Raw genomic sequence first — 57,671 nt, forward strand, 5'->3', positions numbered from 1 at the left:
GGGCCGTGCCTGGCGCGTGGGGGACATGACGGCGAGTATGATTATCCCCGCCCGTTGATGCCGCCGGAGATACTGGTGGTGACCTTCACCGAGGCGGCCACCGAGGAGCTGCGTGCGCGTATTCGCGCGCGCCTCAAGGAAGCCCGCGATGCGCTGCTCGGGCGCCGCGAGCCCGACGGCGTGCTGCGTGCGCTGCTCGAGCGAATAGCGCCCGACGAGCATCTGGCCTGTGCCCGGCGCCTCGACGGAGCCGCGCGGCTGATGGACGAGGCAGCGATCTACACCATTCACGGCTTCTGCCAGCGCATGCTCAAGCGCCATGCCTTCGATTCGGGCAGTCTGTTCGCCGCCGAGCTGGTCGCCGATGCCCGGCGACTGTTCAATGCCGTGGTCGAGGATTACTGGCGCTGCACTTTCTATCCCTTGCCGTCCAGCGTGCAGGCCGCGATCAGCGAAGCCTGGAAGACCCCGGCCGATCTCGGCGAGTCAGTGCGCGTGCTGCTGCACGGCGGGCGACCGCAACCGCTGGTCTGGTCCGAGGTGCCCGTGGAGGCACCACGGGATCTGGCGCGGGCGCTGGGTGAGCTGGAGACATCGCGCCAGGCACTGGAAGCCGCTGCCGAGCACGCCCGGCGCCATTGGCGCGACTGCCGCGACGAGGTGCAGGCGCTGCTGCACGAGGCGATGACGGCCAGGACGCTCAATGCCAACCAGTTCAAGGCCGCGGATCTCGATGCCCGGCTCGACGCCCTGGCCCAATGGGCCGCCGGCAGCGAGCCGGTATTGCCGGCGGCGCTGCTCGACAGCAAAGGGCAGGTCTGGTGTGGCCAGCGGCGCTTGGAGGGCGCGGCCAAGAAGGGCGCCACGCCGCCTCGGCATGCGCTCTTTGCTGCGCTGGATGCGCTGGTCGAGTGCCAGGACGCCCAGCCCGACTGGCGTCCCTGGGTACTGGCGCATGCCCGCGACCATCTGGCCCAGGCGCTGGCTGACGAGAAGCGCCGGCGTGGGCAATGGGACTTCGACGACCTGCTCAACGGCCTCGACGACGCCCTGCGCGGTCCCACGGGAGCGCGTCTTGCCGCGCGCATTCGCCATGAACTGCCGGTCGCGATGATCGACGAATTCCAGGATACCGACCCGGTGCAGTACCGGATCTTCTCGACGATCTACGCCTCGCGCCATGAGCGCGTGACCGAGCCGGCCGACGATGATGCCCCGGCGCCCTGCACGCTGCTGATGATCGGCGATCCCAAGCAGGCGATCTACGCCTTTCGCGGTGCCGACATCCACACCTATCTCGCCGCCCGGCGCGAGACACCGGCACGCTACACGCTGGACCGCAACTTCCGCTCCACCCGGGCCATGGTGGAGGCGGTCAACCGTCTGTTCCAGTGTGCCCGCATCCCGTTTCGTACCGAGGAGATTCCCTTCGTCGAGGTGCGCGCCAACGATCGCGACGAGCGCTTGCTGGATCACGGCGACGCCGTGCCGGCATTGACCTTCTGGCTGCCGGAGGCGACGACGTCGGTGGCGGTGAGCGACTACCGCACGCGCATGGCCGAGGCCACGCGTGCCGATATCCAGCATCTGCTCGAGGGCGGCGACGCGGGGACCATCGGTTTCGGCGGGGCGCAGGACGACCTGCGTGGCGTCCGGCCGGCGGACATTGCCATCCTGGTGCGCACCGGGCGCGAGGCCGACCTGATCCGCGAGGCACTGGACGCCGGTGGCATCAAGAGCGTCTACCTGAGCCAGAAGACCTCGGTATTCGCCTCCCGCGAGGCTTTCTGGCTGTTGCAGCTGTTCGAGGCGGTAGCTCACCCGCGCGACGACCGCCGCCTGCGCGCGGCGCTGGCCACGCGGCTGCTCTCCGACTCCCTGGAGGATGTGGCGCGCATCGGCAACGACGAGGTGGCCTGGGAAAGCATGGTCGAGCGCTTCAGCGACTATCATCAGCTATGGTGGCGACGCGGCGTACTGCCCATGCTGCGTGCGGTGATGCGCGACTTCCGCATCGGCGAGCGCCTGCTGACGCGTCGCGACGGCGAACGACGTCTCACCGATCTGCTGCACCTGGGCGAGCTGGCCCAGGCCGCGAGCCAGAAGCTCGATGGCGAGCAGGCCCTGCTGCGCTGGTGGCACCGGGCCCTGGACGGGCGCTTCGAGGAGGGGCTCGACCCGGAAGGGCTGATTCAGCGCCTGGAAAGCGACGAGACGCTGGTGCGTGTGGTGACCATCCACAAGTCCAAGGGGCTGCAATATCCCATCGTCTACCTGCCGTTCATCTGCGACTACCGTGAGATCGACAGCCGCGTCGCGCACTGCCACGTGCCGCTCGACACGGATGCGGACTCGGCGCCGGGACGTGGCGTGGCCGTCAAGCCTTCCGCCAAACAGCGTCAGCTCGCCGATGACGAGCGGCTCGCCGAGGATCTGCGTCTGCTCTACGTGGCGCTGACCCGGGCCGAGTTCGCCTGTCGGATGGGACTGGCGCCGCTCTACAAGGGGCGCGTGCGCAAGGGCGAGGCGGTGGATGCGACGACATTGATCCGCTCGGCCGTCGGCGCTCTGCTGGCGGAAGGTGAAACGAGTCTCGGCGGCGCCCGCCTGCGCGAATGCCTCGAGGCGCTGATCGATGATCGCTGCGTGGCGCTATGTCCGCCGCCGGTCGCCGAGGCGCGCCGGATGCAACTGCGCGAGCCGCAGACGGCGATGCGTCCGGCGCGGCGCTTCGACGGGCGCATCGACCGCGGCTGGTGGATCGCCTCCTATTCATCGCTGCTCGAGGGCGCACGACGCCCCGACGAGGCGACGGACGGCACCGTCGAGCCCGTGCCCGACAGTCCCGAAACCGCAGGTGGGCTGGATGTCGAGGTGCTCGAGGAGCGCACCCCGACGCCCCAGCCGCCGGTGCGTACCCTGTGCGACTTCCCGCGCGGACCGCGAGCGGGTACCTTCCTGCATGGCCTGCTCGAAGGTATCGATTTCGACTGCCTGGGGCAGCCCGACTACGAGGCCGGCCTGGTGCGCCTGATCCGTTCGCGGCTGGCATTCAACGGCTACGACGTGCAGTGGGAGACGGTGCTGCACGACTGGCTGACGCGCATTCTGCCCGCCGCCCTGGGGCAGGGGATTCACCTGGGCCGGCTGAGCGCCTGGAAGGTGGAGCTGGAGTTCTGGCTGCCGGCTACCCGGGCCTGGAGTCAGCAGCTCGATGCGCTGGTGCAACGGCACGAAGCGCTGCCGGGAGTGCGTCCGCGCCTGGCGCCGCGCTGCCTGGAGGGGATGCTCAAGGGGTATATCGATCTGGTGTTCGAGGCCGGCGGGCGCTGGTACGTGCTCGACTGGAAATCCAACCACCTCGGCGATGTCCCGGAAGATTATGACGAGCCGGCCATGCTGGCAGCCATGGTCGAGCATCGCTACGACCTGCAGTACGTGATCTATCTGCTGGCCCTGCACCGTCTGCTCAAGAGCCGTCTGCCCGATTACGACTATGACACCCATGTGGGCGGCGTGTTCTATGCCTTCCTGCGCGGCATGCAGGAGACGGGCGGCAGCGGGGTGCTGCATCGCCGTCCGCGGCGCGAGCTGATCGAGACGCTGGATGCCTGGCTCGAAGGCCGGGCCTGCCGCGAGACCACGGAGGCGCCGACCTATGCCTGAGCGGCAGGATGACGCACCGGTGCAGGGCGTGCTGTTCGACGCCCAGGGCGATCTGGCGTGGCCGTCTCGTGAGGCGCAGGCGCCGCTGCCGAGTCTGGCGGAGGTGCTCGACGTGTGGGTGGAGCTGGGGTGGCTGAGGGCACTGGACGCTCACTTCGTGCGCTTTCTCGAGACCCATGATACCCGGGCCGAGGAGTGCGTGCTGCTGGGCGCAGCGCTGGCCAGCCACCAGCTCGGGCGCGGGCACGTGTGTCTCGATCTGGCCCAGGCGCTGCGCGATCCCGGCGCGGTGCTGTCGCTGCCGCCCCAGGACGGCCGCCATGACCCGGACGATCCGGCGGCACGCATCGTCTCTCCCGAACGGCTGCTGGCGGCGCTCGATCTCGCGACCTGGACCGGCTGTCTGAGCGCGTCGCGACTGGTCAGCGTGGCGGATGCTGCTGACGCATCGGCATTGACGCCTCTGGTACTGCACGGATCGCGCCTGTATCTGCGGCGCTACTGGCAATGCGAGCGTGCCGTGGCCGATCGTCTGGCCGATCGCATGGGGGCGCCGCTCGAAGTGCCGGCATCGCTGCGCTCGCGCCTGGATGCACTGTTCGCCGCCAACCAGATGGATCCCGGTGAGCATGACTGGCAGAAGGCCGCAGTGGCGCTGGCGTTGCGCAACCGGCTGACGGTGATCTCCGGCGGGCCCGGGACCGGCAAGACCACCACCGTTACGCGGCTGCTGGCGCTGTTGCAGGAAGCCGCCGTGCACGATACCGGACGGGCGATGACCATCCGCCTGGTGGCGCCCACTGGCAAGGCCGCCGCGCGCCTGACCGAGTCGATGGGCGGTGCGGTGGCGCGACTCGACATCGACGAAGCCGTGGCAGCCAGTCTGCCCCGCGAGGCCACGACGTTGCATCGCCTGCTCGGGGCACGCCCCGATACCCGCCACTTTCGCCACCATGCCCGCCATCCACTGGCGCTGGATCTGCTGGTGGTCGACGAGGCCTCGATGGTCGATCTCGAGCTGATGGCTGCGCTGCTCGAGGCGCTACCCGACGAGGCCCGTCTGATTCTGCTCGGCGACAAGGATCAGTTGGCCTCGGTGGAGGCTGGCTCGGTGCTCGGCGACTTGTGTCAGGGGGCAGAGCGGGCGCGCTATTCGCCGGATACGACAGCCTATCTGACCGCCATGACCGGCGAGGATTTCAGCGATTGCCAGGACGCGGAGCACGGCGGACCCGGCAGCGGACGCTTGGCCGACCATGTCGTGGTACTGCGCAGGAGTTACCGCTTCGATTCTGCCAGTGGCATCGGTGCGCTGGCGCGGGCGGCCAATGCCGGCGACGGCGTGGCGCTGGGGCGGGTGTGGCACGATGGTTTCAAGGATATCGACTGGCATAACCTCGAGAACGAGCAGGATCGTCTGCTCGAGCGCACGGCGCTGCAGGGGTATCGGGCCTACCTCCGCCTGCTGCGTGACGGCGCGAGCCCCGAGACGGTTCTCGCTGCCTTTGCCAGGTTCCAGGTGCTGTGCGCCCTTCGCCGCGGTCCCTGGGGCGTGGAAGGACTCAACCAGCGAATCGGCGAGGCGCTGTATCGCGAGGGTCTGATTCCCGCCACGCGCGGCTGGTATGCCGGCCGGCCGGTGATGGTGACCCGCAACGACCCTGCGCTGGGGTTGTACAACGGCGATATCGGCCTGACCCTGGCGGATCCGGCCATGGACGGACGCCTGCGGGTGTTCTTCCCTCAGAGCGAGCGGCTGCGTGCCGTGCTGCCGGGGCGGCTCGCCGATGTCGAGACGGTCTTCGCCATGACGGTGCACAAGTCCCAGGGCTCGGAGTTCGATCACGTGCTGTTCGTACTGCCCGACCGGCCCAACCCGATCCTGACTCGCGAACTGGCCTATACCGGCGTGACCCGGGCCAAGTCGCGGGTCACGCTGATGAGCGCTTACCCCCGCGCACTGGAGAGCGCCGTGGCCAAGCGCGTCCTGCGCGCCAGCGGGCTGATGTGGTAAGCGGGGTCGATAGCGCGGGGATCGACAGAAGGGAGTGATGGGGGCAGGAGACGCGACACGCTGGCTGAAAACGCGACGCCACCGCACATGGCGGTGGCGTCGTTGACGGACGGTGGTGAGATCAGGTGCTGGCGTCGACCGCGACCGGCGCTTCACCGCGCTTGATGAAGGCATAGCCCAGCCCGGTGATCAAGGCGCCCGCGACGATCGCCAGCAGGTAGAGCAGGGCCGGGGTGATGGCGTTGGGAATCAGGAGCACGAAGATGCCGCCATGGGGCGCCATCAGCTTGGCGCCGAACAGCATCGATAGCGCCCCGGTCACCGCACCTCCCACCATGCTGGTCGGAATCACCCGCAACGGGTCCTTGGCGGCGAAGGGAATGGCGCCTTCGCTGATGAAGCATAGTCCCAGCACGAACGACGCCTTGCCGGCCTCGCGCTCCGTCTCGGAGAACTTGTGGCGGGCGACGAAGCTGGCGATGCCCATGCCCAGTGCCGGCACCATGCCGGCGGCCATGATCGCCGCCATCGGCGCGTAGGTCTCGGAGGCGAGCAGGCCGACTCCGAAGGTGTAAGCGGCCTTGTTGACCGGCCCGCCGAGATCGAAGCACATCATCGCGCCGAGCAGGATGCCGAGCAGCACGGCATTGGTCGAGCCCATGTTCTCGAGGAAGCTGGTCAACGCCGCCAGGAGACCGGCCACTGGCTCGCCAACGACATAGATCATCACCAGGCCGGTCACCAGGCTGGCAATCAGCGGAATGATCAGGATCGGCTTGAGCGACTCGACGCTCGCCGGCAGCTTGAAATAGCGGGTCACGGCCTTGGCGGTATAGCCAGCCAGGAAACCGGCCAGGATGCCGCCGATGAACCCCGAGCCGATGTCCGCGGCCAGCCAGCCGCCGATCATGCCCGGCGCGATGCCCGGCCGGTCGGCGATGGAATAGGCGATGTAACCGGCCAGTACCGGGATCATCAGCTTGAAGGCACTGCCGCCACCGATCTGCATCAGAGCGGCCGCCAGCGTGCCCTCTTCCTTGAACGCCTCGATGCCGAACACGAACGACAGCGCGATCAGCAGACCCCCTGCGACCACCATCGGCAACATGAACGATACGCCGGTCAGCAGGTGCTTGTAGACGCCTTTCTCCTTGGCGCTCTTCTTGCGCTCGCCCCCGGGGGCTGCGGCGCCCTGGCTCTCGACTTCGGCCTTGGCCAGTGCCGTCTCGATGGTCGGCCTGGGCTTTTTCAAGGCATTGCCGGTGGAAGTCCGCCAGATGCGCTTGCCGGCGAAGCGCGTCGGGTCGACTTCGATGTCGCAGGCCAGGATCACCACGTCGGCATCGCGGATTTCCTCGTCGCTCAGTTCGTTCTGGGCACCGACGGAGCCCTGCGTCTCGACGCGAATGTGATGCCCCAGCGAGCGGCCCGCCTCGGCAAGCGCCTCGGCCGCCATGAAGGTATGCGCCACGCCGGTGGGGCACGCCGTCACTGCGACGATCCTCTTCGCTTGCGAATCGCCCGGCGAAGTATCGAGTGCAGCTCCGGATGCTGGAGAAGCTGGCGCGGCTTCGGGCGCCTTGAAGGGTGCCGCGTCACGGCTGGCACGCTCGAGGAAGCCTGCCGGGTCCGGCAGCGCCTGGGCGATGGGTGCCTGGAACAGCCGCTTGCCGGCAAAGCGCCGGGGATCGGGAATCGTGGCGGCGGCCACCACGATCAGCTCGGCAGCCTCGATGTCGGCGGCGCTGACCGGCCTGGGCGGCTCGAGCTCGCCATGCATCTCCACGCTAGGCTGCCAGCCGCGGCGCCTGGCGGCCTGCTCGAGGCGGCGGGCGGCGAGAAAGGTCGTGGCCATGCCGCTCGGGCAGGCGGTGATCAGGATCACGTTCATGGGTACTCCCCCGGGACGTCGTCTAGACAGCGCACGTGAGTCTGCTGTTGAAGTGTGTCGAAATCGGCGGCATGAGGATCGCCCACGCCGACATGCCGGACGGACTCGGCGGACAAGGCCGTCGCCAGACGTAGCGCCTGTTCAACGGGAAGGTCTGCCAGGACGCCATGGAGCATACCGGCAAGCAGCGTGTCACCGGCCCCGACGGTGCTGGCTACGTCCACGGCCGGCGGCGTGGCGAGCCAGGCGCCGCGGCGACTGACCCACAGCACACCTGCGCTGCCGGCGGAGAGCAGCGCTTCGTCGATGCCGGCCTCGTGCAGCCGACGTGCCGCGCGCAGCCGGGACGCGTCGCTTTCCAGCGCTTCGCCGGCCCAGTCGGCGAGTTCCTGCTCGTTGGGCTTGACCGCCGTGGGCATGGCGGCGATGGCCGCCGTCAGCGCCGGGCCGCTGGTATCGGCCCACACCGCCAGTCCGAGTTCCCGCAGGCGCCGGATCAACGCGGCCTGATCGTCCGCGGTGATGCCGGGCGGCAGGCTGCCGGCGATCACCACCGCATCGGGGCGGCTTGCCGGGTCGCCGGCCAGGGCCTCGAGTCGTGTGAGCAACTCCGCGAGAGCGCCGCGAGCAATGGCCAGGCCGGGCCCGTTGATATCGGTGACGCGTCCGTCGTGCTCGGATAGCTTGGCGTTGATGCGTGTTTCGCCGGGCACGCGCAGAAAGGCATCTTCTACGCCCATGTCGACGAAGGCGTGTACGAAGGGCGTGTCATTGTCGGCGCCGAGAAAGCCCGACACCGTCACTTCGTGGCCCAGCGCCACCAGCACGCGGGCCACGTTGACACCCTTGCCGGCGGCATCGAGGCGGGTCGACTCGGTGCGGTTGACTTCGCCCGGCGCGAGGCGTGGCAGGCGAATCGCCAGATCCAGCGCAGGATTGAGGCTGATCGTGAGAACCCTGGCCATCACAGCGCCTCCAGGGCTTCACGAACGGCTTCGCCGGTGGCCTGGCGCAGGGCGATCCCGGCATGTCGACGTGCCTCGTCGAGGGTCAGCTCGCGAAGGCGAGCCTTGACCATCGGCACCTGGCGGATGGAGACGGAGAGCTCGTCGACGCCCAGCCCCACCAGTACCGGCACCGCCTGAGCGTCACTGGCCAGCTCGCCGCATACACCCACCCATTTCCCCTTGGCGTGGGCGGCGGTGACGGTCATCTCGATCAGTCGCAGCACTGCCGGATGCAGGCCGTCGGCTTGCGCGGAGAGTTCGGCGTGACCGCGGTCGATGGCCAGGGTGTACTGGGTCAGATCGTTGGTGCCGATGGAAAAGAAGTCGACCTCCTCGGCGAGACTCGGCGCCAGCAGAGCGCAGGAGGGAATCTCGATCATCACGCCGAGCTGCACGTCGGGTGCCTGGATCTCCTGCTGCAGGCGCGCGACGATGGCCCGGGCGGCACGGAATTCGGCCACGTCCTTGACCATGGGGAACATGATGCGCAGCGGACTGTTGCCCGCCGCCATCAGTAGCGCACGCAGTTGAGTCTCGAGAATTTCCGGGCGGGTCAGCGCCAGGCGGATGCCGCGCAGGCCCAGGAAGGGATTGTCTTCCTGAGGCAGCGGCCAGTAGGGCAGCGGCTTGTCACCCCCCACATCCAGCGTGCGCGCCACCAGAGGGCGCCCGTCGAGGGCGTCGATGGCCTGGCGGTATTCGCGGATCTGCGTGGCGAGGTCGGGTGCCTCGGCATGGGCCATGAACACGAATTCGGTGCGCAGCAGCCCCACGCCTTCGGCGCCATGTTCGACGGCATCCGCAGCGTGGGCGGTATTGCCCAGATTGGCGGCGACCTCGACGCGGTGCCCGTCGCGGGTCTGGCCGGTCTCGAAACGGGCGGCGTAGGCTTCCTTCGCGCGCGCCTCGTGCTCCTTGAGGCGCAGCTCGGCACGTTCGCGACGTTCCTTGGATGGCGCGGGAATCACCCGACCGCGCTCGCCGTCGAGAATCAACTCGGTGCCGTTGTCCAGCGTCATGATGCGCTCACCGGCCCCTACCACGGCGGCGATGCCCAGTGCACGGGCCAGAATCGCGCTATGCGAGGTTGCGCCACCACGGGCGGTGAGCAGGCCGCGCACCTTGGCGGTATCCAGCTGGGCGACGTCGGAGGGGCCGACGTCGGTCATGACCAGAATGTAGGGTTCGTCGGGAGGCGTGGGCAGTTCGACGCCACAGAGGACACCCAGCACGCGGCGGCCGACGTCGCGCAGGTCGGCGGCACGCTCGGCCAGCAGGCGGTCGGCGAGCACTTCCTGGGCGCGCGCCGCGGTATCCACGCCGCGCCACCAGGCGGCTTCGGCGGAAAGGCCCTCGTCGATGCCCTCGAAGGCTGCCTCGCGCAACTCGGGGTCCTCGAGCATCTCCTCGTGCATCGAGAGGATTTCAGCCACCTCGCCACCCTGGGCACGCCGAATCAGGGCGTCGAGCTGGGTGGCCGCCTCGCGCAACGCCTGATCGAGGCGGGTCTTCTGCATGCGGGTGTCGCCGGCACGCGTGCCACTGAGATCGCGGGCGCGCTCGGGATAGTCGAAACGCGGCGTGCACATGACGAAGGCCGGCGCGATCGCCAGGCCCGGCGCCGCCGGCACGGCAGGATGCGGCGTGTCGGCGGCGAGCGGCTCGAGTACCGGCTCGCGTTCGCCGGGCGCTTCGAAGTCGCGGTGCTCCTCGAAGGGCGTGACCTGCTCGCCCAGACCGCCGCGCACGGCATCGGTCAATGCCTGCAGAGCCTCGGCGGCCCCTTCACCCTCGGCGGAGAACACCAGTGTCTGGCCGCGTCGGGCGCCGAGACCGATGACCTTGGTCAGGCTGGCGGCGGAAATCGCTTCGCCGTTGCCTTCGAGCAGTCGCACCTTGATCGGCATACCCTGCTGACGGGCGATCTGTACCAGTTGCTTGGCGGGGCGGGCGTGCAATCCATGGGCGTTGAGGACTCGGGCCCTCGCGGTTTCTGCACTGGCGCTCTCACCGGCCAGACGCGCCAGCACGGTGGTCACGTCGGCGTCCGCCAGCGCTTCGCCGTCGCCGGCATCTAGCAGGGCCGCCAGGCGCTCGAGCAGGCCCAGATGGCCATCTTCGCGCGCGGCGAGGCAGAACACGCCATTGACCGCGCCCTGGGAACCGACGAAGGCCGACTCAGGCGTGGCCAGCGACAGTGCCGGCGTGGTCACGCCGCGCGAGCTGCTGGTCAGCCACAATCCCTGGCCCAGCGCCACCGGTTCCTGTTCGACGATCGCCGCGATGAAATCACTGTCGACGCAGCCGGCCTGGCGCAGGCGCGCGGCTCCGGCCAGGGCCAGCTCGAAGCGATCCCTGGCCGGAAACTTCAGACACAGCGTATCGGCATCGATGCGCGCCACCACCGGCGCCTTCGACAGTTGGGCGATGATTTCGGCGCGGCTCTCTGCCCGGGCCAACTGCTCGGCCACGCCCTCGCGGTCGAGCACATGGGTCAGTGCACGCAGGATATCGAGATGCTCGTCGCTCTGAGCGGCGATGGTCACCAGCACGTGGACGCGATGGCCGTCGTGCCATTCGACGCCCTCGGGAAACTGCAATACCCGCACGCCGGTTGCCAGCACCTGATCGCGGCTGGCCGGCGTGCCGTGAGGGATGGCGATGGCGTTGCCCAGATAGGTGGATGACTGTGCCTCGCGCTCGTGCAGGCCATGACGATATTCCGGCGTGGCGCGTCCCGCCTCGACCAGCGAGGCGGCAGCCTGATCCAGGGCATCGCGCCAGTTCTCGGCGCGGCAATCGAGCAGGACATCGTCCTGGTTCAGCGTGAGCATGGGGCCTCCTCGCGGCTTCTCGAGCCGTATTGTCTCGGAAAGCTGAATCGTGTCACCTTGTATGGGAAGCTATGCTGAAACGTTCCAGCCACTTTATCAAGCACGATGGGCTAAGACCTTTGCAGGGTCGCCGACGCAGGGCTGATAGAATGCGTCGCTGTGCTGGGTATCTGTTGAGGATAAGTGGTATCCGTTGAGAATAGGAGCTCCCATGACGCTCGCCGAAATCGCCCGTCTCGCCGGTGTTTCGCGTACTACTGCCAGTTATGTGATCAACGGCAAGGCTCAGGCCTACCGTATCAGCCGCGACACGGTGGAGCGGGTCATGGCCGTGGTCGAACATCACCGTTATCGTATCGATGCCCAGGCGGCTGCATTGCGCCGGGGCGAGAGTCGTACGCTGGGACTGATCGTACCGGACCTGGAAAATGCCAGTTACGCACGTCTGGCCAAGCGGCTCGAGCATGGGGCACGTGGGCAGGGATATCAGTTGCTGATTGCCGGTTCCGACGACGAGCCCGCTACCGAGCGCGAACTGGCCCTTGCCCTGCGGGCACAGCGCTGCCAGGCGCTGATCGTGGCCAGTAGTCTGGCCCCGGAAGATGTTTTCTACGAGGAGCTGATGGCTGGCGGCCTGCCGGTGATTGCGATCGACCGGGCGCTGGATCCGTCACGCTTCGTTTGCATTCTCAGTCGCAACACGAGCGCTGCGGAGGCTCTGACGCGCTCGGTGCTGGAGCCGACCGTGCGGCGTATCGTCTGGTTCGATGCCGTGGAAGAACTTTCCATTACCCGCGAGCGGCGTCTGGGGTTCCATCAGGCTCTGGCCGGTTCCACGGCAGAACCCCTGGTGCTGACCGCCCGGCGCTACGATCGTGACGAGGGGGCCGGACTGATGCGACGGCTGATGGAGGAACACGGATTGCCCGACGCGTTGGTGACCGCGTCCTATACGTTGCTCGATGGAGCCTTCGATGTCCTGCTGGAAAAGGGCGGGCTTCCGGAGTCACTCTCCCTGGCCACTTTTGGCGATGACCGACTGCTCGACTTCCTGCCCCAACCGGTCAACTCGTTGCCGCAGAATCATGCGCGTATCGCCGAGCTGACTCTGGTACGTGCCTTGGCCGCGGCGAAAGGGGAGTATCGCCCAGGGTGCGACGTCGTGGAGCGTTCGCTGCGCTACCGACGTCCGGACATGACACAACGGTCGGCTGAAGATGCATGAAAGGCGAGACAGGGATCGGACAGACGAAAAGACATCGCCATAACGCGGCTCTACCCAAGCTTGATTAACATAAATCTGCATAAGTGATTTATTTATAGAACGGCAGTTAACTATTGGTTCGCAGAACTCTACGCTCTGTCTGAAAAATGTCTGCGCTCACTCATGCAGTGTTAAAAACCAGCTCAAAATGCTCATTTACAGCACGTAAACCCGAATGCGGGCCCAGTCCGTTTATCGCTGATTTTTGCCTTGCCTGAGTATCGCTCGCCGACTTTTCAGACAGAACTTAAGGTACGGATCGTAGCGCTTTGAACCTGTCGTTTGATCAAGTGAGCCAGTGAATGGATAATCCAAATGGCCGGAAAAAATAAAAGGCAAAAGAGCTGAGCTCTTTTGCCTTTATCGGTTCACTCGGGAAATCCGTTTCCCATATGGCCACTCCCTGGACCATCAATGAACCGTCATTTATCAGTGCTTATTTCAGCACTTAGCGGCTACCGCCTTTCTTACCGGCTTCGGACGCCTTCTGCGGATCGTTGGCAAAGTTGCCACCGCTGTTCTGGCCGCCCTTGTGGCCGGCTTCTGCGGCGCGCTCGGGATCGTTCTTGAAGTTGCCGCTGCTGTTCTGGCCGCCCTTGTGGCCGGCTTCAGAAGCGCGCTCGGGATCGTTCTTGAAGTTGCCGCCGCTGTTCTGGCCGCCCTTGTGGCCGGCTTCAGAAGCGCGCTCGGGGTCGTTCTTGAAGTTGCCACCGCTGTTCTGGCCACCCTTGTGGCCGGCTTCGGAAGCGCGTTCAGGATCGTTCTTGAAATTGCCGCCGCTATGCTCGCCGCCTTTCTGGCCAGCTTGAGAGGCGCGCTTGGGATCTTCTGCAAAATTGCCAGAACCACCACGATGTTCAGCCATGATAAACCTCCGTGTTTAATTGCTTAACTACAAGCAAACAAGCGCCATGAAACATGGGAGAGTAACCGTTCTCTCGTTGACGCTGTAATCAAAAAGGTAGAAGTGATGAGGAAACCGAGCAAGGAGAAAGAGCGCTGCGATACAAAATGATACTCAATATAATATATGAGAAATATATGACGAGTCTGCTTCGTCAGCGCCGAATTGACTCAGTGCAGTGCATGAATCGTCTGATATCAGCCAGATACGTGTGCGACCGGGTATGAGGCGTTCAGCGATCGTGATCAGCGGGCACGGGCAATGATCTGCCGGGCGACGTCGAGCAGATCGTCTCCTCGCATGTCCGGCTGGATGCCAACCGGGTTGAGCACCTTGCCGGGGCGGGTGACGAAGGCGGTGCGGCATCCGGCGCTGGCGGCCCCGGCAATATCCCAGGCATGCGCGGCGACCATGTAATAGTCGGCTGGCGTGATGCCGAGGCGTTCCGCCGCCATGAGGTAGGGGGTGGGCGCCGGTTTGTATCGCTGCACTTCGTCTACCGACATGATCTCAGCGAAATGGTCCGTCAGGTCGGCCGACTCCAGCTGCTGTCTCGCTGCTTCCAGCGTGCTGTTGGTAAGTGCCGCGAGTTCGAAGCCGGCATCTCTCAACTGGTGTAAGGCTTCGGCGACGTCCGCATGGGGAGGCAGCCGCTTGAGCCGATCGACCAGTTCCTGCTGTTCCGTTGCCGCAATCTCGATGCCGCGACGACGGCCGACCATGACGAGCGCGCCTTGTGCCAACTCGCCGAAGGGCTGGAAACGGTCAAGGATCGTGGCGGTCAGCCAGTTTTCCTGCAGCGTCAAAAACCACTCGCTACGTGGACGTGACTCGCCGAAAAGGCGCTCGAAGAAAGGGTCGAGGGCCGATACGTCGAGCAGGGTTTCATTGACGTCAAATACGATATGTCGAGGCATGGGTTGTCTCCGGTGTGGGGTATGTCACATGACGTGTCGCCGACTAGAGCTTAGTGGCTTGACGCGCAACGTGCGTGCCGAATGCGTTTGCGCCACTGCCGTGGGCCATTATCTTGAGGATGATCAAGTGCTGATTCTTCTAGGCGGCAGTGACCGCAGCGTGAATCTCTGGAGGCCGACATGAATAGACACTCCTTGCATGGCCAGCGAGCCCTCGTCACGGGAGCCAGTTCGGGAATCGGACGCGCCATTGCACTGGCATACGCCGAAGCGGGAGCGGCGGTCGCGGTCAACTACCGCTCCAACCAGGAAGCGGCCGAACAGGTGGTCGACACTATCCGGGAGCAAGGTGGCAACGCCGTCGCCGTGCAGGGCGACGTCTCCCAGCCGGAAGATTGCCGGCATCTGTTCGATACTTTGAATGACTGTCTGGGAGGAGTCGATATCCTGGCGGCGAATGCCGGTATCCAGCGTGATGGGGCATTCACCGAGCTGAGCCTGGACGACTGGCGCAAGGTGATCGACGTCAACCTGACCGGACAGTTTCTCTGCGCTCAGGAGGCGGTGCGCAGGTTTCGTCAGCAGGGGCTGGATGCGCAACGTTCCGCGGCTCTTGGAAAGATCGTGTTTACCAGTTCGGTCCATCAGGCGATTCCCTGGGGCGGCCACGCCAACTATGCCACCGCCAAGGGCGGGCTGAAGTTGCTGATGGAAACCATGGCTCAGGAGTTGGCCGCGGAAGGAATTCGCGTCAACGCGGTGGCGCCGGGCGCCATCCGGACGGAGATCAATCGTGACGCCTGGGAAAGCGAAGAGGCGGCCGAGAGCCTGCTTCGATTGATTCCCTATGGGCGTATCGGCGAGCCGGAGGACGTGGCCAGGGCGGCAACCTGGCTGGCCTCCGACGACTCGGATTATGTGGTCGGGACGACGCTGTTCGTGGATGGCGGCATGATGCTCTATCCCGCCTTCCGCGAAGGTGGCTAGTTTACCCGCAGCAGTTGGCCTGCCCTTGACGGCGGCCTTGCCACTGCTGGAAATACCAGGCACCACTGAGGATGGCGAGAGCCAGCGCCGCCCCCATGCTCAGCCAGTGGGGCAATATCTCGGCGCTGGCGGCGAGTTCGCTGTGGATATCCAGCTCCCAGCTGCCGATCAGTGCATTGGTCAGGTAACCGAAGGCGATCCCGACTCCCACGACACTGGCCAGATAAACGATCAAGGCGGCATTGCCCAGTTCGCGGCGCACGATGCCCAGTGTGGCGATGTTGGTGGCGGGACCGGCCAGCATGAATACCAGCACGGCTCCCGGCGAGACGCCGGCCAGCAGCAGGCCGGCCGCCACTGGCGTCGAGGCCGAGGCGCAGATGTACATCGGGACACCGATTGCCGCCATGACCAGCATGGCCGGCAACCCATCACTGAAACGGGCCAGGAAGTCCTGGGGAACGAAGGCCACGACCAGGGCAGCGAACAGCAGACCCACCAGCAGCCAGTTGACGAGATCGCCGAACAGATCGGTGAAGGCCATCTTCTGTCCGGCGATCAGGCGCTGGGTCAAGGGGGAGGAACCGCCAGGCGCCAGGGCCGCCGTAGAGGTCGGGCTGGCGTCGATCGGCGACGACGCGCAGCAGTTTGTCACGGGAGCGGCGGAACAGGACGGCGCTGACGTGCCACAACAACTCGATGCGGTTGACGGTGCGACAGGGGGCGTGGCGGAGAGGGCTGCACTGCCACAGTCCCTGTCAGGGGCAGACGCACCCTCCACGGCCCGGGAGGAGGAGCAGCCCGAAGAGGTGTCCGTCGCCGTCCGGACGCTGGCATCGGCTTTGCTCGCGAGCGCCGGACAGCATGCGTAGGCTTGCGGCGTCCTTGACGTGGCGGTACGGGGGGAGCGGGGCTCGCGAGTGAAGCCTGTCAGGACGCCGGCGATGATGGCGGTGACCAGCGCGGCAAGTGGGCGCATCACGGCCAGAAACGGGCCGAGCAGGGCATAGGAGATGGCGATGGAATCCACGCCGGTCTCCGGTGTGGAGATCAGAAATGAGGAAGTGGCACCTCGCGAAGCGCCGGCACGTCTTAGCCCCACCGCTGCCGGAATGACCCCGCAGGAGCACAAGGGTAGCGGTGCCCCGAGCAGTGCCGCCTTGATGACCGGCCATATGCCTTCACCGCCCAGGTGGGCCGCCAGCCGCTCGGTCGAGATCAATGCCTGCATCAGTCCCGCCACGACCAGCCCGAGGATCAGCCACGGGGCGGCATCCAGCCATAGCTGCCAGAAGGCGCTGAGCAGTGTCGCCAATGTGTTCACGTCTCGGCCTCCTTGGAGTGGGGCGGATGGCCGCTTTCGCCGGAAGGGGAGGTGTGATGCTCTGCTCGCACTTCACCCTCGGCCAGCGCGGTCAGGATGGTGCAGTCGGTGATCGCATGCGGGCCGCCGCAGCAGGCCACGGTGACGGTAGCGAGCGCTTGGCGCATGCGCTGAAGCTCGGCCAGCTTGGCATCGATCTCGGCCAGCTTGGTTTCGGCCAGTGCCTTCACTTCCCGGCACGTATGCGCATCGGCTTCGACCTGCAGGGACAGCAGGTCGCGTATATCGGCCAGGGTGAAGCCCAGCGCCTTGGCGCGCAGGATGAAGCTCACCCGATCGACATTGTCGGGTCCGTAATAGCGATAGCCGTTATCGCCGCGCATGGGCTGGGGCAGCAATCCGGCCTTCTCGTAGTAGCGCAGGGTTTCCACGCTGACGTCGCAGCGTTCGGCAAGCTCACCGATCCTCAGCATCTGTCGTTCCCGCCGTTTCATGATGGCTTAGAGCTTAAACCCTGAAGCGCACTTCAGGGTCAAGCGGATGCGGTTGCGCGATGAGGATGAACTTAAAGGGGCGGTATCAGGATGCGGTCTCTTCGTCTCCGGCAGGTGCCTCCACCGCGCCGCGTCGCTGCAGCCAGCGGGCGCCGAGCCAGCATAACGCGGCCCAGGTCGCACCAGCCGTCCATCCCGCCAGGACGTCGGTGGGCCAGTGCACGCCGAGATAGACACGGCTGATGCCGACCAGCACGGTGATGAAAACTGCGGTCATCAGCAGATAGGCCTTCAGGCGCCGTTCAGGCTGTATCCGGATCAACAATGCCGCCAGGGTCAGGTAGGTGACGGCGGACATCATGGAATGACCGCTGGGAAAGCTGGCGGTATAGACGATTGAACCATGCGGGACGAGATCGGGTCGGGGGCGCTCGAAGCCCATCTTGAGCAGGGTGCTGATGATCCAGCCTCCCGATACGGAGACCAGCGTGAACAGGGCAGCGCGAAACCGCTCGGAGAGCAGCAGATAACCGAGTACGCCCAGGGTGATGAGCGTCAGCACACCCACACCGCCGAGCGCGGTGAAGTCACGTCCCATCTCCTCGACCCAGCCGGGCCCGAGCGGATCGGTGAGATCGCTCGCGTTGCGAAAGGCCAGCAGGATGGCTTCGTCCAGGCCCCGCGTGTCGCCTTCCATCACCTCGCCGGCCAGGGCGACAAACGCCCATACGCCGCCGGAGGCCATCACGATACCCACGAGCAGCGCCAGTTCATGGCGGCCCAGCCATGACAGCCAGGAAAGAACGTCGCGTCTGAGTTCTCGGGGTTTGGACAGATGGCGCATCAAGCTCTCCTTGCTGTTATGGCCTACTTGGTGTCATACCGGCACGTGAGAAACACGCCAGTACAGTTTTCATTAACCTTTCACATCTCGCGGCTGGTTGCCAGTCGTCCGCCGCGGTTCATTCCATGCGCGACGCTATCTCATGTCTCATGGCAATTGCAGGGCCTTGGCGAAGGCTTCACCCGCAGCCTGCCAATCCCGCAGCTGATCGCGAGCCTGACGGGCCCCCGCGGCGAAACGCGCGCGGGCGTCGCGGTCGGTGAGCATCTGCTTCAGTGCCTCGACCAGCGCCGTGACGTCGCCCGGCGGTACCTTGAGTCCGGCGACGTCGGGCAGCGTATAGGTCAGGGCGCCACCGGTGGTGGTCACCACCGGCAGGCCATGGGCCAGGGCCTCGGTGATCACCATGCCGTAACCTTCATAATGGGAAGGCAACACGAAGAGGTCGGCACCCTGATAGGCTGCGGAGAGGGCCTCGGGAGGGCGGGAGCCCAGCAGGTGGATGCGCGTATCGAGGCCAAGCTGGCGGATCCGCGTCTGGACGTGCCGGGCGTGCGACGGGTCGTGATCGAGCCCGCCGATACAATCGCATTGCCAGGGCAGGTCGGTGAGCCGGGCCAGGGCGTCGATCAGCACCTCATGTCCCTTGCGTGGTGTCAGGGTGGCGACACACAACAGGCGGGGCGGGTCGCCATGCCCGATTGCCAGCGGGGCGCTATCGACACCAGGCTCGATGACCTGGATGCGTTCTGGCGGAACGGCGAAGTCGGCGAGCCGCCGGGCGGTAAAGACACTGGTGGCGATGACGTTTTTCACGGCGGCCAGGGCGCGGGTCTCGCTGATCATGAAGCGCTGTCGCTGAGGCTCGCCAAGGCCGGTCTCATCGGCCAGCGGGTGGTGGATCAACGCCGTCAGGGTCAACCGCTCGCGATGGGCTTCGATGACTTCCGGCAGGCCGCCCAGGGCGAGACCGTCAATGACGACATGGCTTCCAGCGGGCAGTTTGTCCAGCGCACTGTCCAATGCGCGAGTGGCCTGGGCATCCGGTTCGGGAAAACGGCCTTCGAGACCGATGACCGTTACCTGCCGGCCGGTCTCCCGCAGCGCTTCGACCATCCGGGCATCGTAAATGTAGCTTCCGTTCAGTTTGGTGGGGTCGCCGGCGACGATAAAGGTCAGTTCACTCACTCGCTTTCCTTCGTTCACGGGGTCTTTTTCACTCATAAATTACCTTCATAACTGGCCCAGGCGATGTGCGACTCGTGCAGCGTGACATTCATCGCGGTCAGGCCGCGACCGGCCTGGCCCAGTTCGCCGTTGCGAATGGCTTGCCCGAGACGGTCGAAGATCATTCTGGCCATGAATTCGGTCGTGGTGTTGCGGCCCCGAAATTCGGGAACCTCATCGAGATTCTGGAAGTTCAGGCGGGCCAGCGCCTTGGACAGGGCCTGAGTTGCCAGGCCGATGTCGACGACCAGTTCTTCCTCGTCGAGTTCCGGACGCTTGAAGGTGACGTCGACGACATAAGTGGCCCCATGCAGACGCTGCGCAGGGCCGAAGAGTCGGCCATCGAAGCTATGGGCAACCATGAAATGGTCGCGGACGGTCAGGCTGTACATGCGGGCCTCCTGGTCGGAAAGGGCATTCGGAAAAACGCTGCGTACTGCACGAGCTGACCCCGGGGGTCGTCATTGCGGTGCGACCCGGGTATAAAGGAAACACTGTTCTATTCTAGGTAATGTTGATGGCTCGTGCTCCTTTCGAAATCGCCGGCACCCGAATCGCGCCCGGCTCCCGCTCGTTGATCGATGTTCCCGTCGCCAAGCTTTACACCCATGCGCCACTGCATATTCCGGTCGAGGTGGTGCATGGCCGCCAGCCCGGTCCGGTATTGCTGGTATGCGGGGCCATTCACGGCGACGAAATCAACGGCGTCGAGATCGTGCGGCGCGTACTGCGTCTGTCGTCGCTCAGCCGCCTGCGCGGCACGTTGATCGCGGTGCCCATCGTCAATGTGTTCGGCTTCGTTCAGCATAGCCGTTATCTGCCCGACCGACGTGATCTCAACCGCTGTTTTCCCGGTAGCGAAGCAGGCTCGCTGGGCTCGCGTGTCGCCGCACTGTTCCGTGAGCAGATCGCCGATCAGGCGACGCATATCATCGACCTGCATACCGGCGCTATTCATCGCACCAATCTGCCGCAGATACGTGCCCAGCTCAAAGGCCGTTCTGCAACTCTCGACATGGCCGAAGCTTTCGGAGTGCCGGTCATTCTCAATGCGGAGCTGCGCGAGGGTAGCCTGCGTGAGTATGCCCAGAGTCGTGGGGTGCCGGTGCTGACCTACGAGGCGGGCGAGGCGTTGCGCTTCGATGAGTGGGCCATTGCACCGGGGGTCCGCGGGGTGCAGCGCGTCATGCGCATGCTGGGCATGCTGCCCTCCGACAGGCGCCGGGGTCTGCCACCGCCCGCCGAAATCTCCAATGGTTCGAGCTGGGCCCGCTCGCCGATCGACGGCATCCTGCGCCCCAAGGCGCGTCTCGGAGCGCGTGTGGCACGGGGTGAGGTGCTGGGGCTGGTGGCCGATCCCTTCGGTAACGCGGAAAGGGAAGTGACGGCCGTGGCCGATGGCATCGTGATCGGCATGAGCAACCTGCCGCTGGCCAACGAGGGCGAGGCGCTGTTCCATGTCGCGCGGTTTCATGAAATCGACGAAGCCGAGAGCGCGGTAGAATCCTTCCAGTCGGATTTCGATCCGCGTCCCGAGTTGTCGTGACCGGCTGCCCGCTATCAGGCGGGTTGTTGGATCTCTTCCGGGACCAAGGCCAGTGCGGCGTCGAAGACATCCAGACCGGCACCTTCTCGATGGGCATTCTCCGAAAGATGGCGGCGGAAGCGGCGGCCCCCGGGGCAGCCCTGAAATAGCCCGAGCAGATGGCGCGTGACGTGATTGAGTCGCGCTCCTTCGGCCAAGCGCTCGATGATATAGGGGCGAAAAGCGCGGGCAGCGGCGTGGCGGTTCTCGGCCGGCCCCGGCTCACCGTAGAGTGTTTCATCCACCGATGCCAGCAGCCACGGGTTCTGATAGGCCTCGCGCCCGAGCATCACGCTGTCGACCTGTGCCAGATGCTCACGGCACTCACCCAGCGTCTTTAGCCCACCGTTGATCCCGATATGCAATTCGGGATGGCGCGTCTTGAGACGGTAGACGCGAGGATAATTGAGCGGCGGTACGTCACGGTTCTCCTTGGGCGAAAGACCTTCGAGCCAGGCTTTGCGGGCATGCACGATGAAGGTCTCGCAGCCGGCAGCGGCGATGATGTCGATGAAGCGCTCGAGATCGGCGTCCTCATCCTGATCGTCGATACCGATGCGACATTTCACGGTAACCGGAATCGACACGGCATCACGCATGGCGCCGATACAGCGACCCACGCGCTCGGGATGGCCCATCAGGCAGGCACCGATCAGGTTGTTCTGCACCCGGTCGCTGGGGCAGCCGACATTGAGATTGACCTCGTCATAGCCCCACGCCTCGGCAATCGCCGCACACTCCGCGAGCTCCCCCGGGTCGCTGCCGCCCAACTGCAGTGCGATGGGATGCTCGACATCGCTGTAGCCCAGAAACCGTTCGCGCGGCTGGCCATGCAGAATGGCGCCGGTAGTGACCATCTCCGTATAGAGCAGGGCGCGGCGGGTCAGGCAGCGCGCAAAGGCCCGGTAATCCCGGGTCGTCCAATCCATCATGGGGGCGATGGAGAACGTTCTGTCCAGGGTGGGGCGGGGAGAGCCAGGGTGGCTAGGGGATGTCTGGGTATCGGCCATATCGAATCAGTTCGTACAGTCGTTATCCCCTGGCTGCGCCATGACGGATGCAACAGGCTCGGATAGGAGAGCCGGTGCCAAGGGAGGTGATGAGATAAAGGATAAGAGTGAGGCGGTGACAATCGGGTCAGGCCAGGTGCGGTAGTGTCTCACATCAGGCCGGAAAACTCACTGTCGCGCCTGTCGGTGACGGCGCAGCTTCCCAAGATTTGCCTCAGCGGCGGCGCGTACCGCCGATTTCGCTCTGTGTAGGCTTAGCTGTCAGCCTCTTAGGGAAATAGCTTCTGGAGAGGCGGTTATTTAAGCCTTGACGGTTGTCATACTGAATTAGCATCACCCAGATGCGTTACGTCTCGTGCAGTTTTTTACTATCAGGTGAATAGGCGTTTATAGCTTGAGACGTAGGGTAAGGGAGCGTAATCTGCGCTGCTTGAATTAAGTTGAATTAGGAAAACTTAATGGGTGAACTGATTTATGAAGTCGGCATACGGCCCGTACCGGGGGCATTGAACGAGTGGGAAGCGTTCGCTCCGGATCTCCCGGGGTTCCGCGTTTTGGGAACCGGCTATCATGCGATGCTGGACAAGACGCGTGAGGCCATCACGCGACATCTGGCCTCCTTGCTGGCTCGTAGAAAGGGCTTGCCGGTACCGGCGCCAATGATGACGTACATGCATGACACGTCACCGCGCTCTCCAGTGAGATGGCACTATTTAAAAGTGCAGATGGGACCGTTGCCGTCTGGTCGACGGCGTGTAGTGGACGTAGTACCCGATGCCGAGGGTTATGTCGTCGTGGAGTAGAAGCGACGCGAAGTGAAGGTCGTTGCAGAGCGAAGTCAGCGTAATGGCAGGAAGGGGCCGCGAGTAGGGAGTCGTAGGGGAATGTCCGGCGATGATGTTCTGCTCCACATGGCGGCGAGGTGATATTGGGGCCTGCCGGTAGCCCCCAATCTTGTACTCTGCCATGGCTTTCGAGGGGTGAAGAAGCCCCTACGGGGAAATCTCGCCAAGCAGGTTCCAGCGTGCCTTGATGCGTCCCAGCAACTGAATGGAAAGTTCGCGTTCGATCTCGATGACGAAGGCCTGCACATCTTCTCCTTGAATCTTCATGCGCCCCGAGGCAAGGCGTTCGATATGCTTGATTTCCAACTGGCCCAGACGCTCGATGAGATAGAGGCCGTTCTGCTGGAAACCGGTGACCGGTGCAATGGCCGCGATATCCCCCTCGCCGAGAAAATCGAAATGCTCCTCCTCTCCCGGTGTCACGAAATAACATTCGCTTAGCAGGTTTTCTACCTTCGGTCTGGGCGATCCGGTTTCTGTATTCCGCTTGGCGCTCGCGGCATCGAGCTTGATCTCGCTCGATCCGTCAGGCTTGTCGGCGCCTTCTTCCAACCAGGGTAACGGTTTGCGGGTGCGCAGATGCAGGAGAAACCTTGAATTGTTCGGGTGGAGCGGCGCAGGAGCAGGGAGAAGATGAGCGGCACTTGCCTTGTCGAGAAGATCCTTGAGCGGACAATCCAGAGCTTGGGCCAGGGCAATCAAACGTTCATGTCCAATCTGTTTGATCGTGCCGGATTCCCAGTAGGAAATGGTGACGTCGGATACGCCGACCCGCCTGGCCAAGGCGGCCTTGCTGAGGCCGGATTTGACTCTCAGATGCTTGATTCGGTTTCCCAATGCTTTCATTTATGCATCTCGCCGTAACGTGAACGCGGTTAGCATATCCAGCCAGCTCCAAAGTATGTTTCGGGTTGATTGACCTTGTTGAATCAGGCTGAAGAAGCATGAAGCTCCCCCCGGTATGCTTGCTTTTTTAAGCCCTCATAAGGCAAAAGCCTCGCGAATCACGACAAATGTCATGTCGTGAAAAGCCTTTTGCGAAGGAATCATTCCGACTTTGAGCTGGCAGACAATGGCATGCTTCATGCCTGCCTAACGCAACAGCGGCTCAGCATAGAGCCAAGCTATGGCGCGTGCTTTAACCTAGGTAATGCAGTGATACAGGAAGGCACAGTGGGATAACGGAAAAGCGCGCCAACTGCTCCGGAGAGCAGCTAATGGCGCATAAGCATCGTGCACTGAAGGCGTCATCCGGGCCTGGAAAGAGCGATCTCTCACGCAAGCCCGATGGCGATCACGCCATCATTCTACAAGTGCAGTTTGATGGCGCGGCTGCCTGAGGTGCCCTGGGAACATGTCGCCGGGCTTCAGGTGGGTGCAGTATAGAGAGTCGATCTTGATCGAATAAGACGTACAATCGAAAACCAGTGTTTCCAGAATGGAAACTTATTCCAAGTGAGATAGAGAATATGGCAACACTGGATGCCTTGCGGGTCTTTGTCGAGGTGGTCCGTGCAGAGAGCTTCACCGCTGCCGCCCGTCGCCTCGGGATATCCAAGTCGCTGGCCTCGAAACGCGTCGCGGCGTTGGAAGAGGAGTTGGGAGTCAGCCTGATCAATCGCTCGACACGATCGCTGCGCCTTACCGAGGCCGGACAGATCTATTACGAGCATGGGCTGCGTATTCGCGAAGAGCTGCAGGCCGCAGAGGCGCAGGTTCAGTCGGTGACGGCACGGCCTCGTGGGCAGCTCAAGGTCAGTGCCCAGGTCAGTTTCGGCTTCATGTACCTGGCTGTCCCCACGACGGCCTTCATGCGCCGCTACCCGGACGTGTCGGTAGAGATCCTGCTCGAGGACCAGCGTTTCGAGCCGATAGACGATGCGGTGGACCTGGCAATCCGCATGGGGCCGCTGCCACCTTCCAGCCTGGTGTCGCGTCCTCTGTGCAAGGTCGTCTATGGCCTGTATGGCGCGCCGGAATATCTAGCGCGAATCAGTCTTCCGCTACATCCTCGGGACATTCCCCAATACGACACGGTGTTCTATGGCAACTATGACCTTGGCGCCCACTGGCGCTTTTCCTTGAATGGCCAGCCACTGGATATCGAGCCGCAATCGCGTCTGGTGATCAATAACCTTCTGGGCGTCGTCGAGGCCGCCAAGGCCGGCTTCGGATTGGCTTATCTACCGACATTTGCCGCACGCTCTGCCGTCGCGGCCGGGCAACTGGTTCCGCTGCTGCAGCCCTATTGGAACGAGCATGGCAGCATGCTGGTGCTTTTTCGGTCGCGCAAATACCTGCCTGACAAGACCCGGGCCTATCTGGACTTCGTTACCGACTGGTTTCGCGAAAACCTGGTGCTTTGATCCGGACTGCAGGGGGGCGAGCGCATGCGTATAATGCGCGTAACGCCACTCAGCCACGGATCAGGATATTATGACCGTTCGTACCCGTATTGCACCGTCGCCAACCGGCGATCCCCACGTCGGTACCGCTTACATCGCCCTGTTCAATCTCTGTTTCGCACGCCAGCACGGCGGTCAGTTCATCCTGCGCATCGAGGATACGGATCGGGTGCGCTCGACCCCCGAGTCGGAGCAGATGATTCTCGATTCGCTGCGCTGGCTGGGGTTGGAATGGGACGAAGGGCCGGACGTCGGCGGGCCTCACGGTCCCTATCGGCAGAGCGAGCGCGGCGAGATTTATGCCGAGCATGCGCGTCAGTTGCTCGAGGCTGGCCATGCCTTCAAGTGCTACCGTACCAGCGAGGAGCTCGATGAGCTGCGCGAGGCACGCAAGGCGCAGGGGCAGCAGTTGGCGCTGAAATCCGATGACCTGGTGCTGCCGGTGGAGGAAGTGGCGCGCCGCGAAGCCGAGGGCTGGCCCTACGTCATCCGCATGAAGGTGCCCAGTGAAGGCACTTGTGTGGTCGAGGATATGCTGCGCGGTACGATCGAGGTGGACTGGGAACAGATCGACGCTCAGATCCTGCTCAAGTCGGATGGTATGCCGACTTATCATCTGGCCAACGTGGTCGACGATCATCTGATGGGGATTACCCACGTGCTGCGTGGCGAGGAGTGGATCAACTCGGCACCCAAGCACAAGCTGCTCTATGACTATTTCGGCTGGCAGATGCCAAAGCTCTGCCACATGCCGCTGCTGCGCAACCCCGACAAGTCGAAGCTTTCCAAGCGCAAGAATCCGACATCCATCAACTACTATCGCCGGATGGGCTACCTGCCCCAGGCCGTCACCAACTACCTGGGGCGCATGGGATGGTCGATGCCCGACGAGCGTGAGAAGTTCACGCTGGACGAGATGATGACCCACTTCGATGTTCAGCGGGTGTCGTTGGGGGGGCCGGTCTTCGACTTGGAGAAGCTGACCTGGCTCAACGGTGTCTACATCCGTGAAGATCTCGACGACGCAGCCCTGCTCCGGGCGCTGCGGGAGTGGGCCTTCAACGAGGATTATGTAGCACGGATACTGCCCCAGGTGCGGCCGCGGGTGGAAACGCTCTCGGATGTCATGCCTCTGGCCGGGCACTTTTTCTCGGGGATGCCGAATCTGCAGGAGCGTGACTTCGAAACGGTGAAGCTTGAGCGCGAGGAACTGCTGCGACTGCTGCAGTTTCTGGTCTGGCGTCTGGAGGGCGTGCGCAGCTGGGACAAGGATGCACTGCTTGGCCAGGCGAAGGCGCTGAGCGAGTTCTTCGGAATGAAGATGAAGGATTTCCTGGCGCCCGTCTTTATTGCCATTACCGGCTCCGCGACCTCGACATCGGTACTCGATGCCATGGTCATTCTGGGCACCGACATGACCCGGGCCCGTCTGCGCCATGCCATCTCGGTACTGGGGGGCGTTTCCAAGAAGCAGGCCAAGCGTTTCGAGAAGGAGTTTCGCGCGCTATAAAGGGCACGGTACGCCGGGTGCAGCCGAAGTGGCTGCACCCAAAAAAACCATTGACGTTTCAGTCTTCTAACCGTAATATACGCCCCGTCTTCGCGAGATGTGGGGCCTTAGCTCAGCTGGGAGAGCGCGACGCTGGCAGCGTCGAGGTCACCGGTTCGATCCCGGTAGGCTCCACCACTTTCTCGTATCTTTTGCGTCCCATTCGTCTAGTGGTCCAGGACACCGCCCTTTCACGGCGGTAACAGGGGTTCGAACCCCCTATGGGACGCCACCTCCTCTCTCTGTCTTATCAAGTTCTTCAGCGGCTTTGTATCTTTTTGCGCGCTATTTTCGCCATTTTCAGCTTGACAAGCCGGAAAGTTGTCCACTTTCCGTGTTTTACAGACTCGCTTGTGCACAAGCTTCCTTCTGTCGCTCCGTAACGTTTCCCTTCCTGAAAAATCCTTTTTATTTCAATAGCTTAAATGTGGCTATTTTTTGACCAATTTAAGCGTAACCCCTCTGTCATGGGATTTCGGTAACGTTTTCTAAGGGTTTTGCACAACGTTATCCACAGAAAGTGTGGACAACGCCATTCCGGTGAATTCGGCCTCTGTAACGTAGCGAAACGAAACGATTGCAATCAGCGAACGGGGCTGGAACGGATGGAACGGTAACCTGACAGGCGCAGAGGGCAGTGCGGGCCGCAGATAAGGAAAGGCCGCCCGATAGGCGGCCGATACAGGGGAGCTGGCTGTTGCCGATATGTTCCTATCGGTTTACTTCGTCGGATAGTCCCGCTTGGGATAGCCGGTATAGAGCTGGCGCGGGCGACTGATTCGATAGTCGTTGCTGATCATCTCGTTCCAGTGAGAAATCCAGCCGATGGTACGAGCCAGGGCGAAGATGACGGTAAACATGTTGGTGGGAATACCGATCGCCTTGAGAATGATGCCGGAGTAGAAGTCGACGTTCGGATAAAGCTTGCGTTCGATGAAGTACTCATCTTCCAGGGCGATCTGTTCAAGGCGCTTGGCGATCTTGAGCTGCGGATCGTCGGCCATGCCCAGTTCATGCAGAACCTCGTCGCAGGTCTCTTTCATGACCTTGGCGCGCGGATCGAAGTTGCGGTACACGCGATGGCCGAAGCCCATCAGGCGGAACGGGTCGTTCTTGTCCTTGGCCTTGTCGACGAAACGCTGGATGTTCTCCTCGGAATCATCGCCGATTTCATCGAGCATGTTGAGGACGGCTTCGTTGGCGCCGCCGTGTGCCGGTCCCCAGAGGGCCGCGATGCCGGCGCTGATGCAGGCAAAGGGATTGGCGCCCGTGGAGCCGGCCAGGCGTACCGTGGAGGTGGAGGCGTTCTGCTCATGGTCGGCATGCAGCATGAAGATGCGGTCCATTGCCTTGGCGAAGACAGGGTTGACCTTGAACTCCTCGCAAGGGTTGCCGAACATCATGAACAGAAAGTTTTCCGCATAGTTCAAATCGTTACGCGGGTACATGAAGGGCTGGCCGATGTTGTACTTGTAGCACATCGCCGCCAGGGTAGGCATCTTGGCGATCAGGCGGATGGCGCTGACACGACGCTCTTCGTACTTGGTGATGTCGAGATTGTCGTGATAGAAGGCCGCGAGCCCGCCCACGACACCGCAAAGAATCGCCATGGGGTGAGCGTCACGACGGAACCCCTTGTAGAAGTTGACGATCTGTTCGTGAACCATGGTGTGGTTGTTGATCGTCTTGTCGAACTGCTGATACTCCTCGTCGGAAGGCAGTTCGCCGAACATCAGCAAGTAGCATAGCTCGACATAGTTGGAGTGCTGAGCGAGCTGGTCGATGGGGTAGCCGCGATGAAGCAGGATGCCCTGGGCGCCATCGATGTAGGTGATGCCGGATTCGCAGGAAGCGGTGGAGACGAAGCCGGGGTCGTAGGTGAAGAGGCCTTCGCCGGTCAGGCTGCGAACGTCGATGACATCCGGTCCGGCGGAGCCGGAGTAGACAGGAAATTCAATGACCTTGTCTAACCCTTCTACCGTCAACTGCGCTTTTCTGTCAGCCATTATGGCCTCCTTTTTACGTAAGTCTTTGTCTTGCCTGCCATGCCGGCGAAATCGGTCCGCCCACTATAGAACCACGAAAACGATTGTCAATTAGCTCTAAGGCCCGGCGGCGGCCCGGAGGATCTGCCAGAAGCAGGTAGAAATATACCGCCGAATCTTCCCCATCTGCAGCATGTCGAATCCGTCGGCCGGGCCACGATAATCAGCCATCCCATACCTGCCGCGACAGACTTTCCGGATAGCGCTGCTGCCGATGGCGGAGCGTGTTCAGGTGCTGCAAGACGTGCATGTAAGGCCGGTGGGCCCCGCAGGACAAGGCAGCGCCTGCCGATGATGAGGGGAGTTGGACGGGCAGCGCGGTGCCGAGCGTGTCCCATGTGCAGCGTGCATGAGAAGAAAGGGGTACCGGCTGCTATGTATAAGCATATACCAGCTTCTGCCCTAGCCTGCAGGTAACTCACCGGCAGGCATCGATTTGTCATCCCCCCCCCCAATCCTTATAATCATCCCCCGCGCGACTGGCAGGATTCAGGCTTGGTCGTGCTGCTTGGCTTGCGACCGAGACCCTTCCTCAAACCACCGCCCGTTCGGGCTCAGCCCGAAACAGGGCCAAGAGAGTGTGTAAAGAGCCGTGAATAGCAAACGACCCGTAAATCTCGATCTTTCCACCATAAGATTCCCGCTTTCTGCGCTGACCTCCATTACTCACCGCGTCACCGGTATCATTCTTTTTATCGGTCTGATCTTCGGCTTCTGGGCACTCGATGCCTCGCTGTCCTCTCCCGAAGGTTTCGAGGCGGTGCGTGATACCCTGGATCACAACTTTCTGGCCAAGTTGATCGCCTGGGGCCTGCTGTCGGCGCTTGGCTTCCATTTCGCGGCGGGCATCAAGCACCTGCTGATGGACGTCAACATCGGTCTTGACCTCAAGGGAAGCGAGCAGAAAACGCAGATCACGGTAATCGTGAGTGTGATTCTAGTGATCCTTTCAGGAGTCTGGGTATGGTAACCAACATCACGAACTTTAGCCGCAGCGGTGTCTCCGATTGGCTGATCCAGCGCGTGTCCGCGATCATCCTGGCGATCTACACCGTCTTCCTGGTGGGTTACCTGCTGCTACATCCCAACCTGGATTACTTTACCTGGAGCCACCTGTTCTCGCAGACCTGGATGCGCATCTTCTCCCTGCTGGCGTTCATTTCGCTGGCGGCGCATGCGTGGATCGGCCTGTGGACCGTGTCTACCGATTATCTCAAACAGACCGGAGTGCGTTTCGGCTTTCAAGTCGTCGTGATTCTGGCCCTTTTCGTTTTTCTGGTCTGGGGCATTCAAGTCCTGTGGGGAGCCTGATCCATGTCCAATATGCGTAGCCTGACATTCGACGCCATCATCATCGGTGGTGGTGGCTCCGGTCTGCGTGCCGCCCTTGAGCTGGCCAAGTCCGGCAAGAAGACCGCGGTGCTTTCCAAGGTGTTCCCCACACGCTCTCATACCGTCTCCGCCCAAGGTGGGATCACCTGTGCCATCGCTTCGGCCGATCCCAACGACGACTGGCGCTGGCACATGTACGATACCGTCAAGGGCGGTGACTACATCACCGACCAGGATGCGGCGGAATACATGTGTTCCGAAGGTCCCAAGGCGGTATTCGAGCTCGAGCACATGGGGCTGCCGTTCTCCCGCTTCGACAACGGGCGCATCTATCAGCGTCCGTTCGGCGGGCAGTCCAAGGATTTCGGCAAGGGTGGCCAGGCCGCTCGGACCTGTGCAGCCGCCGACCGTACCGGTCACGCCCTGCTGCATACGTTGTATCAGAACAATCTGAAGAACAACACCGTCTTTCTCGACGAGTGGTACGCCATCGATCTGGTCAAGAACGCCGATGGCGATGTCGTCGGCTGCATCGCGCTGTGCATCGAGACAGGCGAAGTGGTGCACGTAAAATCCAAGGCCACCGTACTGGCCACGGGTGGTGCAGGTCGTATCTATGCCTCCACGACCAATGCCCTGATCAATACCGGGGATGGCATCGGCATGGCGCTGCGTGCCGGCTTCCCCATGCAGGACATGGAAATGTGGCAGTTCCACCCGACCGGTATCGCCGGCGCCGGCGTGCTGGTGACCGAAGGCTGTCGCGGTGAAGGCGGCTATCTGATCAACAAGGATGGCGAGCGCTTCATGGAGCGCTATGCGCCCAACGCCAAGGATCTCGCCGGTCGCGATGTCGTGGCGCGCTCCATGGTCATGGAGATTCTCGAAGGACGCGGAGCAGGGGAGAAAGGCGATCACGTCTTCCTCAAGCTCGACCATCTGGGCGAGGAAGTGCTCGGTAAGCGCCTGCCGGGCATCGTCGAGCTGGCCAAGACCTTTGCCCACGTGGATCCGGCCAAGGAGCCGATTCCGGTCGTACCGACCTGTCACTACATGATGGGAGGTATCCCGACCAACGTGCATGGTCAGGCGATCATGCAGGATGCCGACGGCAACGATAAGATCATCAACGGCCTGTTCGCTTGTGGCGAGGCGGCTTGCGTGTCGGTCCACGGCGCCAACCGGCTGGGCGGCAACTCCCTGCTCGACCTGGTGGTGTTCGGCCGGGCTGCCGGCATGTATATCGAGGGCGCGCTCAACGAAGGGGTTCAGTATCTCGACGCCTCGCAGTCCGACATCGACGGCGCCATGGCGCGTCTCTCCCGCTGGGAAGAGTCCAGTGGCGGCGAAACCGTTCCCGAGCTGCGTGCCGAACTGCAAAGCATCATGCAGAACGCGTTCGGTGTGTTCCGTCAGGAAGACCACATGCAGGAGGGCGTCAAGAAGCTCGCCGAACTGCGTGAGCGGATCGCCAATGCGCATCTGGGCGACAAGTCCCACGCCTTCAACACTGCGCGCGTCGAGGCGCTGGAGCTCGACAACCTGCTCGAAGTGGCCGAGGCCACCGCGATCTCCGCACTGGAACGCAAGGAAAGCCGTGGCGCCCACTCACGCTACGACTATCCGGATCGCGACGACGTCAACTGGCTGAAGCACTCCATGTACTTCCCGACAGAGAAGAAGCTCGGTAAGCGCGATGTGAACTTCACGCCCAAGACCGTCGATACCTTCGAGCCGAAAGTCCGTACTTATTAAGGGGGTTGTCTTCAATGCTTCAGGTATCCGTTTACCGTTACAACCCGGAAGCCGACTCGGCTCCCTACATGCAGGAGTTCCAGGTCGATACCCAGGGCCGTGATCTGATGGTCCTCAACGTGCTGGAGCTGATCAAGGAGCAGGACAGTTCCATGGCCTACCGTCGCAGCTGTCGCGAAGGCGTCTGCGGCTCGGATGGCATGAACATGAACGGCAAGAATGGCCTGGCCTGTATCACAGCCCTGTCCGATGTGGTCAAGGACAACAAGCTGGTGCTGCGTCCGTTGCCCGGCCTGCCGGTCATGCGCGACCTGGTGGTCGACATGGGACTGTTCTACAAGCAGTACGAGCGCATGCAGCCCTACCTGCAGAACGACACGGCACCGCCCGCCATCGAGCGGCTGCAGTCACCCGAAGAGCGCGACAAGCTCGACGGCCTGTACGAATGCATTCTATGCGCCTGCTGCTCCACGTCGTGCCCGTCCTTCTGGTGGAATCCCGACAAGTTCGTGGGACCGGCGGGATTGCTTCAAGCTTATCGCTTCCTGGCCGATAGTCGTGATACCGCAACGCGGGATCGCCTCTCCGAGCTGGAAGATCCGTTCAGCCTGTTCCGCTGCCGAGGCATCATGAACTGCGTGGCGGTATGTCCCAAGGGGCTGAACCCGACCCGGGCCATCGGCAAGATCCGTGAAATGTTGCTGTCGAATGCCACTTAAATCGCAGCGCATAGCTTGCTATCATTGGTATTTAGCTTTCGCCTGCGGTGATATGCCGCAGGCGAAACTGGCCCCAATGTCCGAGCCGGTGCCGTGTGCACCGGCTTTTGACGATCCAAAGGGCCGATGACGTTCCGATGAATGCTACCCTGCCGGTTGGCAGGGCCAGAGTGACGCCGGCGCGGTCCGGCCGTGTCAGGCGCCGACACCACCCCATCAGTGCAGGGTGACCGAGAGATGCAAGAAGGCATAATGGAGTTGATGTGGCGCTCTTCCCATGTCAGTGGCGGCAATGCCCACTACGTGGAAGCGCTCTACGAGCAGTACCTCGTCGATCCAAATGCTGTTCCCGACGAATGGCGCAACTATTTCGATCAGTTACCGCGTCCGGAAGGCAGCCCCTCCCAACAAGATGTACCTCTGACTCCGATTCGTGATCAGTTCTATCAGCTGGCCCAGAGCCGCCGTCCGGCCCAGGCTTCGGGCGCTGCCGATAGCAGTGAGAACAAGAAGCAGGTCAAGGTGCTGCAGCTGATCAACGCCTACCGTTTCCGGGGGCATCAGCGAGCCAATATCGATCCGCTCGGGTTGCGTAACCCGGCGCCGGTACCCGATCTGGATCTCTCCTTCCATCAGTTGTCCAAGGCGGACCTGGATACCGAATTCCAGACCGGTTCCCTGTTCCTGGGCAAGGATCAGGCACCGCTGAAGGAGATTCTCGACGCGCTGGAGAAGACTTACTGTCGCTCCATCGGCTGCGAGTTCATGCACATCGTCAATACCGAGGAGAAGCGTTGGCTGCAGCAGCGTTTCGAGTCGGTGCGCTCGAAGCCGAACTACAGCGCCGACGTACGCAAGCATGTGCTGGAGCGCCTGACGGCGGCGGAAGGGCTGGAGAACTACCTGGCCTCCAAGTACCCGGGCACCAAGCGTTTCGGCCTGGAGGGTGGCGAGACCTTCATCCCCATGGTCGACGAGATCATCCAGCGCGCCGGTAACTACGGCACCAAGGAAGTCGTGATCGGCATGGCCCACCGTGGCCGCCTCAACCTGCTGGTCAATATTCTGGGCAAGAGTCCCTCCGAGCTAATCGACGAATTCGATGGCAAGAAAGTCATCGAGAAGGGATCCGGTGACGTCAAGTACCACCAGGGTTTCAGTTCCAACGTGATGACGCCGGGCGGCGAAGTGCATCTGGCCCTGGCTTTCAATCCGTCGCACCTGGAAATCGTCTCTCCGGTGGTCGAAGGTTCCGTGCGGGCACGTCAGGACCGTCGTGACGACGCCGAGGGCGACAAGGTGCTGCCGATCACCATCCATGGCGATGCTGCCTTCGCAGGGCAGGGCGTGGTCATGGAAACTTTCCAGATGTCGCAGACCCGCGGGTACAAGACCGGCGGTACGCTGCGCATCGTGATCAACAATCAGGTCGGTTTCACCACTTCGCATCCGCAGGACGCACGCTCCTCCGAATATGCGACCGATATCGCCAAGATGGTCCAGGCGCCGATCTTCCACGTCAACGGCGATGACCCCGATGCGGTGCTGCATGCCGCCCAGGTAGCCATCGATTACCGCCAGCAGTTCCATAAGGACGTGGTCATCGATCTGGTCTGCTACCGCCGGCGCGGGCACAACGAGGCGGACGAACCTTCCGGCACGCAGCCGTTGATGTACCAGAAGATCAAGACGCACAAGAGCTCGCGAGACATTTATGCCAGCCGTCTGGTCGAGGAGGGCGTGCTGTCCGAGGAGGATGCCAAGGCGCTGGTCGAGAAGTACCGTGACGATCTGGTGGCCGGCAATCACGTCGCCAATGCGCTGGTCAAGGAGCCGAACAAGAGCCTGTTCGTCGACTGGACCCCCTACCTCGGTCACGAGTGGACCGGCGACGCCGATACCTCGTTCGACATGAAGCGCATGCAGCAGCTGGCGCAGAAGATGTGCGATATCCCCGACGGTATCCAGGTCCAGCGTCAGGTCGCCAAGATCTATGAAGACCGGCGCAAGATGCAGGCCGGTGGCATGGCGCTCAACTGGGGCTTTGCCGAGACGCTGGCCTACGCCACGCTGATCGACCAGGGCCACCCGATCCGGATTACCGGGCAGGACACGGGCCGTGGCACCTTCTCCCATCGCCATGCGGTGGTACACAACCAGAAGGATGGCCAGGCCTGGGTGCCGCTGCAGCATCTCAAGGAAGGGCAGCCGCGCTTCACCATCCATGACTCCTTCCTCTCGGAAGAGGCCGTGCTGGGATTCGAATACGGCTATGCCACGACCGCGCCCAACTCGCTGATCATCTGGGAAGCGCAGTTCGGTGACTTCGTCAATGGTGCGCAGGTCGTCATCGACCAGTTCATCTCCTCCGGCGAATCCAAGTGGGGCCGTTTGTGTGGCCTGACCATGCTGCTGCCGCATGGCTACGAAGGCCAGGGGCCGGAGCACTCCTCCGCGCGCCTCGAACGCTTCCTGCAGCTGTGCGCCGAACACAACATGCAGGTATGCGTGCCGACCACGCCGGCCCAGATCTATCATCTGCTGCGTCGTCAGGTCATCCGCCCGCTACGCAAGCCGCTGGTGGTAATGTCGCCGAAGAGTCTGCTGCGCCACAAGGAGGCGACGTCTACGCTGGAAGAGCTCGCGAACGGCAAGTTCCAGATGGTGCTGCCGGACGTGGGGAATCTGGAGGCCGAGAAGGTCAAGCGCGTGGTGCTGTGCTCCGGCAAGGTCTACTACGATCTGGCGGCCTACCGCGCCGAAAACGAGCGCGACGATACCGCCATCCTGCGCCTGGAGCAGCTCTATCCGTTTCCCAAGGAGGAGCTGTACGAGGCGCTCAAGGACTATCCCAACCTTGAGCAGATCATGTGGTGTCAGGAGGAGCCGCTCAACCAGGGTGCCTGGTATCAGAGCCAGCATCACATGCGGGTCGTGGCCGATATGCTGAAGGATGGTCTCGGTCATGGTCTGCAGTTCGCCGGTCGTCCGGCATCCGCGGCTCCCGCGGCGGGCTACATGTCCGTTCACGTCGAACAACAGCGCCAGCTGGTGGACGATGCCTTCAACCTCTAAGGCGTCCACCTGGACTCGAGAGAGAACATACTAAGGAAACCAAATGGCTACCGAGATCAAAGCGCCCAGCTTTCCAGAATCCGTCGCTGAAGGCACCGTCGCCACCTGGCACAAGAAGGCCGGCGACAGCGTCGAACGCGACGAGCTGATTGTCGAGATCGAGACCGACAAGGTCGTCCTCGAAGTGGTAGCACCGGAAGCGGGCACTCTGACAGAGATCAAGGTCGAGGAAGGTGATACCTGCGAGTCCGAGCAAGTGCTGGGCCTGTTGGGTGAGGCGCAGGCCGGTGCGACGAGCGAAGGCAAGGCTGACAAGGCTGAAGAAAAGGCCGAGCCCAAGAGCGAAGCCAAGGCCGAGAAAGCCGACAAGCCGGCGGCGTCCGGCAAGAGCTACGACATCAAGGCGCCCAGCTTCCCCGAATCCGTGCAGGAAGGCACCGTCGCGACCTGGCACAAGCAGGTAGGCGAGGCGGTCAAGCGCGACGAGGTGCTGGCCGACATCGAAACCGACAAGGTGGTGCTGGAAGTCGTGGCGCCCGCCGACGGCGCACTGAAGGAAATCAAGGTTCAGGAAGGCGAGCAGGTCGAGTCCGAAGCGCTGCTGGCGACCTTCGCCGAAGGCGCCGGCGGTAGCGCAGGCGGTGAAGCCGAAGGTGCCTCCGCCGAGTCCCGCGATGATCAGAACGAGGCGAATGCGGCCGATGCCGGCAGTGACGAGAAGGTCGGCGACAAGATCCTCGCACCGGCGGCACGCAAGCTGGTGGCGGAGCATGACCTCGATGTCAGCAAGATCAATGGTACCGGCAAGGGTGGGCGTGTCCTGAAAGAGGACGTTCAGAAGGCCATCAACGACGGCAGCGCCAAGAAGTCAGCGGCCAAGCCGGCTGCAGCGCCGCAGAAAGCCGCCGCCGGAGCTCCGGCCTTCGAGGGCGAGCGTCCCGAGAAGCGCGTGCCGATGAGCCGTCTACGTCAGACCATCGCCAAGCGTCTGGTCCAGGCCCAGCAGACCGCGGCCATGCTCACCACCTACAACGAGGTGGACATGAGTGCGGTCATGGCGCTGCGTGCCCAGTACAAGGACACCTTCCAGAAGGCGCACGACACCAAGCTCGGTTTCATGGGCTTCTTCGTCAAGGCGGCCACCGAAGCGCTCAAGCGCTTCCCGGACGTCAACGCCTCCATCGACGGTAGCGATATCGTCTACCATGGCTACCAGGATATCGGCGTCGCGGTCTCCTCGGATCGCGGCCTGGTGGTACCGGTGCTGCGTGATACCGACACCATGAAGCTGGCCGATGTCGAGAAGGCCATCGTCGACTTCGGTCAGCGCGCGCGTGCCGGTAAGCTGGGTATCGACGAGATGCAGGGCGGGACCTTCACCATCACTAACGGCGGTATCTTCGGTTCGCTGATGTCGACGCCGATTCTCAACCCGCCGCAGACTGCCATCCTGGGCATGCACAAGATCCAGGAGCGTCCGATGGCGATCGATGGCAAGGTGGAAATTCGTCCGATGATGTATCTGGCGCTCTCCTACGATCACCGCATGATCGACGGCAAGGATGCGGTGCAGTTCCTGGTGGCGATCAAGAGCCTGCTCGAGGATCCGGCACGCTTCCTGCTCGACGTGTAACGCCGGGCGCGAGCGAGAGTCGTACGAAGCCACTAGTCTATTTGAAGCGAACAGGAAGAATTCATGGCCGACAAATTTGATGTGATCGTCATTGGTGCAGGCCCCGGCGGCTATGTTGCCGCCATTCGTGCTGCGCAGATGGGGCTGAAGACCGCCTGTGTCGAGAAGTGGGTCAACAAGGAAGGCAAGACCGTGCATGGCGGCACCTGCCTGAACGTGGGCTGCATTCCCTCCAAGGCATTGCTCGAGACGTCCCACAAGTTCGTCGAGGCGCGTGATCACTACGCCGAGATCGGGCTCGAGGTTAGCGACATCCAGGCCAACGTGCCCAAAATGCTGGCTTTCAAGGAGAGCGTCATCGCCAAGAACGTCGGCGGCATCAGCGCGCTGTTCAAGGCCAATGGCGTCACTGCCCTGGAAGGCACTGGCAAGGTCGTCGCCAGCAAGCAGGTGGAAGTGACCGGTCACGACGGTGAGAAGGCCACTTATGAGGCCGACAGTATCGTCATCGCCTCCGGTTCCGTGCCGGTCGAGATTCCGCCCACGCCGCTGACCGACGATCTGATCGTCAGCTCCACCGGCGCCCTCGAGTTCCAGGAAGTGCCCAAACGCCTGGGCGTGATCGGGGCCGGCGTCATCGGTCTCGAACTGGGCAGCGTGTGGAGCCGTCTGGGCAGCGAAGTCACCGTGCTGGAAGCCATGGACAGTTTCCTGCCGATGGTCGACCAGGCCGTGGCCAAGGAGACCCAGAAGCTGCTCAAGAAGCAGGGGCTGGACATCAAGCTGGGCGCGCGCGTCACCGGTTCCGATATCGGCGACAACGAAGTCACGGTCAAGTACACCGATGCCGAAGGCGAGCAGCAGCAGACCTTCGACAAGCTGATCGTGTGTGTCGGCCGTCGTCCCTACACCCAGAACCTCCTCGACGAAGGGGTGGGTATCAAGCTCGACGAGCGTGGCTTCATCTTCGTCGATGACCAGTGTCGTACCAGCGTGCCCGGCATCTACGCCATCGGCGACGTGGTGCGCGGTCCGATGCTGGCCCACAAGGCCTCGGAAGAGGGCGTGATGGTCGCGGACATCATCGCCGGTCACAAGGCCGAGATGAACTACGATGCGATCCCCAGCGTCATCTACACGGCACCGGAAGTCGCCTGGGTCGGCATGAACGAACAAGAGGCCAAGGCTGCCGGCATCGAGGTCAAGACCGGCTCCTTCCCGTTCTCCGCCAACGGGCGCGCTTTGGCCAACAACGCCCCCGAAGGCATGGCCAAGATCATCGCCGATGCCGAAACCGACCGTATTCTCGGCGTACACATCGTCAGCCAGCATGCGGGTGAACTGATCGCTCAAGGCGTGATCGCCATGGAGTTCGGGTCCAGCGCCGAGGACCTGGCCTTGACCTGCTATGCTCATCCGAGTACATCAGAGGCCGTGCATGAAGCTGCTCTGGCGGTCGAAGGGCACGCCATTCACATGGCCAATCGCAAGAAACGCAAGTAAGCCTGAGTCGCTAAAGGGTTTAAACTGACGCGCCCGATTCTGGCGCGTCGCGTCCGGCGGGATGCCGGACGCGAACGGGGGTGGCTCGGCACCGTCCATCGGGACGGCGCCGCGGCTACCGTTCGAGTCACATGCAACCAATGGCATGACACGATGAACCTTCACGAGTATCAGGGCAAACAGCTGTTTGCCGATTATGGTCTGCCGGTGTCCAAGGGCTTTGCCGTGGACACTCCCGAGGAAGCTGCCGAAGCCTGCAGGAAGATCGGCGGCAACATGTGGGTCGTCAAGGCCCAGGTTCATGCTGGCGGTCGCGGCAAGGCCGGTGGCGTCAAGCTGGTCAAGAGCGCGGAAGAGGCCAAGGCCTTCGCCGAGCAGTGGCTGGGCAAGAACCTGGTGACCTTCCAGACCGACGAGAAAGGTCAGCCGGTCGCCAAGATTCTGGTCGAAACCTGCACCGATATCGCCAACGAGCTGTATCTGGGCGCTGTCGTCGACCGTGCCACTCGCCGTGTGGTCTTCATGGCTTCCACGGAAGGCGGTGTAGAAATCGAGAAGGTTGCCGAAGAAACGCCTGAGAAGATCCTCAAGGCCGAGATCGACCCGTTGGTCGGTGCGCAGCCGTACCAGGCGCGTGAGTTGGCCTTCGCTCTGGGTCTGAAAGGCGACCAGATCAAGCAGTTCACCAAGATCTTCCTGGGCCTGTCCAAGATGTTCCACGACAAGGACCTGGCACTGCTCGAGATCAACCCGCTGGTCATCACCGAGCAGGGCAATCTGCACTGCCTCGATGCCAAGATCAATCTCGACGGCAACGCCCTGTACCGTCATCCCGATCTGCAGGCCATGCGCGATCCCTCCCAGGAAGACGAGCGTGAAGCGCATGCTCAGGAATGGGAACTCAACTACGTGGCGCTGGAAGGCAACATCGGCTGCATGGTCAATGGCGCCGGCCTGGCCATGGGCACCATGGACATCATCAAGCTCAACGGCGGTCAGCCGGCCAACTTCCTCGACGTGGGCGGCGGTGCGACCAAGGAGCGTGTGGCCGAAGCCTTCAAGATCATCCTTTCCGACACCTCCGTGAAGGCGGTCCTGGTCAACATCTTCGGTGGCATCGTACGTTGCGACATGATCGCCGAAGGTATCATCGGCGCCGTCGAGCAGGTCGGTGTCAATGTTCCGGTCGTGGTTCGTCTCGAAGGTAACAACGCCGAGCTGGGCGCCGAGAAACTGGCATCCAGCGGTCTGAATATCATCGCTGCTACCAGCCTGACTGACGCGGCACAGCAGGTCGTCAAAGCGGCGGAGGGCAAGTAATGAGTATCCTGATCGACAAGAGCACCAAGGTCATCTGCCAAGGCTTTACCGGTGGCCAGGGCACTTTCCACTCCGAACAGGCAATCGCCTACGGTACCCAGATGGTCGGCGGCGTCACGCCGGGCAAGGGTGGCCAGGAGCATCTGGGCCTGCCGGTGTTCAACACCGTCAAGGAAGCCGTCGAGAAGACCGGTGCCGAAGCCTCGGTCATCTATGTACCGGCCGCGTTCTGCAAGGATTCGATTCTCGAAGCCGCCAATGCCGGTATCAAGTTGATCGTATGTATCACCGAAGGCATTCCGACCCTCGACATGCTTGATGTCAAGGTCAAGTGCGACGAGCTGGGCGTACGACTGATCGGCCCCAACTGTCCTGGCGTGATCACCCCGGGCGAGACCAAGATCGGCATCATGCCGGGTCACATCCACAAACCGGGCAAGGTCGGCATCGTGTCGCGTTCCGGTACCCTGACCTACGAAGCGGTCAAGCAGACTACCGATCACGGTTTCGGCCAGTCCACTTGTGTCGGTATCGGTGGCGACCCGATTCCGGGCTCCACCTTCATCGATATTCTCGAGATGTTCGAGAAGGACCCCAAGACCGAAGCCATCGTCATGATCGGCGAGATCGGCGGGACTGCGGAAGAAGAGGCGGCGGCCTACATCAAGGCCAACGTCACCAAGCCGGTTGTTTCCTACATTGCTGGTGTCACGGCGCCCCCGGGCAAGCGCATGGGCCATGCTGGCGCCATCATTGCAGGTGGCAAGGGTACGGCCGACGAGAAATTCGCTGCGCTTGAAGCGGCAGGCGTCAAGACCGTACGTTCGCTAGCCCAGATCGGCGACGCGCTCAAGGAAGTCACTGGCTGGTAAGTTGCCGGTAATTCCCAAGTGAATGAAGAGGCACCTTCGGGTGCCTTTTTTTATGCATGCTATTCCCGAGCACGCTGAAGACCGTTAATGGAAGGATCCCCTTCATAGAGGATGGAAGAGGGTAATTTTTTAGTAGAAACTTTAAAAATTTTAAATGGTTATAGAATTTTCCCTCTCGGATGGAGGTTGTGTATCGCAAAGTATGTTTAATGTATATGAAAAAATTAAGTCTAGAATTAGAAGTAATTATAATTGATTAGATATGTAAAATCTCTAATACCATGAGTATTAAACTTATAAATATGCCTTGTGGTGATTGTATTAGTTAGGGTGATTTTTTGGTGCTAATGTCAGCATTAAAACGTCTTTTTCACATGGTTTTCCCTGTAATTTATTGGAATAAAGCGTAGCCTAGCTGAAGTGGGCCGGGGTGTTCTCGTGCCCGTATTTCTTTTCATGGACCTACTTACAATTCGCTCTCAAGGCTTCGAGGTGATGCCGTATGCAACCTTGGGGCGGTAGCGTGTCTTGATCATTGATAATGATAAAAGCAAACAGGCCGGAGTCGCCAAACCCGGCCGACATGATCCCTGCCTTGGGTAGGAAAGCCAAGCCTGAATGGAGGAAAAGGAGGAGAGATTCAGAAGGCTTGATTCTGATTGCAAGCATCAACTGCTGATTGCAAGTACCAACGAGTAGTGCACGCAAGCGCCAGAAAGTAACCGGAATAACGGGAAAGGCGCAACAGCATCAAATAAACAATAATTAAATCGGCCGGTTTTCAGCATGCGACACTGTCCGAGCGATCGTTATCGATATTACCGTTACATTGATGTTGGCTGGGTAAGACGAAGGCAGTCAACTGATTAGCTGTACTGTGTTATGAAAGAAGACATGGCATGGCCTGTCAGGCTTATTGAAGTGTCTTACTCACTCAAATTTGCTTAGGTGTTATTATGTCCCAGAATTCTTCTGCATCTCATGCTAATCAAGATAGCGACGACGTCGCTCTTGGTCGCTTGTTCAGGCTGATGGAAAACCGTGCCCAAACTTCACCGCCGCCTCGTGCCAGTCAGGATAGCAACGAAGTCGATATCGGACGCCTGTTCGGAATATTGCTCGATTACAAATGGATGATAGTCGGGATTACGGCGCTGTTTGCAATAGCGGGCATTGCCTATGCTTTGTTGGCGACGCCGATTTATCGTGCTGATGCCTTGGTCCAGGTCGAGAACTCCTCCTCCGCGGCGAATCCGCTCTCGGAAGTCACAACGCTCCTGGGGCAGACTCCTCCTTCACAGTCGGAAATTGAGATCATCCGCTCACGTATGGTGCTGGGGCGTGCAGTAGACATTCTCAATCTGGATTTGCAGGTCGAGCCGGTTCAGTTGCCAGTGGTGGGTAATTTCCTGGATCGTATCGGTGTCGAGCGGCCTGCCATGGCCGTCAGCGGAAACGATACCTGGGCGGGCAACATGTTGAGTGGCTACACATGGGCCAATGAGGCGATCCATGTAGAGGCCATGCCGGTTACCGACGCTTATCTCGATTCTACTTTCATTCTGAAGGTGCTGGACAATCAACGCTATGCGCTGAGTTACGAGGGTACCCAACTGGGCGAAGGCCGTGTGGGCGAGGCAGCGGAGTTCCTGGATGGCAATGTCAGCGTTACCGTGGATACCCTCGAAGCACCGCCGGGAGCCACATTCAAGCTCACTCACGCTCGGCGCTTGAAAGCGATTGCCAACTTGAGAGACAACTTGAGCATCAATGAGCAGGGAAAGGACACCGGAATCCTCAACTGGGGACTGACCAGCCCCGAGCCCGCACTCGCCGAAACCACGCTGGCAACCATTGCCGATATTTATGTTGCGCAAAACATCCAGCGCCAATCCGAGGAGGCGCGTAATAGCCTGGAGTTCCTCAACAGCCAGGTACCGGCCGTACAGGAAGAGCTGCGCGGAGCAGAAAACCGCCTCAACGCCTACCGCACCGATCGTGACAGCGTCGATCTTTCGCTCGAAACCCAGTCTATTCTCGAGCGTCTGGTCAATCTGGAAGCCCAGCTTAACGAACTGGAGTTCTCCGAGGCCGAGATTTCCCGTCGTTTTACCCCCAGTCACCCCACCTATGCCGCGCTATTGGAAAAGAAAGCCCAGTTGCAGAAGGAGCGCTCCAATCTCGAATCCAAGATCAAGGACCTGCCTGAGACCCAGCAGGAGATTCTGCGTCTGCAGCGCGACGTTTCCGTGACCCAGGAAGTCTATGTCCAGTTGCGCAACAAGGTGCAGGAGATGCAGATCGCTGAAGCCAGCACCGTGGGCAACGTTCGGGTACTGGATGATGCCGAGGTTTTCCCTGAGCCGGTCGCTCCCAAGAAAAAGCTTATTGTCGTGATAGCGACCCTGCTGGGGGGAATGGTCGCGGTGGGGCTGGTACTGCTGCGTGCCGCGTTCAACCGGGGTGTAGAAACGCCAGATCAGCTTGAAGCGTTGGGATTGCCAGTATATGCCACGGTTCCACTGACCGATGAGCAGACCAAACTCAGCCGGCGGTTCAAGCGCGATGGAAAGAATACTACGCATCCAGCGGGCCTGCTGGCAATGCACAGCCCTACCGATACCTCCATTGAGGCGATACGTAGCCTGCGCACCAGTCTGCACTTCGCCATGCTGGAAAGCGATGACAATCGTCTGATGATTGCCGGCCCTAGCCCTGGCATCGGCAAGAGTTTCATCGCCGCCAATCTGGCTGCCGTATGCGCGCAGCTAGGGCAACGGGTACTGGTTATCGACGGCGATATGCGCAAGGGGCACCTCCATAGCGTATTCGGCGAACGCTCCGAAGGCGGTCTGAGTGAAGTGCTTTCAGGACGTCAGAAGCTTGAAGAGATGATTCGTCCCGTCAGCGGTATGGATAGCCTGCACTACCTGTCCCGCGGTGTCGCCCCGCCCAATCCCGCGGAACTTCTGGCAACCGCACGCTTCACCCAGCTGCTCGACACGGTGAGCCAGCACTATGACTTGGTCGTTGTTGACTCTCCGCCTGTTCTCGCCGTCACCGATGCTGCGATTATCGGCAAGCAGGTGGGTACCTCGCTGATGGTCGCTCGTTTCCAGCATAATCCGCCTAAAGAGATCGAACTCGCCATGCGGCGATTGGAAACTGCAGGGGTTACGGTAAAGGGAGCCATCCTTAACGCTCTTGAGCGCAAGGCCGCTACTGCCTACGGCTATGGTTATTATAGTTATTCATATAAATAACTGTACAGCCGTACTGTTTTGCTTCTTGTCTGTCTGAAGGGAGGCAAGAAGCTGAACAGAACTAATATGATGATTTTATATTGTTGATGTTCAATGCGAAAATTTTTGGTTTTAGTGGTAAGCACTATTAAGTATGCTGATCAATATTATTGACCATTTGATATTTAGAGTTGCAGGGTCATCATGAAAGAAAAAAAACCATTCAATATCCTTGGTATTGATATGAGAAGTAAAAGCACGCATATGGAACCAGGGCTGTTACTTCTTTACTTTTTTTTAATTTACCATGTTTCGAGTTTGTTGTTAGGTTGGTATGGCATATTGGGAGAAAAATACGCAAATATATTTTATACGCTTTATGATGCTAAAGTAATTATCTATACAAGTTTGTTGATAGCGGTATCTTATGGTGCGTTTTTACTAGGCAGGTTAGTGAGCTTTCGTTATTTTAGACAGAAGCAATTTTACCCAACTAGAATAAATAAATATTATCTTGCCAGCGCGATAGTAGCATTGGTTGCGGTAATGGTCCTCTATTTGTTTGCTAAGCTAGGAGGCAATTTTACACATTACGTTTACGGAAAAGCAATAGGAGGAGTTGGCTACTATCAATCCATTAAATCATTATGCGATTTTGTTCTTATAGCTATATTTACCATATTCCTTAACCAATACCTCATATTTGGTGATCGAAATGCACTGGTTATATGTGTTTTATCAGTGTTGTTAGAATTGGCTTTAGCAATGAGCGGTGCCAGGAAACCCCTTTTCACTTTTTTTGTTATATATATTATTTTCTATTTGCGGCACAATGGGGTTAACTTTAATATTGTGCTTGCAATAGCGGTTTCTCTATTTTTAAGTGTGTTAATGTATGCTATGAGAAGCGGATCAGATAATCTCAATTGGGAGTCAATATTGCATGAAACGCTATTTTCTCACTTGAGGTTAGCTAATGAAGTACATTTTTATCTTAGTGGGAAAGAAGAAGTAGATTACAGATATATATTCTTTCCTATTATAGCCATGTTGCCCAGAATTATATTTGAAAATAAGGATGAGCTGCTAGTAACTGATAATTCTTCATGGGTGAGCAGTCAATATGCAGATGTCGGTGGGAGTAATGTTATTGGATCCTTGCTAGTAAACTCAGGGCCAGTTAGTGTAGTTGTTTATTACTTTGTTGTTGGGGTTATAGGTAGCAAGTTATATTATAGGTTCAAGCAGGGAGACTCTTTGTTTCCTATGTATGTGGTTTTTTTGCTTTTTTATCCATTGACATATGGATATGTTTTTTCAGTCAAGATTTATATAGAGTTTATGGTTTTAATTTATATATTATTCAGTTTTAGATTTAAGTTTGGTAAGTTGATAATGTAATTGTGAATGCCTGTTCGATGACTTGTATTTAAGTATGATGTTTCGGGAGAGGCAGTGGACAATTCAAAGAGAAGGCTTTTGCTAAATATTCTAAAAACCAGCTCTATGCTACCGTTGATAAAAAGTGCATGGTCAAAGGAGTCTTTTCATCAAAGAACCATTAGTGATGAGCAGGCCGTTACAAATCAAACATATAATAACAAAGAAACTGTATTAAAAGATATTGATATTTCTCAAGCTTATGTAACCCCTATTGATGGAGATACGGCTCGCCCTCTTGCAGAGTGGGCACAAAGTATTAGACGGAGTGTTATCTATAGCAATTCTATAGCTGATTTGAATAATATTAGTACCAATGATCTACAAGAAGGGCAGCAGGCTTCCGTTCATAATACACCGTTTATTTGGCGAGATAACCTTTGGCTACAAGATGGTGCATTAAATATTGATGTATTTAAATATGCCAATGATGGTGATGACTGGACACGTGCATTCCAAGATGCAGCACAAACACAAAGCCCGATCAGGCTCTATGATAAGCGTGGGTATATTTTATCAGATACCATCATTATGGAAGATGGTTCACGCTTCTTTTCGGATAGCGAAAAGATGGACACTTTTAACGGAGATATGAAGACACCACATCTGACACAAAAAGGTGTTTGGATCGTAGCTTCCAATAATTTTCCTGTTAATAAAAGTGTTTTCCTGTTCAAGAATAACTGTAGTCTTAAGGGTGTTAATTTATATTACCTAAAGCAAGATTTCAATGAGTGGAAATTGTCAGATAAGGTTAAGGTTGATTTGAAGGGTAAAACAAGCGAACTTTATGATCCTATTCCTTATGCGCCTACAATAGCTCAGTATGATAAGTCCATTAGATACCGGGGCTTGGTTGTTGAAAATAGTACATTTATAAACAGCTACTGTGCTATTGAATTTGAAAAACATGAACGCCACCGCCTTGAGAATCTCAATATAACGCCTATTTCAAATGCAATAAGAATCGGTGATAGTAGCGATGTGTCAATAATGGATAATATTCTAGTATTTCCCTTTTGGAGCCAACCCTTTGGGTATGCTGGGAACTCAGCGAGAGTAAACCATCGCGCGGAATTTGATTCTGTTGGATTTGAAATAGGAAGTTCAGATGGTCAGAAGATTGGAAAGTTGTCTTCTATAGGTGCTGGTACGGGACTGTTATTCACCGACTTTGGTGGGCGTGGTGGTACACAAAATTGTACCATAGAGTCTTTTGAGCAAGACCTTGGTCCCCGGGGGGTGGATATAAAACACGGCACCGACATTACAATCAACACTTTAGTCGCCACACCCATAGATACCAGATCTACCTCTACAGATCCAAATAATGCTGCTTATTATTATAATTCAGAGAACCTTCCAGAAACGGCAGGAACAATCTTCGGATTGAAGTCTGAATCAGGCGGCGTGATCAACATAAACACACTAATTGTAAGACGTTGTCAAGGCTATGGAGTATGGATAACCCAGGGGGCATATGGAACATCAATTAAAAAAGGATCAGTATTTCATCAAAGCCCAGGCGGAAATGGCCTTAGAATAGAAAATTCGGACAATTATTTGTACCATGTCAATGTGGGTGAGTTTATCGTAAACTGCATCTCTAAGGAAGTAATGCCTTATTACATCCATGATACTAATCAATGTTCATTTGGGAGCTTACAAACCTCGGGGGTTTCACCATTTAAAATAGGTAGTTTTGAGAATAATGTTAAGACAAGTTTGGATATTAATAGTGGAAGGCATAAAAAATATTACAAGACGATAGGGACGGAAAACAAGATATCAGTTGCTCCTGAATTACTGCCTTGCAAAATAGCCATTTCGAATTCAGGACTAGTAATATTATCTTCTTATGGGGGTGTAAATATAGATGGTGAGGTTATAAGTTTCGATAGTAAGGTTGTTACTGTAAAAATCAATGGCCTAACGCCGGAAATTTTATATTCGGTGCCTTATGTAACCAATTCATCAGTGTCTAAGTTACAGTTAGCGGCTAGTAATATCGATGATATTTGTTACTTGAGGGTCTTTGACGAAAACGGTAGGTCGATTGAATTTAGCCATCCACTTGTGAAAGGAAAGGAGTTTACATGTATGGCAATGTTTGTTTGATTTAAATCAATGGTGCTGAAGTTTTACAAAATGACGGCCATGCGATGGAACGCGGTTGTTAATATCGTTTAGGTGGATGCGTGAGTTTGCGTTACTTATGAGGATGCTTGCTTGAAAGGGAAATTAGAGAAAATCCTTGGCAATAAGTTTTTAAGGAATGTAGCTATAGTCGCATCAGGCGCTGCTGGAGCCCAGTTCATAAATATGGGTTTTGCTCCTATCATCACGCGCCTTTATGGACCAGAGGCGTTCGGGATTTTAGGAACATTCATGTCCATGCTGAATATCCTTATTCCTGTCTCTGCCTTGACTTATCCTATAGCCATTATTCTCCCTAAAAGCGACCAGGACGCACATGGCCTAGTTCGGTTGTCCTTTATTGTTGCGGTCGTTATCTCCTGCTTCGCCTTTTTGCTCTTATTGCCGTTGGGCAGTTACATTGCTGGTGTTTTAGATGTTGAGGCAATTGGTAGGTATCTATATTTAATTCCCATTGGTATGTTCTCTTTCGCACTGTTGCAAATAGCCCAGCAGTGGTTGATCAGGAAAAAGGAATTTCTGCTTAATGCCAGGATAAGTATCATCCAGTCCATAGCCGTGAATGTGGCCAAAGTCGGCATAGGATTTGTTTATCCAGCGGCGGCAGTGTTAATTGTAATTTATGTGTTTGGAGCTGCGCTCAACTTTCTTATGTTATTAGCAGGCATCAGGAAGAGAAAAATAGGTTTTATTTCAAAACGAGCATCTAACCACAAGCCCATTAGAGAGCTGGGAAAGGACTATAATGATTTTCCCTTATACCGTGCTCCGCAAATGCTGATCAATGAAATTTCACAAAACTTTCCAGTCCTGATCCTGACGATGTTATTTGGGCCTGCATATGCGGGTTTTTACACGCTTGGCAAAACCGTCATGATAATGCCAGTCAGCCTGATAGGTAAATCGGTTGGCGACGTATTTTATCCAAGGATAAATGAAGCGGCACATCAAAAAGAAATGCTTAGCAAGTTGTTGCTAAAAGCGTCTCTAGCCTTGTTTATGGTCGGTATCGTACCTTTTTCCATAGTCCTCTTTTTTGGCCCGAAGATATTTTCTCTTATCTTTGGAAGCGACTGGTGGGTGGCAGGACAATATGCGCAATGGTTAGCGCTCTGGATGTTCTCGATGCTAGTCGTGAATCCGAGTGTGAAGGCCTTGCCTATATTAAAGGCGCAAAAGTTTCATCTCGTTTATACTTGCTGCTTGACTGCAATAAGGATTTTTGCGATGTTCGTTGGCTATTATATTTATTCCAGTGATATTTATGCCGTTGCATTGTATTCTTTAAGTGCGGTATTGGGAAATATTGTTCTTATCAGTATAATTTATAAAAAGTCACTGGATTATGATCGACATAATAGTTCTATCGCTTTAGACGCAACTGCCATGCCAGATCACCAATAAATAATATCCCCGTAGTACATCTAAATTATTTACAGGATAGGCTATGAAAGAAGCCAGCGGAGAAAAAATATCTGTTTCTGTGGTCATTCCGACATTTCATGATTGGGAGCGCCTGGGCTTGTGCCTAAAGGCTCTTGAGGAACAGAGCTATCCTAAAAGTCATTACGAAATCATAGTAGTCAATAATGATCCAGACGACTCTCCATCAGATATTTCAGGAGATTTTGTACTGATCAGCGAGCATAAACCAGGCTCATATGCCGCGCGGAATGCTGGGATCCGAATTGCCCAAGGCGAGGTGATAGCCTTCACTGATTCGGATTGTATTCCAGATAAGCACTGGCTCGAGAATGCTGTAGCGCAACTCCGCGAGAAAAAAGTTGACAGGGTTGCCGGACATGTAGAAGTTTTTTTTAATAATGCTAAAGCTAACGCAACCGAACTTTATGAAAAAGTAGTGGCTTTTGACCAAAATAAGAATGCCAATAATGGTGTGTCAGTGACAGCTAACTTCATTACTTATCGACGGGAGTTTTCAAGAGTCGGTTATTTTAATGAAGAGTTAATGTCAGGTGGCGACTTCGAGTGGAATGGCAGAGCGACACGTTTGGGCTTAAGTATTGTCTATGATGATAAATGCATAGTTTATCATCCAGCAAGAAGCTCGCTCGAAGAGCTGAAAAGAAAGATAAGGCGTGTTACCTATGGAACAGCAACATATGAAAAACAGCCGAGATTCTTTTTTCTACGCTCCCTTTTTCCTCCTATAAGTGATTTTGCGAATATATGGAGAAAAAAAGAGATGAGTGCTAAAGAAAAATTGCTTGCAAGTTATGTTGCATGTTATTTGAAATTTTACAGGGCGCTGATAAGAGTAAAGTTCAAATTGGGTTTGGAGCAAGCATCACGAACTTGATTGTGATTTTTTAATTCACACTGTTATTTAGAACATGCTTATAGGAGGGGGGATGAAAACAGTCAGTATCTATGTGCCGACCCACAATCGGCCGGCATTTTTGAAGCGGGCTTTGGATTCACTGGTAAATCAGGATTTGAGCGGCTTCCAGGTGCTTGTTTGCGATGATGGTTCCAATAGCGAAAACAAGAAGAAAGTCAGAGAAATAATCAGGGATTACAAAGACAAGTTCTCTGACCTGATTTTCTTTGATGAGCCCGAGGCGAAGGGGGCTTGTCATGCCAGAAACACAATGATCAATGCGGCAGATGGAGAGTTCATTACCGGTTTGGATGATGACGATGAATTTACACCTGATCGTCTTCGTTGCTTTATTGAAAGTGATTTAATAGATAATTACGCTTATTTGAGCGCAGGTAAATTGGTAAACGATGACAAGGCCGTATTCAAGTCGATTGAGACAAAAGGTGAAATAACTTTAAATAAATTGCTTTTTACCAATATTGCCGGGAATCAAGTTTTTACCCGGACTGAATATCTCAGGAGTATCGGGGGCTTTGATGTAAGCTTCCCATCCTGGCAGGACTATGACATGTGGGTGAGATTGACGAAAGAGTTCGGGGCGGGATATAAAATCCAGGAGTGTACTTATATTCTAAACATCGGCCATGAGCTGGGCCGTATAACCAATTCTCAAAAGGTACGCGATGGATATCTGCATTTCATCGAGAAGCATAAGGATATTATCGGCAAACGCCATCACAAGGCTTTAGCGGTGCAGGATGTAATCAATAGCGGATCGCCGCTTGCCACTAGATTCATGATTGAAAACTTCAGCGTCAAGACTTTCTACCCTTTGTCAAAGTATTGGGCGAAAGCTTATTTGCCTGGTTTCTTTGTTCTGGTGAGAAGCTTTCTTAGATCAACGGGTTAATTAATAATTATTTATGTAAATGCCTATTTTTGTATTGCTCAGAATTGTTTATAAAGAGACTCAAAGGAGCTGGCCATGCGAGATTTATGATGCTTAGATTGCATTTTAATTACAAATATGTGTTGGTATGGCTTCTGTTTTTCCTGGGCCCTATGGGGATGTTTCTAACGCCCTTTCCAGGCATTGGCTCACTTAGGACCTTTTATTTTATATCGGCTTTTTTGACTTTTTTAGCCTTTCTTTATTTTAAAGAAAAGAATATTGAGCAGTACACATGTCTGTTTCTCCTCTCTTCGGTGGTGTTTGCAAGCGCTTCATATGCTCTTCTAAGTTATCAAGGCTCATCACTACCCATAGCGATCAATCCATTAGTCAGGTTCATCGTCATTTTTGTACTCATGTTCGGGTTCTATATGGCTGCCATGATTGTTGCTGATTTCAAGAGGGGAGAGTTGCTGGAAAAAATAATAGAAGCATCGTTCTGGGGGTTCTGCCTTGTTTTCTTATTGGGTGGCGCTTTGTATTTTCTATATACCTCGGGCGTAATAGGTCGCGATATATATACTCGCTTTGTCACCCTCGATCAGCAAGCCTACGGTTATGTGAGACTCTCTCCGGGAACATATCCGAACGAGTTCGGCATTATCTGTTCTTTTTACGCCATCTATGCATTGTGCCGCTATGGTAAGACTTACAAATTATATAACCTTGCCCTAGCACTGTTGTTCGTCTGCGGCGTATTCCTGGCATCAACGCGAGCGGCGTACGTCACCTTGGCTTTTGGGCTTTTGGCAATTACCTTTCTTTACCCCAAAAGAATTGTGAGAATACAATATCTAATTGTTATCTCTACGTTTCTACCGCTGGTTCTGATCGCTCTCTCCTACATTTCTTTCAATGTCATAGAGGTTGTCACCGTTGGGTTTGACTCCTTGGTCAACGGTTCAGGAAGCTCACAGATAAGAGAGAATGACTGGAAAGAAGCAATTGACGACCTCATGCAGAACATATCATTTGGTGTCGGTTTTGAGTCACCCTATGCTTCAACGCTCCATAATGTGCCTTTACAGCTGCTCTATGGTTTCGGCGCTGTTCCAATAGCAGTAGTGGCTCTTTTACTATTTGCTTTTTACTACGCACAGCGTGCCAAGGGTGCTGATATTGTATTTAATAATGCCTTTGATGCAAAATATATGGGATTGCTCCGTCTCGTGCTTGCGGCTCATGTATTCCTTTTTGCTTTAACCAATCATAATCAAACTCATTTCTTTACCTGGGCACTGTTTTTCCTGACATGCTTCAGGTTCAAGGTTTCAAGCGAAGAGAACCTGCTGAGTAATGAAAGGCAGTTTGCCAGATGATAAGGTTTCTACTGCTGTCTACGTGATTATCTAATGGCGCTTCTACGAGCAATCATTTGGCTGCGGTTAGAGAGTGGCATGCTCCCTTGGCTAGGTTAAATAAATGTTCGATGTTCGATGTTTGATGTTTTTTATTGCCTGGATTTTATATGAATGCCCTGAAAATCAATGCGAAATTTTCTACCCAGAGACAAACGGGTGTCCAGAGAGTTGCTAGAGAAATCGTCAGCAGGCTACAAACGAGGCATGAGTTAATTAGCCCAACTTCGGCTAGCCAAATCCGCGGTATTCTCTGGGAGCAGCTTTTTCTCCCATATAAATTGGATTCCAAACAGTTATTGTTTTCTCCTTGCAATATAGGGCCTGTCGCACATAGGAAACAGATCCTATGTATTCATGATGTTTGTGTACTTGAACACCCGGAATGGTTCGATAGAAAATTTCATTTGTATTACAAGGCAACCTGGAAGCGGCTTGCTCACCAAGTGCTTTTTATTACGACGGTATCGGAAAGCTCCAAGAGACGAATTGTCGAAATTCTCGACGTTGCGCCCGAGAAAGTTATCGTCATAAATAATGCTGTTTCGGAAGCCTTCTTCAAGAATGAAGATATCAAGTTTCAGCCGATTCAAGATAAATTCAACCTGCCTAATGACTATGTGCTTTGCGTAGGGAGCTTCGACGGTCGAAAGAATCAGTTAAAAGTTGTGGAGGCCTGGAAGAAAATCTCTGATAAGTTCAATGATACCAAGTTGGTTTTCGTTGGCGATAGCGGGAAAAATTTTTCCTCATCAGGAAATCAGCAGGTTTTATCTGAAGCCATATTTACAGGTTATGTATCAGAAGAAGAGCTGCTGGCCATTTACGAAAATGCCAAATTGTTTGTTTATCCTTCCCTATATGAAGGATTTGGTCTCCCCGTGTTAGAAGCGATGGCGGCAGGTTTGCCAGTTATAACTTCCAAGGGAAGTCCGATGGAAGAATTTGCCAAAGAGGCTGGTTTATTAGTAGATCCTCGAAATGCGGATGAAATTGCCATGGCAATGGATGAGCTTCTTTCCAACCAGTCGCTTTGCAACTCACTATCGCAAAAGGCAAAGGAAATAGCAGGCGAATATAAGTGGGAATATACCGCAAGACGCTATGATGAATTGTTTGCCAAGGCCATGGAGATGGAAATATGAAGGTAGCAGTAATTGTCGATTGGTTGACGGTATATTCCGGTGCTGAACGTGTCGTCGAACAAATAATAAAATTATACCCTGATGCAGATATATTTTCGTTAGTCGATTTTCTCAAGCCAGATCAGCGTGACTTCTTGAACAAGCGTCCCGTGACGACATCTTTCATACAAAAACTTCCTCTCGCCAGAAAGCATTATCGAAGCTATCTGCCGCTAATGCCCTTGGCTATTGAGCAGTTCGATGTAAGTCAATACGATTTAGTCATTTCCAGTTCGCATGCCGTGGCCAAGGGGGTAATTACAGGGCCGGACCAGCTTCATGTCTGCTATGTTCACTCCCCCATACGTTATGCTTGGGACCTTCAACACCAATATCTGCGTGAGTCGGGAATGACTCGCGGTCCTAAAAGCTGGTTAGCCAGGCTGATATTGCATTATGTGCGTAACTTCGATGCCCGAACATCGCTAGGAGTCGATACGTTCATGGCCAATTCGCGGTTCATCGCGAGGCGTATCAATAAATGCTATAGAAGGGAAGCCAAGGTCGTTTACCCGCCTGTCAATGTGGCTGAATTCAGTCTCGGTGAAAAGAAAGGGGATTTCTATGTCGTGGCGTCTCGTCTAGTGCCCTATAAGCGTGTCGATCTGGTCGCCGAAGCTTTTGCCGGGATGCCCGATAAACGCTTGGTAGTGCTGGGTGATGGTCCCGACATGGAAAAGATCAAGGCAAAGGTCAAGGGAGCCGCCAATGTCGAGATTAAAGGGTATGTAGAATTCAGCGATATGAAACGCTACCTCCAGGAGGCCAAGGCTTTCGTATTTGCCGCTGAGGAGGATTTCGGTATCGCCCCGGTCGAAGCCATGGCGAGTGGCACACCCGTCATAGCCTTTGGCAAGGGAGGGGTGTTGGAAACGGTGATCGATGGCAAGACAGGGCTTTTTTTCAAGGAGCAGTCAGTGTCAGCTATTCAGAGTGCCGTGGCGCGTTTTGAGGAACAACAAGGCAGCTTTTCTCCCGAAGCATGCCGCAGGCGTGCGGAAGCCTTCTCAAATGACGCTTTCCGAGCCAACTTCGATGGAGTCGTTCAACAAAGCTACAAGGAGCTCTTCCATTCTGAAAAAAATAGCCCCAGTACGGAGCCGGCCGCTATCAGCGTGGTCTAGAGAGAAATCAAGCGGTTCTATAATACCCAGCAATAGAAGGTTACATGAATGATCGAAAGGAGAGGGTGGGTTTTCTTTCTATTGGGTTTCTTGACGCTTGCTTTCTTTATTGGCGCTCTGGTTCCCGGCAAGACGCGTATCGCTATCGAGGATTGGTTGGATTTGCCGTTTTCAGTATCCCCTGTGGCTCATTTCCTGTTCTTTTCTGGAGCATCCTTCCTGATACGCTTTTGCTATCCGCGAGTAGGGCCTTGGCAGGTACTACTGGCCATGCTCGTGCTTGGTAGTCTTATCGAAATTATTCAACTATGGATCCCGGGACGCGAAACCGATCTGGCTGACTTGAGTCTGGATATGTTGGGAGCGTCGTTAGGAATCCTGCTCAGCTTTTTCGCCAACAGAGCTTCGCCGGTTCGGGCTAGCTAGCCGCCAAATGTTTCTTGTATGGCTTTTCGTATCGGAAATGCAAAGCTATTATCTGTTGACTAGTGCCTGATAGTGGCGGGGTGTTGTAAGTATTTCGAATGGTTCCTGCTTATAAAAGGAACCATGTTTCTAGTTCTCAAGTTTGGTATTGATGCTATTGTGAAGTTTGTGTTTCAAATATAAGTCCAGATTGCTACCCTGAAAGGAGATCTGATTTTTCTGTCATGCCGCTTTTGAACGTCTGAAATCGAATCTGAAACCTTAGAGCAAGCGGTATCGGTGAGAGTCTCAGGCTAATGATTCAGGCAATCTTCCTGTGGGGGCGAGATGGAAGGGGTGACCGCGCAGTCAAAGCAAAAGAAGAACATATGGCCTGCTAGGCCGCTTTTATTGTGGCTTCCTGCTATCTTGTCCCTCGGCGTCGTCGGTATCGTCTATGGTATCCATTTTTACAAGGATGTCCCTGTCGACTTGATGATGCGCGACCCGAATGCCGCTGCCGGTGTGCCGGTCTATATCGGTTTTATGTCCCAGCTGGGGATTTTTTTCTGGGTGGCGTCAGCGAGTTCCTGCTTGTTCAGCGGTATTGTATTGTTCAGGCAACAGGATGAGCAGAGAGTCTGGCGGTTCATGTTCGCCTCAGGCATCTTCTGCCTGCTGTTAGCCGTCGACGATATTTTCATGCTTCACGAAAACATTATTCCGCGAATGGGCGTTCCGGAAACGGTCGTCTTCTTGTTTTACGGGTCGGCGATGCTGACATACTTACTCGGCTATTTCTCTCTCCTGATCTACACCAGATTCGTGATTCTTGGCGTTTCGCTAGCTTTTTCGGCTGTTTCCATTGTAACGGACCTTTTGTTCGAAATAGGCGCCTTAGAGGACATAGCCAAATTCATCGCACTCTCCTATTGGTTGTCTTATTTTTCGTTGACGGCTTTGCAAGCGGTGGAGGGAGGTCTGAACCGTGCCGTATGCAAGGAGATAGCGCCAGGCCATGGTCTGGCACGCCTGATGGCTGCAAGGAGCAGTGTGCTGTTCAATTTCAATAGACTGAAATAACGCCTTTTTCGCCGAAGTTAAATTCGGTCTGAAAAATCGGCGAGCAATGCTCAGGCAAGGCAAAAACCAGTGAAAAAGCGGAGTTTACAAAAGTAAATGAGCACTTCGAGCTGATTTTTAACGCTGCATGAGCGAGTGCAGACATTTTTCAGTCAGAATGTAAAAAGCCCACTCTCGAGTGGGCTTCTTGCTGAACCTAAGGCACGGCTGTATTCACATGAAAGATGTCAAAGCGTCAAGGCCAAGAAGCTCTATGCCGGCATCATGTACGCCGTCGCCGCTGATCGTCATGCCGTCCAGCAGTTCGTTGCCTGACGTGGCGGCCTTGAAGAGAAACGACTGGCTTGAACCGGCGGAAAGATCGTCATCAAGTTCGAAGGTGTAAGCATCTCCATCCTGCGCAACTAGCGAGGCTCCCTTGACACGTGAGATCTCGGCATCAAGATCGAAACTGATGAGCGTGTCGGTAATGTCTTCGTCAGATTCATTGGTAACCTCGACGGACATGACATAGCCCGAATCCCAATGGCTCAATGTCTCCAGGTGCGCCGTGATATCCAGCGTGTCGCTGCCGTTGTCCTCGGAGGAGGCCGTACCATCGGTTTCTTCCTTGGCTTCGCTGGCCTTTGACTGCGTTTCCGACGCTTCCGCTGCCTTCATGTCGACGTGCTTCATGGCGCTTTTATCGTCGTCATCGCCGCTTTTCTGGCTCTTGTTCTTGCTCTGAGAAGCCTTGCTCTTCACGAATGCGCTGTCTTCGCTGTCGGTGATCTCGGAGGTCTTGGGTATCTGGGGCTTGTTGCCATGCGAGACATCGCGTGAATGCACATCCAGCACGGTGCCGTCGCCGAAAACGATCTGCTCGATGTCGCTCAGAGTATCCTTGCCGGAGGCTTTCGCGACGATGACATCGCCACTCTTGAAGCTGATATCGTCCTTGTCGTAATCCTGCAGGTAGATCACCGTATCGTTGCCATCTCCCCCGTCGATATCATCATCGCCCCAGTCATCCTGGGGACCGCCTTGCAGGATGTCGTCGCCGTCGCCGCCACGCAGGATGTCGTTACCCAGCCCCCCGTTGAGGTAGACACCATTGTCGGCGCCCTGAAGCTCATCATCGCGGCGTGAGCCGATGACATATTCGAAGGTCACGTCGTTGGCATCGGCATCGGTAATCGCGCCGAAGCTTTCCCCACCCCGGTTGATCCACAGCGAAGGGGACATGTTGTCGGCCTCGGCGTCACGAATCGACTGCTCGACGTTAACGATGTTGTCGTGATCCCGGCCGCCATGGAAGTTGATATCGCGATCGGTCGAGGCGACCTGCACGTCATTGCCTACCGATGAGCGCCAGGAGGCGA

General features: G+C 57.7%; 42 protein-coding genes and 2 tRNA genes (2 of these 44 running past the window's edge). 30 read left to right on the forward strand and 14 right to left on the reverse strand.

All coding sequences use genetic code 11. The features are described from left to right. Positions 1–3,666 carry the 3' portion of an exodeoxyribonuclease V subunit beta gene (gene recB / locus ACYQ12_RS05900; protein WP_459869054.1) on the forward strand. The gene continues 162 nt to the left of window position 1, outside the view, so the window shows 3,666 of its 3,828 coding nt (coding positions 163–3,828); its start codon lies off the left edge, out of view; its stop codon occupies positions 3,664–3,666. Then, positions 3,659–5,680 carry an exodeoxyribonuclease V subunit alpha gene (gene recD, locus ACYQ12_RS05905; protein WP_459869056.1) on the forward strand — a complete coding sequence of 674 codons (2,022 nt, stop codon included), beginning with the start codon at positions 3,659–3,661 and terminating at the stop codon, positions 5,678–5,680. The genes recB and recD overlap by 8 nt, the downstream gene beginning before the upstream one ends. A gap of 121 nt (positions 5,681–5,801) precedes the next feature. On the opposite strand, the gene ACYQ12_RS05910 is transcribed toward recD, so the two are convergent. The 3 genes from ACYQ12_RS05910 to ptsP are packed head-to-tail and all read right to left on the reverse strand — an operon-like array spanning position 5,802 to position 11,412. Continuing rightward, positions 5,802–7,571: a PTS fructose-like transporter subunit IIB gene (locus ACYQ12_RS05910; protein ID WP_459869058.1), complete on the reverse strand. Its 1,770-nt coding sequence runs from the start codon at positions 7,569–7,571 to the stop codon at positions 5,802–5,804. Beyond that, positions 7,568–8,536 carry a 1-phosphofructokinase gene (gene pfkB / locus ACYQ12_RS05915; protein ID WP_459869060.1) on the reverse strand — a complete coding sequence of 323 codons (969 nt, stop codon included), beginning with the start codon at positions 8,534–8,536 and terminating at the stop codon, positions 7,568–7,570. Before pfkB ends, ACYQ12_RS05910 begins: the two co-directional genes overlap by 4 nt. Next, a complete protein-coding gene (gene ptsP / locus ACYQ12_RS05920; protein ID WP_459869064.1) occupies positions 8,536–11,412 on the reverse strand; it encodes a phosphoenolpyruvate--protein phosphotransferase in 2,877 nt (958 codons plus the stop codon). Before ptsP ends, pfkB begins: the two co-directional genes overlap by 1 nt. 211 nt (positions 11,413–11,623) lie before the next feature. Between ptsP and cra the strand changes: the two genes are divergently transcribed. Next, on the forward strand, positions 11,624–12,637 hold the full coding sequence (cra, locus tag ACYQ12_RS05925; RefSeq protein WP_459869066.1) for a catabolite repressor/activator: 1,014 nt from the start codon (positions 11,624–11,626) through the stop codon (positions 12,635–12,637). A gap of 487 nt (positions 12,638–13,124) precedes the next feature. Here the strand turns inward: cra and ACYQ12_RS05930 are convergent, their stop codons facing one another. After that, positions 13,125–13,541 carry a con-10 family general stress protein gene (locus ACYQ12_RS05930; RefSeq protein WP_459869068.1) on the reverse strand — a complete coding sequence of 139 codons (417 nt, stop codon included), beginning with the start codon at positions 13,539–13,541 and terminating at the stop codon, positions 13,125–13,127. A 284-nt stretch (positions 13,542–13,825) separates the two neighbouring features. After that, complete coding sequence (locus ACYQ12_RS05935) at positions 13,826–14,497, reverse strand: haloacid dehalogenase type II (protein ID WP_459869070.1); 672 nt, start codon at positions 14,495–14,497, stop codon at positions 13,826–13,828. A gap of 180 nt (positions 14,498–14,677) precedes the next feature. Between ACYQ12_RS05935 and ACYQ12_RS05940 the strand changes: the two genes are divergently transcribed. Continuing rightward, entirely contained in the window at positions 14,678–15,484 is an 807-nt protein-coding gene (locus ACYQ12_RS05940) for a glucose 1-dehydrogenase (RefSeq protein WP_459869072.1), read from the forward strand. 1 nt (position 15,485) lies between these two features. Here ACYQ12_RS05940 and ACYQ12_RS05945 read toward each other — a convergent pair whose 3' ends face one another. The 5 genes from ACYQ12_RS05945 to ACYQ12_RS05965 form a co-directional block, all read right to left on the reverse strand. Continuing rightward, entirely contained in the window at positions 15,486–16,808 is a 1,323-nt protein-coding gene (locus ACYQ12_RS05945) for an SO_0444 family Cu/Zn efflux transporter (protein WP_459869074.1), read from the reverse strand. Then, complete coding sequence (zntR, locus tag ACYQ12_RS05950; RefSeq protein ID WP_459869076.1) at positions 16,805–17,281, reverse strand: Zn(2+)-responsive transcriptional regulator; 477 nt, start codon at positions 17,279–17,281, stop codon at positions 16,805–16,807. Before zntR ends, ACYQ12_RS05945 begins: the two co-directional genes overlap by 4 nt. 106 nt (positions 17,282–17,387) lie before the next feature. Continuing rightward, complete coding sequence (locus tag ACYQ12_RS05955) at positions 17,388–18,146, reverse strand: phosphatase PAP2 family protein (protein WP_459869078.1); 759 nt, start codon at positions 18,144–18,146, stop codon at positions 17,388–17,390. Positions 18,147–18,293: 147 nt separating this feature from the next. Continuing rightward, positions 18,294–19,334 carry a glycosyltransferase family 4 protein gene (locus ACYQ12_RS05960; protein WP_459869080.1) on the reverse strand — a complete coding sequence of 347 codons (1,041 nt, stop codon included), beginning with the start codon at positions 19,332–19,334 and terminating at the stop codon, positions 18,294–18,296. 32 nt (positions 19,335–19,366) lie between these two features. Continuing rightward, entirely contained in the window at positions 19,367–19,765 is a 399-nt protein-coding gene (locus tag ACYQ12_RS05965) for a 6-pyruvoyl trahydropterin synthase family protein (protein ID WP_459869082.1), read from the reverse strand. 125 nt (positions 19,766–19,890) lie between these two features. Between ACYQ12_RS05965 and ACYQ12_RS05970 the strand changes: the two genes are divergently transcribed. Continuing rightward, complete coding sequence (locus ACYQ12_RS05970) at positions 19,891–20,919, forward strand: succinylglutamate desuccinylase/aspartoacylase family protein (RefSeq protein ID WP_459869084.1); 1,029 nt, start codon at positions 19,891–19,893, stop codon at positions 20,917–20,919. Positions 20,920–20,933: 14 nt separating this feature from the next. Here ACYQ12_RS05970 and dusA read toward each other — a convergent pair whose 3' ends face one another. Then, positions 20,934–21,968, reverse strand: a complete 1,035-nt coding sequence (dusA, locus tag ACYQ12_RS05975; RefSeq protein WP_459869086.1) for a tRNA dihydrouridine(20/20a) synthase DusA — start codon at positions 21,966–21,968, stop codon at positions 20,934–20,936. A 458-nt stretch (positions 21,969–22,426) separates the two neighbouring features. Between dusA and ACYQ12_RS05980 the strand changes: the two genes are divergently transcribed. Then, positions 22,427–22,771: a hypothetical protein gene (locus tag ACYQ12_RS05980; RefSeq protein WP_459869088.1), complete on the forward strand. Its 345-nt coding sequence runs from the start codon at positions 22,427–22,429 to the stop codon at positions 22,769–22,771. 189 nt (positions 22,772–22,960) lie between these two features. Here ACYQ12_RS05980 and ACYQ12_RS05985 read toward each other — a convergent pair whose 3' ends face one another. Continuing rightward, positions 22,961–23,659, reverse strand: a complete 699-nt coding sequence (locus tag ACYQ12_RS05985) for a helix-turn-helix domain-containing protein (RefSeq protein WP_459869090.1) — start codon at positions 23,657–23,659, stop codon at positions 22,961–22,963. Positions 23,660–24,282: 623 nt separating this feature from the next. Between ACYQ12_RS05985 and ACYQ12_RS05990 the strand changes: the two genes are divergently transcribed. From ACYQ12_RS05990 to ACYQ12_RS06005, 4 genes are all read left to right on the forward strand, one after another. Further along, positions 24,283–25,179, forward strand: coding sequence for a LysR family transcriptional regulator (locus tag ACYQ12_RS05990; protein WP_459869092.1), 897 nt, complete (start codon positions 24,283–24,285; stop codon positions 25,177–25,179). Between the two features lie 70 nt (positions 25,180–25,249). Further along, the gene (gltX, locus tag ACYQ12_RS05995) at positions 25,250–26,728 is read left to right on the forward strand and encodes a glutamate--tRNA ligase (RefSeq protein ID WP_459869094.1); all 1,479 of its coding nucleotides are present in this window, start codon (positions 25,250–25,252) and stop codon (positions 26,726–26,728) included. Positions 26,729–26,829: 101 nt separating this feature from the next. Next, positions 26,830–26,905 (forward strand) — tRNA-Ala (locus ACYQ12_RS06000). An 18-nt stretch (positions 26,906–26,923) separates the two neighbouring features. Next, positions 26,924–26,999: transfer RNA gene (locus tag ACYQ12_RS06005), tRNA-Glu, on the forward strand. A gap of 487 nt (positions 27,000–27,486) precedes the next feature. On the opposite strand, the gene gltA is transcribed toward ACYQ12_RS06005, so the two are convergent. Further along, a complete protein-coding gene (gene gltA, locus ACYQ12_RS06010) occupies positions 27,487–28,773 on the reverse strand; it encodes a citrate synthase (RefSeq protein WP_459869096.1) in 1,287 nt (428 codons plus the stop codon). Between the two features lie 631 nt (positions 28,774–29,404). Between gltA and sdhC the strand changes: the two genes are divergently transcribed. The 20 genes from sdhC (at position 29,405) to ACYQ12_RS06110 (ending at position 56,310) form a co-directional block, all read left to right on the forward strand. Beyond that, entirely contained in the window at positions 29,405–29,782 is a 378-nt protein-coding gene (sdhC, locus tag ACYQ12_RS06015; protein WP_459869098.1) for a succinate dehydrogenase, cytochrome b556 subunit, read from the forward strand. Beyond that, positions 29,776–30,123: a succinate dehydrogenase, hydrophobic membrane anchor protein gene (gene sdhD / locus ACYQ12_RS06020; RefSeq protein WP_459869100.1), complete on the forward strand. Its 348-nt coding sequence runs from the start codon at positions 29,776–29,778 to the stop codon at positions 30,121–30,123. The genes sdhC and sdhD overlap by 7 nt, the downstream gene beginning before the upstream one ends. A gap of 3 nt (positions 30,124–30,126) precedes the next feature. After that, on the forward strand, positions 30,127–31,899 hold the full coding sequence (gene sdhA / locus ACYQ12_RS06025; RefSeq protein WP_459869102.1) for a succinate dehydrogenase flavoprotein subunit: 1,773 nt from the start codon (positions 30,127–30,129) through the stop codon (positions 31,897–31,899). Between the two features lie 14 nt (positions 31,900–31,913). Continuing rightward, entirely contained in the window at positions 31,914–32,618 is a 705-nt protein-coding gene (locus ACYQ12_RS06030; RefSeq protein ID WP_459869104.1) for a succinate dehydrogenase iron-sulfur subunit, read from the forward strand. 237 nt (positions 32,619–32,855) lie between these two features. Beyond that, the gene (locus ACYQ12_RS06035; RefSeq protein ID WP_459869106.1) at positions 32,856–35,693 is read left to right on the forward strand and encodes a 2-oxoglutarate dehydrogenase E1 component; all 2,838 of its coding nucleotides are present in this window, start codon (positions 32,856–32,858) and stop codon (positions 35,691–35,693) included. A 43-nt stretch (positions 35,694–35,736) separates the two neighbouring features. Further along, positions 35,737–37,326 (forward strand): 2-oxoglutarate dehydrogenase complex dihydrolipoyllysine-residue succinyltransferase, encoded by a 1,590-nt coding sequence (gene odhB / locus ACYQ12_RS06040; protein WP_459869108.1) that lies wholly within the window; start codon positions 35,737–35,739, stop codon positions 37,324–37,326. A 63-nt stretch (positions 37,327–37,389) separates the two neighbouring features. Next, complete coding sequence (lpdA, locus tag ACYQ12_RS06045) at positions 37,390–38,829, forward strand: dihydrolipoyl dehydrogenase (protein ID WP_459869110.1); 1,440 nt, start codon at positions 37,390–37,392, stop codon at positions 38,827–38,829. A 153-nt stretch (positions 38,830–38,982) separates the two neighbouring features. Continuing rightward, positions 38,983–40,149, forward strand: a complete 1,167-nt coding sequence (gene sucC, locus ACYQ12_RS06050) for an ADP-forming succinate--CoA ligase subunit beta (protein ID WP_459869112.1) — start codon at positions 38,983–38,985, stop codon at positions 40,147–40,149. Then, positions 40,149–41,021: a succinate--CoA ligase subunit alpha gene (gene sucD, locus ACYQ12_RS06055; protein WP_459869114.1), complete on the forward strand. Its 873-nt coding sequence runs from the start codon at positions 40,149–40,151 to the stop codon at positions 41,019–41,021. The genes sucC and sucD overlap by 1 nt, the downstream gene beginning before the upstream one ends. A gap of 956 nt (positions 41,022–41,977) precedes the next feature. Further along, entirely contained in the window at positions 41,978–44,284 is a 2,307-nt protein-coding gene (locus ACYQ12_RS06060) for a polysaccharide biosynthesis tyrosine autokinase (RefSeq protein ID WP_459869116.1), read from the forward strand. Between the two features lie 183 nt (positions 44,285–44,467). Beyond that, entirely contained in the window at positions 44,468–45,664 is a 1,197-nt protein-coding gene (locus tag ACYQ12_RS06065) for a hypothetical protein (RefSeq protein ID WP_459869118.1), read from the forward strand. A 54-nt stretch (positions 45,665–45,718) separates the two neighbouring features. Beyond that, positions 45,719–47,821: a hypothetical protein gene (locus ACYQ12_RS06070; RefSeq protein WP_459869120.1), complete on the forward strand. Its 2,103-nt coding sequence runs from the start codon at positions 45,719–45,721 to the stop codon at positions 47,819–47,821. A 111-nt stretch (positions 47,822–47,932) separates the two neighbouring features. Next, entirely contained in the window at positions 47,933–49,264 is a 1,332-nt protein-coding gene (locus tag ACYQ12_RS06075; RefSeq protein ID WP_459869122.1) for a lipopolysaccharide biosynthesis protein, read from the forward strand. Positions 49,265–49,307: 43 nt separating this feature from the next. Further along, positions 49,308–50,180: a glycosyltransferase gene (locus tag ACYQ12_RS06080; RefSeq protein WP_459869124.1), complete on the forward strand. Its 873-nt coding sequence runs from the start codon at positions 49,308–49,310 to the stop codon at positions 50,178–50,180. Positions 50,181–50,232: 52 nt separating this feature from the next. Continuing rightward, positions 50,233–51,114 (forward strand): glycosyltransferase, encoded by an 882-nt coding sequence (locus ACYQ12_RS06085; protein ID WP_459869126.1) that lies wholly within the window; start codon positions 50,233–50,235, stop codon positions 51,112–51,114. A gap of 86 nt (positions 51,115–51,200) precedes the next feature. Then, a complete protein-coding gene (locus ACYQ12_RS06090) occupies positions 51,201–52,475 on the forward strand; it encodes an O-antigen ligase family protein (RefSeq protein WP_459869128.1) in 1,275 nt (424 codons plus the stop codon). A gap of 149 nt (positions 52,476–52,624) precedes the next feature. After that, complete coding sequence (locus tag ACYQ12_RS06095) at positions 52,625–53,659, forward strand: glycosyltransferase family 4 protein (RefSeq protein WP_459869130.1); 1,035 nt, start codon at positions 52,625–52,627, stop codon at positions 53,657–53,659. Next, positions 53,656–54,822, forward strand: a complete 1,167-nt coding sequence (locus ACYQ12_RS06100; protein WP_459869132.1) for a glycosyltransferase family 4 protein — start codon at positions 53,656–53,658, stop codon at positions 54,820–54,822. Before ACYQ12_RS06095 ends, ACYQ12_RS06100 begins: the two co-directional genes overlap by 4 nt. Before the next feature lie 48 nt (positions 54,823–54,870). Then, the gene (locus tag ACYQ12_RS06105; RefSeq protein WP_459869133.1) at positions 54,871–55,248 is read left to right on the forward strand and encodes a VanZ family protein; all 378 of its coding nucleotides are present in this window, start codon (positions 54,871–54,873) and stop codon (positions 55,246–55,248) included. Between the two features lie 327 nt (positions 55,249–55,575). After that, positions 55,576–56,310 carry a hypothetical protein gene (locus tag ACYQ12_RS06110; RefSeq protein WP_459869135.1) on the forward strand — a complete coding sequence of 245 codons (735 nt, stop codon included), beginning with the start codon at positions 55,576–55,578 and terminating at the stop codon, positions 56,308–56,310. Positions 56,311–56,523: 213 nt separating this feature from the next. Here ACYQ12_RS06110 and ACYQ12_RS06115 read toward each other — a convergent pair whose 3' ends face one another. Next, positions 56,524–57,671: the 3' portion of a calcium-binding protein gene (locus ACYQ12_RS06115; RefSeq protein ID WP_459869137.1), read on the reverse strand. It continues 877 nt past the right edge of the window; only the last 1,148 of its 2,025 coding nucleotides appear in the window; the start codon falls outside the window, past its right edge; it ends in the stop codon at positions 56,524–56,526.

The sequence above is a fragment of the Halomonas shantousis genome (assembly GCF_054654615.1).

Bases quoted from the DNA above. Each gene is read 5' to 3' on its own strand.
- recD (WP_459869056.1), top strand. From the start codon at position 3,659: ATGCCTGAGCGGCAGGATGACGCACCGGTGCAGGGCGTGCTGTTCGAC.
- ACYQ12_RS05910 (WP_459869058.1), bottom strand. From the start codon at position 7,571: ATGAACGTGATCCTGATCACCGCCTGCCCGAGCGGCATGGCCACGACC.
- pfkB (WP_459869060.1), bottom strand. From the start codon at position 8,536: ATGGCCAGGGTTCTCACGATCAGCCTCAATCCTGCGCTGGATCTGGCG.
- ptsP (WP_459869064.1), bottom strand. From the start codon at position 11,412: ATGCTCACGCTGAACCAGGACGATGTCCTGCTCGATTGCCGCGCCGAG.
- cra (WP_459869066.1), top strand. From the start codon at position 11,624: ATGACGCTCGCCGAAATCGCCCGTCTCGCCGGTGTTTCGCGTACTACT.
- ACYQ12_RS05930 (WP_459869068.1), bottom strand. From the start codon at position 13,541: ATGGCTGAACATCGTGGTGGTTCTGGCAATTTTGCAGAAGATCCCAAG.
- ACYQ12_RS05935 (WP_459869070.1), bottom strand. From the start codon at position 14,497: ATGCCTCGACATATCGTATTTGACGTCAATGAAACCCTGCTCGACGTA.
- ACYQ12_RS05940 (WP_459869072.1), top strand. From the start codon at position 14,678: ATGAATAGACACTCCTTGCATGGCCAGCGAGCCCTCGTCACGGGAGCC.
- zntR (WP_459869076.1), bottom strand. From the start codon at position 17,281: ATGCTGAGGATCGGTGAGCTTGCCGAACGCTGCGACGTCAGCGTGGAA.
- ACYQ12_RS05955 (WP_459869078.1), bottom strand. From the start codon at position 18,146: ATGCGCCATCTGTCCAAACCCCGAGAACTCAGACGCGACGTTCTTTCC.
- ACYQ12_RS05965 (WP_459869082.1), bottom strand. From the start codon at position 19,765: ATGTACAGCCTGACCGTCCGCGACCATTTCATGGTTGCCCATAGCTTC.
- ACYQ12_RS05970 (WP_459869084.1), top strand. From the start codon at position 19,891: ATGGCTCGTGCTCCTTTCGAAATCGCCGGCACCCGAATCGCGCCCGGC.
- dusA (WP_459869086.1), bottom strand. From the start codon at position 21,968: ATGGCCGATACCCAGACATCCCCTAGCCACCCTGGCTCTCCCCGCCCC.
- ACYQ12_RS05980 (WP_459869088.1), top strand. From the start codon at position 22,427: ATGGGTGAACTGATTTATGAAGTCGGCATACGGCCCGTACCGGGGGCA.
- ACYQ12_RS05985 (WP_459869090.1), bottom strand. From the start codon at position 23,659: ATGAAAGCATTGGGAAACCGAATCAAGCATCTGAGAGTCAAATCCGGC.
- ACYQ12_RS05990 (WP_459869092.1), top strand. From the start codon at position 24,283: ATGGCAACACTGGATGCCTTGCGGGTCTTTGTCGAGGTGGTCCGTGCA.
- gltX (WP_459869094.1), top strand. From the start codon at position 25,250: ATGACCGTTCGTACCCGTATTGCACCGTCGCCAACCGGCGATCCCCAC.
- gltA (WP_459869096.1), bottom strand. From the start codon at position 28,773: ATGGCTGACAGAAAAGCGCAGTTGACGGTAGAAGGGTTAGACAAGGTC.
- sdhD (WP_459869100.1), top strand. From the start codon at position 29,776: ATGGTAACCAACATCACGAACTTTAGCCGCAGCGGTGTCTCCGATTGG.
- sdhA (WP_459869102.1), top strand. From the start codon at position 30,127: ATGTCCAATATGCGTAGCCTGACATTCGACGCCATCATCATCGGTGGT.
- ACYQ12_RS06030 (WP_459869104.1), top strand. From the start codon at position 31,914: ATGCTTCAGGTATCCGTTTACCGTTACAACCCGGAAGCCGACTCGGCT.
- ACYQ12_RS06035 (WP_459869106.1), top strand. From the start codon at position 32,856: ATGCAAGAAGGCATAATGGAGTTGATGTGGCGCTCTTCCCATGTCAGT.
- odhB (WP_459869108.1), top strand. From the start codon at position 35,737: ATGGCTACCGAGATCAAAGCGCCCAGCTTTCCAGAATCCGTCGCTGAA.
- lpdA (WP_459869110.1), top strand. From the start codon at position 37,390: ATGGCCGACAAATTTGATGTGATCGTCATTGGTGCAGGCCCCGGCGGC.
- sucC (WP_459869112.1), top strand. From the start codon at position 38,983: ATGAACCTTCACGAGTATCAGGGCAAACAGCTGTTTGCCGATTATGGT.
- sucD (WP_459869114.1), top strand. From the start codon at position 40,149: ATGAGTATCCTGATCGACAAGAGCACCAAGGTCATCTGCCAAGGCTTT.
- ACYQ12_RS06060 (WP_459869116.1), top strand. From the start codon at position 41,978: ATGTCCCAGAATTCTTCTGCATCTCATGCTAATCAAGATAGCGACGAC.
- ACYQ12_RS06065 (WP_459869118.1), top strand. From the start codon at position 44,468: ATGAAAGAAAAAAAACCATTCAATATCCTTGGTATTGATATGAGAAGT.
- ACYQ12_RS06080 (WP_459869124.1), top strand. From the start codon at position 49,308: ATGAAAGAAGCCAGCGGAGAAAAAATATCTGTTTCTGTGGTCATTCCG.
- ACYQ12_RS06085 (WP_459869126.1), top strand. From the start codon at position 50,233: ATGAAAACAGTCAGTATCTATGTGCCGACCCACAATCGGCCGGCATTT.
- ACYQ12_RS06090 (WP_459869128.1), top strand. From the start codon at position 51,201: ATGATGCTTAGATTGCATTTTAATTACAAATATGTGTTGGTATGGCTT.
- ACYQ12_RS06095 (WP_459869130.1), top strand. From the start codon at position 52,625: ATGAATGCCCTGAAAATCAATGCGAAATTTTCTACCCAGAGACAAACG.
- ACYQ12_RS06100 (WP_459869132.1), top strand. From the start codon at position 53,656: ATGAAGGTAGCAGTAATTGTCGATTGGTTGACGGTATATTCCGGTGCT.
- ACYQ12_RS06105 (WP_459869133.1), top strand. From the start codon at position 54,871: ATGATCGAAAGGAGAGGGTGGGTTTTCTTTCTATTGGGTTTCTTGACG.
- ACYQ12_RS06110 (WP_459869135.1), top strand. From the start codon at position 55,576: ATGGAAGGGGTGACCGCGCAGTCAAAGCAAAAGAAGAACATATGGCCT.